The sequence below is a fragment of the Chryseobacterium sp. GW823-FHT05E08 genome (assembly GCF_058795655.1).
Genome location: NZ_JBXAHY010000008.1, coordinates 132228 through 189696, shown reverse-complemented (window position 1 = coordinate 189696; position 57469 = coordinate 132228). Strand labels below are relative to the sequence as shown.

63 protein-coding genes (1 of these 63 running past the window's edge) are annotated in these 57469 nt (G+C 33.5%); 46 read left to right on the top strand and 17 right to left on the bottom strand.

From position 1 onward, the window contains the following. From AC1Q7L_RS21550 to AC1Q7L_RS21515, 8 genes are all read left to right on the top strand, one after another. A protein-coding gene (locus tag AC1Q7L_RS21550) for a 6-pyruvoyl trahydropterin synthase family protein (RefSeq protein WP_410692159.1) crosses the window boundary here: on the top strand, positions 1-414 show its 3' portion. 33 nt of this gene lie to the left of the window's left edge; the window shows 414 of its 447 coding nt (coding positions 34-447); its start codon lies off the left edge, out of view; it ends in the stop codon at positions 412-414. Between the two features lie 24 nt (positions 415-438). Next, positions 439-1230, top strand: a complete 792-nt coding sequence (locus AC1Q7L_RS21545; RefSeq protein ID WP_492307845.1) for a UDP-2,3-diacylglucosamine diphosphatase — start codon at positions 439-441, stop codon at positions 1228-1230. A 184-nt stretch (positions 1231-1414) separates the two neighbouring features. Further along, positions 1415-2398, top strand: coding sequence for a LuxE/PaaK family acyltransferase (locus AC1Q7L_RS21540; RefSeq protein ID WP_492307846.1), 984 nt, complete (start codon positions 1415-1417; stop codon positions 2396-2398). 102 nt (positions 2399-2500) lie between these two features. After that, complete coding sequence (locus AC1Q7L_RS21535) at positions 2501-3046, top strand: hypothetical protein (protein WP_410692164.1); 546 nt, start codon at positions 2501-2503, stop codon at positions 3044-3046. 140 nt (positions 3047-3186) lie between these two features. Beyond that, complete coding sequence (locus AC1Q7L_RS21530) at positions 3187-3858, top strand: hypothetical protein (protein WP_492307847.1); 672 nt, start codon at positions 3187-3189, stop codon at positions 3856-3858. 42 nt (positions 3859-3900) lie between these two features. After that, a complete protein-coding gene (locus AC1Q7L_RS21525) occupies positions 3901-4944 on the top strand; it encodes a S41 family peptidase (RefSeq protein ID WP_492307848.1) in 1044 nt (347 codons plus the stop codon). A gap of 33 nt (positions 4945-4977) precedes the next feature. Continuing rightward, a complete protein-coding gene (locus AC1Q7L_RS21520) occupies positions 4978-5460 on the top strand; it encodes a phosphate ABC transporter permease (RefSeq protein WP_492307849.1) in 483 nt (160 codons plus the stop codon). 27 nt (positions 5461-5487) lie between these two features. Beyond that, a complete protein-coding gene (locus AC1Q7L_RS21515; RefSeq protein ID WP_492307850.1) occupies positions 5488-6306 on the top strand; it encodes a hypothetical protein in 819 nt (272 codons plus the stop codon). A 74-nt stretch (positions 6307-6380) separates the two neighbouring features. On the opposite strand, the gene aqpZ is transcribed toward AC1Q7L_RS21515, so the two are convergent. After that, positions 6381-7115, bottom strand: coding sequence for an aquaporin Z (gene aqpZ, locus AC1Q7L_RS21510; RefSeq protein ID WP_492307971.1), 735 nt, complete (start codon positions 7113-7115; stop codon positions 6381-6383). Between the two features lie 217 nt (positions 7116-7332). Here aqpZ and AC1Q7L_RS21505 point away from each other — a divergent pair, with 217 nt between their 5' ends. The 12 genes from AC1Q7L_RS21505 (at position 7333) to AC1Q7L_RS21450 (ending at position 20843) form a co-directional block, all read left to right on the top strand. Beyond that, a complete protein-coding gene (locus tag AC1Q7L_RS21505; RefSeq protein ID WP_492307851.1) occupies positions 7333-7953 on the top strand; it encodes a DUF5715 family protein in 621 nt (206 codons plus the stop codon). A gap of 125 nt (positions 7954-8078) precedes the next feature. Then, complete coding sequence (locus tag AC1Q7L_RS21500) at positions 8079-8813, top strand: hypothetical protein (protein WP_410692171.1); 735 nt, start codon at positions 8079-8081, stop codon at positions 8811-8813. Positions 8814-8839: 26 nt separating this feature from the next. Then, positions 8840-9454, top strand: coding sequence for a hypothetical protein (locus tag AC1Q7L_RS21495; RefSeq protein WP_492307852.1), 615 nt, complete (start codon positions 8840-8842; stop codon positions 9452-9454). Further along, on the top strand, positions 9400-10233 hold the full coding sequence (locus AC1Q7L_RS21490; RefSeq protein WP_492307853.1) for a sensor histidine kinase: 834 nt from the start codon (positions 9400-9402) through the stop codon (positions 10231-10233). The genes AC1Q7L_RS21495 and AC1Q7L_RS21490 overlap by 55 nt, the downstream gene beginning before the upstream one ends. Further along, positions 10202-10879, top strand: coding sequence for a response regulator transcription factor (locus AC1Q7L_RS21485; RefSeq protein WP_410692174.1), 678 nt, complete (start codon positions 10202-10204; stop codon positions 10877-10879). Before AC1Q7L_RS21490 ends, AC1Q7L_RS21485 begins: the two co-directional genes overlap by 32 nt. Positions 10880-11044: 165 nt before the next feature. Further along, positions 11045-12376 carry a T6SS phospholipase effector Tle1-like catalytic domain-containing protein gene (locus AC1Q7L_RS21480; RefSeq protein ID WP_492307854.1) on the top strand — a complete coding sequence of 444 codons (1332 nt, stop codon included), beginning with the start codon at positions 11045-11047 and terminating at the stop codon, positions 12374-12376. 245 nt (positions 12377-12621) lie between these two features. Next, a complete protein-coding gene (abc-f, locus tag AC1Q7L_RS21475) occupies positions 12622-14544 on the top strand; it encodes a ribosomal protection-like ABC-F family protein (RefSeq protein ID WP_123980364.1) in 1923 nt (640 codons plus the stop codon). 254 nt (positions 14545-14798) lie between these two features. Beyond that, positions 14799-15155 (top strand): hypothetical protein, encoded by a 357-nt coding sequence (locus AC1Q7L_RS21470; protein ID WP_492307855.1) that lies wholly within the window; start codon positions 14799-14801, stop codon positions 15153-15155. A 239-nt stretch (positions 15156-15394) separates the two neighbouring features. After that, a complete protein-coding gene (locus AC1Q7L_RS21465) occupies positions 15395-17779 on the top strand; it encodes a TonB-dependent receptor (protein ID WP_492307856.1) in 2385 nt (794 codons plus the stop codon). Positions 17780-17996: 217 nt separating this feature from the next. Next, positions 17997-18566 (top strand): hypothetical protein, encoded by a 570-nt coding sequence (locus AC1Q7L_RS21460; RefSeq protein ID WP_492307857.1) that lies wholly within the window; start codon positions 17997-17999, stop codon positions 18564-18566. A gap of 137 nt (positions 18567-18703) precedes the next feature. After that, positions 18704-20038 (top strand): trigger factor, encoded by a 1335-nt coding sequence (locus AC1Q7L_RS21455; protein ID WP_492307858.1) that lies wholly within the window; start codon positions 18704-18706, stop codon positions 20036-20038. Between the two features lie 118 nt (positions 20039-20156). Continuing rightward, the gene (locus AC1Q7L_RS21450) at positions 20157-20843 is read left to right on the top strand and encodes a hypothetical protein (protein ID WP_492307859.1); all 687 of its coding nucleotides are present in this window, start codon (positions 20157-20159) and stop codon (positions 20841-20843) included. 60 nt (positions 20844-20903) lie between these two features. On the opposite strand, the gene AC1Q7L_RS21445 is transcribed toward AC1Q7L_RS21450, so the two are convergent. Further along, entirely contained in the window at positions 20904-21488 is a 585-nt protein-coding gene (locus AC1Q7L_RS21445) for a DUF3109 family protein (RefSeq protein WP_410692187.1), read from the bottom strand. An 8-nt stretch (positions 21489-21496) separates the two neighbouring features. Beyond that, on the bottom strand, positions 21497-22402 hold the full coding sequence (locus tag AC1Q7L_RS21440; RefSeq protein ID WP_410692189.1) for a DUF6427 family protein: 906 nt from the start codon (positions 22400-22402) through the stop codon (positions 21497-21499). Between the two features lie 42 nt (positions 22403-22444). On the opposite strand from AC1Q7L_RS21440, the gene AC1Q7L_RS21435 reads away from it, so the two are divergent. Continuing rightward, on the top strand, positions 22445-22678 hold the full coding sequence (locus AC1Q7L_RS21435; protein WP_072407826.1) for a DUF6341 family protein: 234 nt from the start codon (positions 22445-22447) through the stop codon (positions 22676-22678). Between the two features lie 74 nt (positions 22679-22752). On the opposite strand, the gene AC1Q7L_RS21430 is transcribed toward AC1Q7L_RS21435, so the two are convergent. From AC1Q7L_RS21430 to AC1Q7L_RS21410, 5 genes are all read right to left on the bottom strand, one after another. Then, positions 22753-23196, bottom strand: a complete 444-nt coding sequence (locus AC1Q7L_RS21430) for a universal stress protein (protein WP_072407829.1) — start codon at positions 23194-23196, stop codon at positions 22753-22755. A gap of 59 nt (positions 23197-23255) precedes the next feature. Then, positions 23256-23861 carry a fumarylacetoacetate hydrolase family protein gene (locus tag AC1Q7L_RS21425; RefSeq protein ID WP_492307860.1) on the bottom strand — a complete coding sequence of 202 codons (606 nt, stop codon included), beginning with the start codon at positions 23859-23861 and terminating at the stop codon, positions 23256-23258. 114 nt (positions 23862-23975) lie between these two features. After that, complete coding sequence (locus tag AC1Q7L_RS21420; protein WP_492307861.1) at positions 23976-24374, bottom strand: putative signal transducing protein; 399 nt, start codon at positions 24372-24374, stop codon at positions 23976-23978. Positions 24375-24377: 3 nt separating this feature from the next. Beyond that, positions 24378-25142: an exonuclease domain-containing protein gene (locus tag AC1Q7L_RS21415; RefSeq protein WP_492307862.1), complete on the bottom strand. Its 765-nt coding sequence runs from the start codon at positions 25140-25142 to the stop codon at positions 24378-24380. Between the two features lie 58 nt (positions 25143-25200). Next, positions 25201-25914 carry a CDP-alcohol phosphatidyltransferase family protein gene (locus AC1Q7L_RS21410; protein WP_492307863.1) on the bottom strand — a complete coding sequence of 238 codons (714 nt, stop codon included), beginning with the start codon at positions 25912-25914 and terminating at the stop codon, positions 25201-25203. Positions 25915-26003: 89 nt separating this feature from the next. Between AC1Q7L_RS21410 and AC1Q7L_RS21405 the strand changes: the two genes are divergently transcribed. The 14 genes from AC1Q7L_RS21405 (at position 26004) to AC1Q7L_RS21340 (ending at position 41637) form a co-directional block, all read left to right on the top strand. Next, positions 26004-27935 (top strand): LTA synthase family protein, encoded by a 1932-nt coding sequence (locus tag AC1Q7L_RS21405; protein WP_492307864.1) that lies wholly within the window; start codon positions 26004-26006, stop codon positions 27933-27935. A gap of 151 nt (positions 27936-28086) precedes the next feature. Beyond that, entirely contained in the window at positions 28087-28503 is a 417-nt protein-coding gene (locus AC1Q7L_RS21400; RefSeq protein WP_492307865.1) for a DUF2147 domain-containing protein, read from the top strand. Positions 28504-28787: 284 nt separating this feature from the next. Then, positions 28788-29768, top strand: coding sequence for a pyruvate dehydrogenase complex E1 component subunit beta (locus AC1Q7L_RS21395; protein WP_410692199.1), 981 nt, complete (start codon positions 28788-28790; stop codon positions 29766-29768). A gap of 116 nt (positions 29769-29884) precedes the next feature. Beyond that, on the top strand, positions 29885-31879 hold the full coding sequence (locus AC1Q7L_RS21390) for a KUP/HAK/KT family potassium transporter (RefSeq protein WP_410692200.1): 1995 nt from the start codon (positions 29885-29887) through the stop codon (positions 31877-31879). 68 nt (positions 31880-31947) lie between these two features. Next, positions 31948-32421, top strand: a complete 474-nt coding sequence (locus AC1Q7L_RS21385) for a Fur family transcriptional regulator (RefSeq protein ID WP_047399628.1) — start codon at positions 31948-31950, stop codon at positions 32419-32421. A gap of 3 nt (positions 32422-32424) precedes the next feature. Beyond that, positions 32425-34173: an OstA-like protein gene (locus tag AC1Q7L_RS21380; protein WP_492307866.1), complete on the top strand. Its 1749-nt coding sequence runs from the start codon at positions 32425-32427 to the stop codon at positions 34171-34173. A 352-nt stretch (positions 34174-34525) separates the two neighbouring features. Then, positions 34526-35428: a hypothetical protein gene (locus AC1Q7L_RS21375; protein WP_492307867.1), complete on the top strand. Its 903-nt coding sequence runs from the start codon at positions 34526-34528 to the stop codon at positions 35426-35428. Positions 35429-35453: 25 nt separating this feature from the next. Next, entirely contained in the window at positions 35454-36260 is an 807-nt protein-coding gene (locus AC1Q7L_RS21370; RefSeq protein WP_492307868.1) for a hypothetical protein, read from the top strand. A gap of 2 nt (positions 36261-36262) precedes the next feature. Beyond that, entirely contained in the window at positions 36263-37039 is a 777-nt protein-coding gene (locus AC1Q7L_RS21365) for a hypothetical protein (RefSeq protein WP_410692205.1), read from the top strand. A 148-nt stretch (positions 37040-37187) separates the two neighbouring features. After that, the gene (locus tag AC1Q7L_RS21360; protein ID WP_492307972.1) at positions 37188-38363 is read left to right on the top strand and encodes an aspartate aminotransferase family protein; all 1176 of its coding nucleotides are present in this window, start codon (positions 37188-37190) and stop codon (positions 38361-38363) included. A 73-nt stretch (positions 38364-38436) separates the two neighbouring features. Continuing rightward, positions 38437-39504 (top strand): hypothetical protein, encoded by a 1068-nt coding sequence (locus AC1Q7L_RS21355; protein WP_492307869.1) that lies wholly within the window; start codon positions 38437-38439, stop codon positions 39502-39504. 60 nt (positions 39505-39564) lie between these two features. Further along, positions 39565-40131 (top strand): hypothetical protein, encoded by a 567-nt coding sequence (locus AC1Q7L_RS21350; protein ID WP_492307870.1) that lies wholly within the window; start codon positions 39565-39567, stop codon positions 40129-40131. Between the two features lie 232 nt (positions 40132-40363). Then, on the top strand, positions 40364-40750 hold the full coding sequence (locus AC1Q7L_RS21345) for an START-like domain-containing protein (protein ID WP_066755352.1): 387 nt from the start codon (positions 40364-40366) through the stop codon (positions 40748-40750). A 77-nt stretch (positions 40751-40827) separates the two neighbouring features. Continuing rightward, a complete protein-coding gene (locus tag AC1Q7L_RS21340; RefSeq protein ID WP_492307871.1) occupies positions 40828-41637 on the top strand; it encodes an aminotransferase class IV in 810 nt (269 codons plus the stop codon). Positions 41638-41967: 330 nt separating this feature from the next. On the opposite strand, the gene AC1Q7L_RS21335 is transcribed toward AC1Q7L_RS21340, so the two are convergent. Then, complete coding sequence (locus AC1Q7L_RS21335; protein ID WP_492307872.1) at positions 41968-42516, bottom strand: YqgE/AlgH family protein; 549 nt, start codon at positions 42514-42516, stop codon at positions 41968-41970. A 24-nt stretch (positions 42517-42540) separates the two neighbouring features. Between AC1Q7L_RS21335 and pdxH the strand changes: the two genes are divergently transcribed. Next, complete coding sequence (gene pdxH / locus AC1Q7L_RS21330) at positions 42541-43182, top strand: pyridoxamine 5'-phosphate oxidase (RefSeq protein WP_492307873.1); 642 nt, start codon at positions 42541-42543, stop codon at positions 43180-43182. An 80-nt stretch (positions 43183-43262) separates the two neighbouring features. On the opposite strand, the gene AC1Q7L_RS21325 is transcribed toward pdxH, so the two are convergent. Next, positions 43263-43580 (bottom strand): HU family DNA-binding protein, encoded by a 318-nt coding sequence (locus tag AC1Q7L_RS21325; protein ID WP_066755359.1) that lies wholly within the window; start codon positions 43578-43580, stop codon positions 43263-43265. Positions 43581-43978: 398 nt separating this feature from the next. Between AC1Q7L_RS21325 and panD the strand changes: the two genes are divergently transcribed. From panD to AC1Q7L_RS21305, 4 genes are all read left to right on the top strand, one after another. Beyond that, positions 43979-44329 carry an aspartate 1-decarboxylase gene (gene panD, locus AC1Q7L_RS21320; protein WP_029294648.1) on the top strand — a complete coding sequence of 117 codons (351 nt, stop codon included), beginning with the start codon at positions 43979-43981 and terminating at the stop codon, positions 44327-44329. A 3-nt stretch (positions 44330-44332) separates the two neighbouring features. Then, positions 44333-45358 (top strand): lysylphosphatidylglycerol synthase transmembrane domain-containing protein, encoded by a 1026-nt coding sequence (locus AC1Q7L_RS21315; RefSeq protein ID WP_492307874.1) that lies wholly within the window; start codon positions 44333-44335, stop codon positions 45356-45358. A gap of 187 nt (positions 45359-45545) precedes the next feature. After that, positions 45546-46121, top strand: a complete 576-nt coding sequence (locus AC1Q7L_RS21310; RefSeq protein WP_410692214.1) for a TerD family protein — start codon at positions 45546-45548, stop codon at positions 46119-46121. Position 46122: 1 nt separating this feature from the next. Beyond that, on the top strand, positions 46123-46791 hold the full coding sequence (locus tag AC1Q7L_RS21305; RefSeq protein WP_492307875.1) for a TerD family protein: 669 nt from the start codon (positions 46123-46125) through the stop codon (positions 46789-46791). Between the two features lie 72 nt (positions 46792-46863). On the opposite strand, the gene AC1Q7L_RS21300 is transcribed toward AC1Q7L_RS21305, so the two are convergent. The 5 genes from AC1Q7L_RS21300 to AC1Q7L_RS21280 form a co-directional block, all read right to left on the bottom strand. Beyond that, positions 46864-47385, bottom strand: a complete 522-nt coding sequence (locus AC1Q7L_RS21300) for a 3'-5' exonuclease (RefSeq protein ID WP_492307876.1) — start codon at positions 47383-47385, stop codon at positions 46864-46866. 80 nt (positions 47386-47465) lie between these two features. Continuing rightward, on the bottom strand, positions 47466-48086 hold the full coding sequence (locus AC1Q7L_RS21295; RefSeq protein WP_492307877.1) for a hypothetical protein: 621 nt from the start codon (positions 48084-48086) through the stop codon (positions 47466-47468). A gap of 208 nt (positions 48087-48294) precedes the next feature. Beyond that, positions 48295-48495 (bottom strand): YqaE/Pmp3 family membrane protein, encoded by a 201-nt coding sequence (locus tag AC1Q7L_RS21290; protein ID WP_410692220.1) that lies wholly within the window; start codon positions 48493-48495, stop codon positions 48295-48297. A 43-nt stretch (positions 48496-48538) separates the two neighbouring features. Beyond that, complete coding sequence (locus AC1Q7L_RS21285; RefSeq protein ID WP_072407901.1) at positions 48539-48922, bottom strand: hypothetical protein; 384 nt, start codon at positions 48920-48922, stop codon at positions 48539-48541. A 38-nt stretch (positions 48923-48960) separates the two neighbouring features. Beyond that, entirely contained in the window at positions 48961-49782 is an 822-nt protein-coding gene (locus tag AC1Q7L_RS21280; protein WP_492307878.1) for a carboxylesterase family protein, read from the bottom strand. Between the two features lie 301 nt (positions 49783-50083). Between AC1Q7L_RS21280 and AC1Q7L_RS21275 the strand changes: the two genes are divergently transcribed. Further along, positions 50084-51067: an IS110 family RNA-guided transposase gene (locus tag AC1Q7L_RS21275; protein WP_492307879.1), complete on the top strand. Its 984-nt coding sequence runs from the start codon at positions 50084-50086 to the stop codon at positions 51065-51067. Positions 51068-51261: 194 nt separating this feature from the next. Here the strand turns inward: AC1Q7L_RS21275 and AC1Q7L_RS21270 are convergent, their stop codons facing one another. Both AC1Q7L_RS21270 and AC1Q7L_RS21265 read right to left on the bottom strand, forming a co-directional pair. Next, positions 51262-51678, bottom strand: a complete 417-nt coding sequence (locus tag AC1Q7L_RS21270; RefSeq protein ID WP_492307880.1) for a hypothetical protein — start codon at positions 51676-51678, stop codon at positions 51262-51264. A gap of 128 nt (positions 51679-51806) precedes the next feature. After that, positions 51807-53864 (bottom strand): M3 family metallopeptidase, encoded by a 2058-nt coding sequence (locus AC1Q7L_RS21265; protein ID WP_492307881.1) that lies wholly within the window; start codon positions 53862-53864, stop codon positions 51807-51809. A 214-nt stretch (positions 53865-54078) separates the two neighbouring features. Here AC1Q7L_RS21265 and AC1Q7L_RS21260 point away from each other — a divergent pair, with 214 nt between their 5' ends. From AC1Q7L_RS21260 to rimM, 5 genes are all read left to right on the top strand, one after another. Beyond that, positions 54079-54612 (top strand): SRPBCC family protein, encoded by a 534-nt coding sequence (locus AC1Q7L_RS21260; RefSeq protein WP_492307882.1) that lies wholly within the window; start codon positions 54079-54081, stop codon positions 54610-54612. 150 nt (positions 54613-54762) lie between these two features. Beyond that, complete coding sequence (locus AC1Q7L_RS21255; RefSeq protein ID WP_066755396.1) at positions 54763-55212, top strand: GreA/GreB family elongation factor; 450 nt, start codon at positions 54763-54765, stop codon at positions 55210-55212. A gap of 162 nt (positions 55213-55374) precedes the next feature. Further along, positions 55375-55908: a nitroreductase family protein gene (locus AC1Q7L_RS21250; protein ID WP_492307883.1), complete on the top strand. Its 534-nt coding sequence runs from the start codon at positions 55375-55377 to the stop codon at positions 55906-55908. A gap of 377 nt (positions 55909-56285) precedes the next feature. Further along, positions 56286-56858: a 30S ribosomal protein S16 gene (locus tag AC1Q7L_RS21245; protein ID WP_492307884.1), complete on the top strand. Its 573-nt coding sequence runs from the start codon at positions 56286-56288 to the stop codon at positions 56856-56858. Between the two features lie 11 nt (positions 56859-56869). Next, entirely contained in the window at positions 56870-57412 is a 543-nt protein-coding gene (gene rimM, locus AC1Q7L_RS21240) for a ribosome maturation factor RimM (RefSeq protein WP_066755409.1), read from the top strand. The last annotated feature ends 57 nt before the right edge of the window (positions 57413-57469 follow it).

Genomic DNA, 57469 nt, shown 5'->3' with positions numbered 1-57469 from the left:
ACAGCCCACGTGCTGTATAACTACGATGGAAAATGTAAAAATATGCATGGACATTCCTATAAGCTGTTTGTAACAGTGAAAGGAAAACCTGTAAATGATTTGGAGAACCCGAAAAATGGGATGGTAGTTGATTTTGGTGATATTAAAAGTATTGTAAAACCTGAAATTGTTGATGTTTGGGATCATGCAGTGTTGATCAACGGATTATCTCCTCACAGACAATTGGGAGAGAGTCTTGAAAGTCAGGGACATAAAGTGATTTATTGCAATTTTCAGCCAACATGCGAAAATATGTTGTACGCAATTGCTGCAAAAATTAAGTCAAAACTTCCGGAAGGAATTTCTCTCGCTTACCTTAAACTTCACGAAACCGAAAACTCTTACGGAGAGTGGTTTGCAGAAGATAATCAATAATATATTCAATAAAAAACTCAATCGGTGTTAAAAACGATTATCAATTTAGAACCTGGTAAAAAAGTATATTTTGCTTCAGATCAACATTTTGGAGCTCCTAATCCTAAGGAGAGCAAAATTCGTGAAGAAAAATTTATCCGTTGGATGGATGAGATCAAAGAAGATGCTCAGGTTTTGTTTTTAATGGGTGACCTTTTTGATTTTTGGCATGAATGGAAACATGTAATTCCCAAAGGATATGTGCGTGTTTTAGGTAAAATTGCAGAATTAAAAGATCGCGGAATTCACATTTATTTTTTTGTGGGTAATCATGATCTTTGGATGAAAGATTATCTGGAAGAAGAAATTGGCTGTACTGTTTTCTATAAAAAGCAATATTTTGAAATGGGCGGTAAGCAGTTTTTACTCGCTCACGGAGACGGTTTGGGACCTGGCGATAAAGGATACAAAAGAATGAAAAAGGTCTTTACAAATCCTGTTGCACAATGGTTTTTCAAATGGCTTCATCCAGATATTGCAATGAAAATTGCTTTGTATATGTCACAAAAGAATAAAATGATCTCCGGCGACGAAGACAAAGAATTTTTGGGCGAAGAGAAAGAGTTTTTGATTGTTTATTCAAAGGAAAAACTGAAAACTCAGAAAATAGATTATTTCATTTACGGTCACCGTCATCTTCCGATGGTGTTGGATTTGGAGCAAAAAGCAAAATATATCAATCTTGGAGACTGGATTTCGTATTTTACATACGGTGTTTTTGAAATAGATTTCGAATTAAAATCTTTTGCGGATGGAACAAAAAAAAATTACCCCTAAAAGAGGTAATTAACGGACGAAAATAAATCTTCATCCTGTTTTTAATCCATATTCCGGGTAGATGCTTGCAATAATCTGACCAAAAATTAAATTTAAGATTAAAAAAATATTAAAAGAAATATGCTTTGCTTGCTATTTTTTCAAATGGAAACAATAGAAAGAAAGTGAAAAATTTTATAAAAGATTGGAAAACATATTCAGCATACAGTCAGAGCAGGATTTTTTGAATGCAGCATTGAAAACGTTTCGTTATCAATATGAAAATATTGAGATCTACAGAAAGTTTGTTGATTATTTGAAGATAAATCCTGATGAAGTAAAAGAACTGACAAAAATTCCGTTTCTGCCAATTGAGATGTTCAAAAATCATCAGATTTTAGACAAAAATATGACAACTGGCCTATTTTTTCAAAGTTCAGGAACAACTCAGATGAATTTGTCTAAACATTTCATTGCAGACGAAAATATATATCAGGAAAGTATTTACAAAAGTTTTGAACAGTTTATCGGAAAGCCGGAAGATTTTATCTTTTTGGGTTTGCTTCCAAGCTATTTGGAGAAGCAAAATTCTTCCTTAATATATATGGTAGATTATTTAATGAAGAAATCTGCCAAGCCTGAAAACGGATATTTTCTTTACAATCATTCAGATTTATTTGAGCTTTTAAACACTCTGAAAGATAAAAAAGTCATTCTTTTCGGAGTTTCTTTTGCGCTTTTAGATTTTCTGGATTTTTGTAACTCAAACACTTCAACATTCCAACATTCCAACACTCTTACAATTATAGAAACCGGCGGAATGAAAGGGCGTAAAGAAGAAATGACAAAGGATGAATTGTTGAAAATTTTGCAAGAAGGTTTTAAAACTGATAAAATTTATTCAGAATATTCAATGACGGAGCTTCTTTCTCAGGCGTATTCTTTAGGTGAAAATGTGTATCAGTGTCCAAACTGGATGAAGATTTTGGTAAGAAATGCTGAAGATCCTTTTAATTATGAAAAAGAAGGAAGAACCGGAGCAATCAATATTATAGATCTGGCAAATATTCACTCTTGTGCTTTTATTGCAACACAGGATTTAGGAAAAACACTTCCGGATTCTAAATTTCAGGTACTTGGAAGAATTGATCATTCTGATATCCGAGGATGCAGTCTGCTGGTGAGTTAGTGGGTTTTAGAGTGGGAGAGCGATAGTGTTTGTAGGGTATTAGTGTTGTAGAAGTTAAATCGATCATTTATCAATTATTATTTATCATTTATTTAAAAATTCATGCTGAAGATAGAAGAACTTGTTCATGCTTACATCCATTCTCATTGTGATTTTGAGAAAGAAATTGTGCTGACTAATCATTTTCATTCTGATTGGGAAGCAGATATGTTGATCATTGATGCGGATGGTTTTAGTCATGAAATTGAGATCAAGTTTTCAAAAAGTGATTTTAAAAATGACTTCAAAAAATCATATTTAAATACAAAAACGGGCGAGAAGTTTCTAAAACACGATAAAATTTCCTGTGGAGATTATGTTTGTAATGCGTTCAGTTTTTTGCTTCCTATGGGAATGATTGAACATGCTGTAATTCCTGAACATTGCGGAATTATTGAATTTTATCACAACGTTGACACTTGGGAAACAGAATTTTACCTGATCCGAAAACCTAAAAAGGTTCATGAAGATTCTTATTGGAATTTAAATGATAAAAACCTTTTTATCCGAAAAATGGCACTCAATTTACTTCAACGAAAAATGGAAATCAAAGGAAAACATGAAGAGCTCATCTTTAAAAATCCTTTTGAAATAAAGAAATTAAAATAAAAAATCCTGATCTGCTGACAGGATTTTTTTATGCTTTGTTTTTGTACATTCGCCGTTTATAAATGCAGTCTTTGAATATTGGAAAAAAAATACAGGTAATCAAATAAATTAGATTAAATTTTTATTGAATAGGTTTATAAATGGAAAAGAATATGAAAGAAATTATCTGTCCTTATTCGTGGGATTGTGGGAAAATTTTTGATCCGCAAGACCTTAGTAAATTTGATTATAATTTTATACAATCTGCGATAGAAAAGAAAATGACTTTTATGATCATTCATTGTCCGAACTGTTCAAGAGAATTTAAGTTTGATGCAGTACAATGGAAATCAGATGAATTTGGGTATTCTAATCCAAATAATATCGTCAAAAAGAATGAAAAGACAACAAAACAGTTAATCACTATTCTCAACAAAGCTAAAGTTGAAATCCCACTTTCGTATTTTGAATATTTGATCAACGATAAATTTGAACCTCAAATTTCAATTTTTCCAAATGAAGAAGATTTTATTCTTTTTAATCTAAATCAGCTCTGTGAAAAAATAAATATAGAAGGTAAATCTTATCTTACCATTAATCAATTAAAAGGATTTACAGATATATTGATGGGATTTGTTAATGAAAATTTTCAACAAAATCAAGACCTAAGCTATGAAGAATTGGGGAATTGTCTCACAATTGGTTCCGAAAACACAAGGATTTTATTTGTTGACAATAGAGATCAGAATTCATTATGGATTTTTCATCCTGACGGCGGTGATATAGAAAAGATAGCTCTTACATTGCAAAATATTGTAAGAAAGGTAAAATAATAATCTGCAAAAAAACTTAATACTTTCCGTATATAATTTCTTATGAAAACAAAACTACTTCTCTTTTTTACTATTTTTAGTATCACGGGTATATTTCATGCTCAACAGCAGATTCACTTTAAAAATGATAGTGTAAAGCAATACATAGATAAAACGCTTGTATTAATTCGTACCCATGCATTGAATAAAGATAGAATAGATTGGAATTCTTTACAGACAGATGTGTATAACAAGACAAAAGGAGCTGATGATATTCCGGCTGCACTTTCTGTATATCCTTATTTATTTGAGAAAATAGAAGATCATCACGGGTGGCTAAGTTATAAAAACAAAAATTACCGATGGATCAAAAATGTAAAAAGAGTAGATAATGAAGTTGTAAAAAATGCTGTAAAAAAGTATGGAAAAGTAGAGGCCATATTAATTAATAAAAATATTGGTTATCTAAGAATTCCCGGGAACAATGATTTTAGCACAAAAAAAATGGATAGTATAGCTGCGAATATCGTTGATGAAATCGATAAAATAAATTCAGACAAAATAAAAGGCTGGATCATCGATCTAAGGCTAAATACCGGAGGTAATATGTATCCCATGATTGCAGGAATTAGTGATCTGATTGGTGATAATGAAAAAATAGGTGGATTTGTAACATCAGATAAAAAATCAGAGGGAGAATGGATCTTGAAAAATGGGAATGTATATGTTGATAACAATCAAGTTTTAAACAGAAGAAAATTAAAAATACCTGTTGCAAAACAATTACCTGTAGCTATTTTGATCAGCGGATATACTGCCAGTTCGGGAGAAATGACTGCCGTAAGTTTAGTTGGTAGAAAGAAGACTAAAATGTTCGGTGAAGATTCTGCAGGATATACGACAACTAATGAAGGTTTCAAAGTTGATGTAAACTCAGGATTAAATTTAGCCGTAGGATATGTTGTTGACAGAACAGGAAAGATTTATATCGAAAATGTGAAACCTGATGTAGAAATCATGGGCGGTGATAATTTTGAAGATCTAAATAAAGATAAAAAAATTACAGCATCAGTTCAATGGATGAAAAAAATGTTATATAAGAACTAATAGACAGTCATAAAAAATATAAATCCAAATCCAATGAACCAGTTATTTTTCATCTTAATAATTCTATGTTGCAACGTTTCGTACGCACAGCAAAAGAATCAAAACGATTTATGGACAGGAAGTTATGAAGTACATCTGATAAACGGTGACAAGGTAACGAAAGTGGATACTTTAGTAATCGTAAAAACCGCAGATGCTGATCCAGACGAGATTCCGGCTAAGGATGAATTTGATTTGGCTCGTTGGATACTTACCTCCCAAATTAAAGAAACGAAAATCGTCAAACGATTTTTATTTGATCCGGAAAATGATGAAGATGCATATGAAGAATTCGGTTGGACTGATTTACATAAAAGCGGGAAAATGAACTGCATAGACGGTGGTCATTTTTTCATTTGCCAGACAGAACCAAACACAGTGGTGAAATTTAATAAAGATGAAACTTATCTCAGTAAAACTGGTGTTTTTGGGATCTGGTTGCATTACGGCGTGGTAGAATTACAGAAAATTAAATAATAAATTATTACAAATTAATCATATACAATGAAGAATCTATTTTTAGGTCTTTTTATCCTATTATCTTGTTTTTACAATGCACAAAATTCAGGGAAAACAGAAATTTATATTTTGGGAACGGTTCATGAACCATCATCTCCAATTTTAAATCCTCAGAGTCTTTTTGAGATTTTGGAAAAGATACAACCTGATGTTATCCTGCAGGAACTTGATACCGAGCAGATGAAAGATTTCAAAAAAGAAAGCATGTCTAAGGGCTCCAATGAAGTAAGTGCAGCGATTTTATATTTAAATAAATACCCGAAAATAGTTAATCTGCCATTCGAATTTGAAGGAAGAAATCAATACCGAAAAGATCATGGAATGGTTCCTACTGATAATCTGACCATAAAATTAATGGATAGTCTGTATCAAAAAAAAGCATTAAATCCTACGAATACAATCATTTTTGAGAAATATATGGAAGCGAATAATGCTTTGAAAGATTTTTCTAAAACAGATATTAAAACTTTAAATTCATTAAGTTTTGAAACCGTAAACAGATACCGTCAGTTTGTTCAGCATCACGAAATTCCTAAAATTTCTAATTCTGAAGACATTTTTGCCCATAAGTTTGTAACGAAACCTAACGGCGAAAAGATTTCATATCGTGATGGATACCAGCTTTGGTGTAATTTCTGGGATATGAGAAACAATACGATGGCGCTGAATATTATTAAGCAAGCTAATCAGTATAAAGGAAAGAAAATCGTGATTTTAACAGGAGTACAGCATAAATACTATTTAAAAGAATTGTTGGATAAATATCAGGACGGAAATTATAAAGTCATTGAATATTTTAAATAAAAATCAATCTCTTTTCAGAAAAGACAATAAAAAAATCCTGCCATTACGACAGGATTTTTTTTACGTGTATTTTTTTAATCTCCCAACGGAACTTTGTCCGCAGGTTGCAGTAAAAACTTATAAATTAATCCACCGACTACACCTCCTAAAATCGGTGCTGCCCAGAATAACCATAGCTGAGACATTGCATTGCCTCCTACGAAAACAGCCTGCGAAAGGGATCTTGCAGGATTTACGGAAGTGTTCGTGATCGGAATTGAGATCAGGTGAATTAATGTTAGACCTAAGCCAATTGCAATTCCTGCAAATTTTCCGTCAGCAGCTTTGTCGGTTGCTCCCATAATGATGATCAGGAAAAATGCTGTCAGTAAGAATTCTGCTAAAAATGCAGCTCCCATTGAGTATCCTTTCCCGAAGTAGACGGCATCACCATAGAAATTGGTGGCAAAAGCTCCCGGCCCGGAAAAATCGGGGGTTCCGGAACCGCTTAAAATGACGTAAAGACATCCTGCGGCCAATAAAGCACCCAGACATTGAGCGGCAATGTAAGGAAGTAGATCTTTAGCCGGAAATCTGCCTCCTGCCACTAAACCAAACGAAACAGCAGGATTAAAATGTCCTCCTGAAATGTGTCCGACAGCATATGCCATCGTAAGAACAGTAAGTCCGAAAGCCAAGGCAACTCCTACTAAAAGAATTCCCATTTGACCATTAGAAGCCGGAGCGATTTGTGAGGCGAAGATTGCACTTCCGCAACCTCCAAAAACAAGCCAAAAGGTGCCGAAAAATTCAGCAAATAGTTTTTTTATCATGTTGTTTATTTTAATGTAAATCAAATTTAAAATTAAAATTGTAAACTGAAAAGCAAAATCTTTAAAATATATCAAATAAATATGAAACATGATTACGATATTAATAATCTTGTTTTGAATTTAATTATGAAATTAATTTTACATTCTTGGTATAATCATTGAATTGTATAACATAAATGTTTATTTTTCGTTTATAAATTTAAAAGCCTTTTTAATGAAAAAGTTTTTGTGTGTGGTTTTTGTGTGTTCTATTTCTAGCTTTTATCATTCTCAGGCCACAAAAAAGACAATTCCATGCTATGATTTGACCGAAGTTTTAAAAGTGGAAGCAACTCCTCTTTACAAACCTCATTTAGATGCATCAAAAAGTTTTGGAGTGAAATTGCTTCGAGATTCCAAAACGGTTCAAAAATATATAAGCAACGGAAAATTTCATAAAATAAAAAAGACAGGAAAAGGATATCGTGTTCAAAAACTAGATTACAGCAGAGCTTATATGGTTTCTAAAGCCAAGGCGACGCTTGAGAAAATGGGAGCAAGATTCAGTAAAGAAACAAAAGGGCATACTTTTACGGTTTCATCCATGACCAGAACTCTGGAGGATCAATGTAGGTTAAGAAGAGTTAATGCTAACGCTTCTGTAGGGATTAGTTCTCATAATTACGGAAATTCTTTCGATATCTCTTACATCCGTTTCAATGATGTTTTAAAGTACAATCCCAAAATGGAAATCGCTTTGGAAAAGGTGCTGAAATATTATGTAAATGCAGGCCGAATTTATTATATCAAAGAAAAGCAACAAAGCTGCTATCACATTACTGTAAGAAATTATTAAAGCAAAATATTAAAATTTATTTTTTATGCTTGGGAATTGTTAATAAATCTTCAATTATTAGTGAGATATTTGTACAGGTAGTTTAATTTATATAATTTTATGCGACTAATTATACCATGCAAATTATGACAACTTTTAACAACGAACAGTACGAAATGGCATTAGCAGACTGGGCAAACTGCTGTGCAAATTATCAAGTTATTCAACAATTAATCCCAACTAATTTTGTTTTTGAACTTACTCCAGATCAGATTGATTGGCTTAAAAATACAAACAAAAACAAAAATTTCTGTACAGAAATAGGAGTGTACAGCGATCAATTGGTATTGATTCTTTGTCCTCTTGACAAAGATGGACTTAAAATCCCTGTAACAGATCATCCATACAGTGTTCTGGCTGAATTGAAGAGCGACTTAACGCTTATGGAAAAACAGGAATTTATTGTAGTAAAAAATGCGGTGTTGTCTCAGGAACTTTGCAATATAGACCATAATTCTAATATGTATCTTCCGGTATCAAATGTGCCGATCATGGATCAGGATAAAGCATTAGCTGCAATCGAATCTTGGAGAACTGAAGGAATGACTTGGTTCTACATGGAGTGCAGCGAATTCAAAGGAATGAGAGTTTTCAAGAAATTTTTAGTTCCCGCAGAAGATCTTACGCCGATGAAAGATAATTTGACAGGAATTGTATGTTCATTTGGATTGAAGTTTTCTGATATTTACCAGAGAACACTTGTAACATTAATCTTTATTTCTCAATATCAGGAGAATTTAGAAAATAATGGAAGTAGTGTTCAAACAATTTCGAATACCTATGACTGGTCACAACCGTGTCCGCCAATTTGTAATATTTAAAAAAAATCAAGTAAAAAATAAATTAAATGGAGGATGCTTTTAAAGTAATACTTTATTTTAATAACAGTTTTCTTTTTATTAGTGCGCTTATAGGACTTATAAAATTTAAGCGTTTAAAAAACACGGAAAAATGGTATGTTTATTATATCATTTTTCTTTTTTTAATAGAAGCTGCGATTAAAATTTCGATCTATGTTTTTAAATTAAAAAATATAGATTTCCTGTATCCTCTTTACGTATCCGGCGAGTTGTTTCTGCTGGGAAGTTTGTTTATAAGGAAGTCTAACCTATCCAAGTATTGGTATATTCCGATTGTTATTTTGATTGGCTGCTTTTTCTTTGTAAACATTCCGGAAATAAATGAGCTTAAGAAAGTTGTTTCAAATATTGTAGTGATCTGTTTTGCGGGATATTCACTCTTAACGGAGATCAGAAAAAGTGAAACCAATAACGACAGATTTATATTGGTGGATGCTTTTATCTTCCTTTATTATGCTGTTTCGGTGTTTATATTTTTCATGCTTCGTCAGTTGAAATCATTTTCTAATGACGAAGTTTATATGATCTGGGGAATGAATAATATTCTGTGCTGTTTCCTTTATATATCAATCATTTATACCTTTTTAAAATTAAAGAAATAACCTTAAATATCAGCTTTTTTATCACTTTGATTGTCGTTTTGCTGATCATTGTGGTTTTCGTTTTACTGGCGTATAAATTTTTCATCGATAGAATTATTAAAGAAAAAAATGCGCAGCATGAGGCGGAAGTTCTTCATCAGAAAAGACTGGTTTTAGAAAACATAAAAGCGCAGGAAGAAGAGAGAAAAAGAATTGCGGTAATGATTCATGATGACATCGGAAATCGTCTGAATATTCTTTCTTTATGGCTGAATAATCTTGACACAAAAGGTGATGAGTTAATTAAAAAAAATATTTCCGGTCAGATGTCTTCCTTGATAGATTCTGCCAGAAGCATTTCTCATTCATTATATCCTGTAAATCTGGAATCGGTGGGACTTGTTTTATATATTGAAGAATTAATAAACAATTTGGCCAATCGAGTTAATATCTCGTTAAATGTAAGCTCCAAATTTGAAAAGAAAAACATTTTCATTGAAGTGCAGGTGTACAGAATCATTCAGGAGTTTACAACCAATGTTCTGAAGCATTCTGAAGCTACGAGAATCTGGATTTATATTAAAGATAATAAGAAAAATCTGAGTGTAGTAATTTCTGATAACGGACAAAGTTTTGAGTACGATGCCGTAAAAAAAGGAATGGGAATTAAAAATATTGAGTCCAGAATAAAATCCATGAATGCTCTCCATAAATGGAAGAATGTTTTAAATAAAGGAAGCCGTTTAATTATTAAAATTCCATGTAACGATGAATCCGCAAATCAAAATAGCGCTAATTGATGACGAACAATTGATCCTCGAAGGGGTGAAAATGCTGTTGTCAACAGAAAAAAATATTTCAGTATCCTTAACGTGTAACAACGGGCCTCTTTTTATCGAAAGTTTAGAAACTTTATCGAAAGAAGAATTCCCCGATATTGCATTGGTAGACGTGCAAATGCAGCCGATGAACGGATTCGAATTGGTAGAAATTTTAAAGGAAAAACATCCCGATCTCAAAATAATTATCCTTTCTTCTCATTACAAAAGCTCGATTTTGGGATATATGGTCAAGCTGGGAGTTTCCGCTTTCCTTCCTAAAAATTCCGACAGAAAAACCTTTATTGATGCCATAACGATGGTCTATAAAAATGGTGTTTTCTTCACTTCCGAAGATCATCAGATGTTGTTTTCTTATATGAATAGTTCCAGCAAGAAAAAATCATTGTTCGAAATGGATGATGAACTTTCTGAGCGCGAAAAAGATGTCGTAAAATTGATTTGTCAGGAACATACCAACAATGAAATCGCCGAAAAACTATTCATCAGTCCAAGAACGGTTGAAAGCCACAGACAGCGGGTTTTAGAAAAAATTGGAGCCAAAAATACGGTCGGCATCGTTATTTATGCCATCATCAACAATATTTATTCACTAGAAAGAATTTGATTCCGTAGAAATACGGAATTTTTTTTTTGGTGTTTTCTACTGTAGCATTTTATTTCATTTCGATGTTATTTTGAAAGTGTTATTCAGAGAGGTTTTTAAGGTGTTTGAAAAGTTTTTTTCAGCCTTAAATTTTTCCTGAATAATTCAATTAAAAAAACAATAAAGATGGAAAATGATATAATTTCTATTGGAATTTTTTTCGATGGAACAGGAAACAACGGGCTTAATGCAACTTCCCCTCAGAAGCCACAAAGTAAGAACGAAAGCTATCATAATAATATAACCAATGTTTATAAATTATATCAACTTTTCAATGGAAATAAGAAAATTTACGTTGAAGGAGTTGGAACAGTAACTGGCGCGGAGGATAGCGATTTTGCGATGGTAACCTGCAGAAATCCTTATCGATTCACGGGATATTCTTCAGATGATAAATTGGCGAAAGCAAATGCTTTTGTGGATGAGGTAACGTTGGATAAAACGAAAGAATATCATTTTTATGTTTATGGATTCAGTAGAGGTTCTATGTTGGCAAGAAACTTTTGCTATGAATTATTAAAGCAAAATCCCAAAACATCAGGAAATTTTAAAGTTAAATTTTTAGGAGTTTTTGATACGGTAGAATCTACTCCTTTTAATGATTATAATGTAAGTCTCCTTCCCGGTGTTGAAAGAGCTTTACAGTTATGCGCGGTCAACGAATGCCGATATTTTTTTCCATTAACGGGCTTTTTTGAAGATTCAAAAAGTATGGAAGATTCAAAATCCGAAACAGGAAATTCAGTTTGGAAAGAGGTTTTTGTTCCCGGCGCCCATGCAGACGTAGGTGGAGGATATTTGGAAGGCCCACAATCGGTCTATGTTTCACATGATTTTGTGATTAAAGATGAGGTTGATGCTTATGTTTCGAATGTAAAAAATACAGCAACAGATAGTGAAGGCAATAAAATTTGGGAAGCACTTTTAGATAATTATCAGATAGATTCCGGAGACTTTTTTTCTCAGGCGTATGTGAAAAGAGATTTGGTTTACAATGATCTTCCGAAAGTTTACGGAAAATTAATGTTGACAGAAACCAATGCTTTTCAACCTGTTTTTAATACAGATTTTGATGAGTCAAATTTTGAAATTGATCCTAAAATTCACCAATTTTTACTGTCATTTTCTGATGAGTTGGAGAAATATGTTAAAGATCTTTCTCCTAACCTGAAACCCGTTTATAATTATGAGCGATTTGTGAATTATACTCATTTTTCTTCTAATTTCGGTTTGTATGAAAAGGCTTTATTATTGAGAACAGAAGACGAAATTTTTGTTGAAATGCTTAATGATAGTCTTAACGTTCCCGGCAGTGCCACGATAAAACATGCCAATGCGGGAGAGTCTAAACTTCAGAAAGAAATTCATTTTTTAGAACACGATGTTCTTACGGATTACGCCTACGAAGGCAATATTCCGAATAATGATAACTGGAGCCGATCCATTTTAATTAAATAAGATTTTATAATAAATGTTAGTACTTTTTCAGTTTTAAATTTAGGTGTGAGCTGTCTGTGGTGGGCAGCTCTTTTTTTCAAAAAAGAATCATTTTTAATGATAAAAAATAAAGTTCATATAAGTTTTTAGATTAATGCAAGGCTGTTCAAATTGAATGGCTTTTTTTATTTCTGGGCTATTCATTTCTTTTTCCGTATTTTTGCACCCGAAAAATATTCAGTATTAATTCTTAATTACATCATTACATGCTTTCGGTTCAAGGTCTAGGATTACATCATTCGGGAAACTATCTGTTTCAAAACGTTAATTTCACCATTAAAAAGGATGATAAAATTGGTTTGGTTGGTAAAAATGGAGCGGGAAAATCCACTTTATTGAAAATGCTTTCCGGAGAAATTACTTTCTACGAAGGTAGCGTAGTGCCGGATGGTAACATTACGATTGGTTTCCTGAAACAGGATCTTGATTTTGTGAAAGGCAGAACCGTTTGGGATGAAACATTGCAGGCTTTTGAGCAAATCAACGCTTGGAAAAATGAACTTGAAGAAGTTAATCATCAAATGACCATCAGAACTGATTACGAAAGTGATGGTTACACGGATCTGATTAACAAAATGACGGAGCTTAATGATATCTTAATGCATCACGATGCCTATAACCTGGAAGGTGATGTAGAAAAGGTATTGTTTGGATTAGGTTTTAAGGCTGATGATTTTCAAAAAATAACGGATGAATTTTCCGGAGGTTGGAGAATGAGAATTGAATTGGCAAAACTGCTTCTTCAAAAGAATGATGTGATGCTTCTGGATGAGCCTACCAACCACTTGGATATGGAATCCATTATCTGGCTTGAAAACTTCTTAAAAGATTATCCCGGAGCGATTGTTCTGGTAAGTCACGATAAGCAGTTTATGACGGCGGTTTGTAACAGAACTTTTGATGTTAATAACAAAAAAGTTGACGATTATAAAGCTGATTACACCAAATATCTTGAGCTTAGAAAAGACAGAAAAGAAAAACTGATTCAGGCTAAAAAGAATCAGGATGCAGAAATTAAACATACAGAAGAATTGATCAATAAATTCCGTGCAAGTGCTTCTAAAGCATCTTTTGCGCAGTCTTTGATCAAGAAACTGGAAAAAGTAGAACGTATTGAAGTAGAAAACGATGACGTTTCAAAATTCAATATTCGTTTCGTACAGTCTGTTGTTCCCGGAAAAGTAAACTTTGAAGCTGAAAAATTAGGAAAAGCTTACGGAAAGAAGCAAATTTTTGATGATGTAGACTTTATCGTACAGCGTGGAGACAGAATTGCCCTTTTAGGTCAGAACGGACAGGGAAAAACAACGTTGGCGAAAATTCTTTCTGGTGAAATTACAGATTACACAGGAACATGGAATTTAGGTCACAATGTAAATATCGGATATTTTGCCCAAAATCAGGAAGAAGTTTTAACGCCAAATAAAACAGTTTTAGAAGAAGCAGAAGATGCTGCAACGGAAGAAACAAGACCAAGAGTAAGAGATTTATTAGGATCTTTCTTGTTCCAGGGTGAAGCGGTAACGAAAAAAACAAAAGTACTTTCCGGGGGAGAAAGAAACCGTCTGGCGCTTTGTAAATTGTTGTTACGTCCTTTCAACACGTTGATTATGGATGAGCCTACCAATCACTTGGATATTCAGTCTAAGGAGATTATTAAACTGGCTTTACAGAAATTTGAAGGAACATTGATCGTAATTTCTCACGACAGAGAATTTTTACAGGGACTTTGTGACAAGATTTACGAATTCCGTGATGGTAAAATGAAGGAGTTCCTAGGCGACATCAACGAATATCTGGAATTCAGACAAAAAGAAAGTATCAGGGAAATCTCTGCCGAAAAAGCAAAGCTTCACGCCGATGATGTGAAAGTTGAGGTAAAAGAAGTTCCAAAACCGAAAGTGGAGGAAAAATCTCAGATCGTAAGCAAAGAACAAAAAAATATTCAGAATAAATTAAAGAAAGTAGAAGAAAAAATTTCTGAACTTGAAACCAAAGTAGAAGAAATGGAAGCTACCTTCACCAAGGAAAACCCTTCTGAGGAAACTTTAGAAAAATATAATAAAACTAAGGAAGAATTGGATGCAGCTCTACAGGAATGGGAGTATTTGGGTTCTCAGTTGGATTAATTTTTATTTGAATTAATAAATATTAAGATCCTTCGACTCCGTTCAGGATGACATTTCTAATACTAACTGTTTTTATTAGAGATCAATTTGTTGCGATGTCATCTTGAGCGGAGTCGAAGGATCTAAAAACAATAATTTTATCATTGCCTTTTGTAACAAAACCGCAATCATAACGACATATTCTAGACAGCTTCACAAAGCATATTAATAAAACTTTAATCTAAGTTTTAAATTATTATTCATATTTTTGAAAGATGATTTTTAAAGAAAGCAGAAATCTGAAGAGTTTTATCTCCAAGCTATTGTTTGGGATCTACTTCATTGCGCTGTTTTCTCAAAATTTTCACAACCACAGTTCCGAAGAAGTTTTTAAAAATTTTAGTTTTAAAAAAACGGAACATAAGATCTCAAACAATGCAGTGAAAGAAAAAGCCGGCGACTGTTTGGCTTGTCATTTCTTAGCTACCGGACATACTTTGGTTCCTGATGAGTTTAACGTTACTTTCGAGCATTATACGCACGAAGTAGAATTGATTCTTGCTGTTCAGGAAAAAATCTGGTCTCAGACTAAATTCACTTTTCAACTTCGGGGTCCGCCCACAATTTCATAGTTATAGATTTACTTATCGGATTTGACTTAAATTTTTAAGGCTTATGTCATTTCTTAATGGAAAAATTGAACCATTAAGTCATCATTAAGTTTATTAAGAATAATAAGATTGAATGTATTTCTACACTTGTAGTTACATTAATACACTGTACATTTTACAGGGTACAAATTCGCTAAGCAATTATTTTTCACGATTTTAAAAATGTACTTTTTTAAGAGTACGAAATCTATCTATTTACAATGAAATTGATATATAGTTTAATGTTGATCCTTTGTGGATTTGCATTTTCAAACGCACAAAAAACCTATACTGTAGAGGGTGTTGTTCAGGATTTTCACGATAAAACCTTGCTGGAAAATGCGGTGGTGAAAATTGGTGATTTTACAGCCAAAACAGATAAAAAAGGAAAATTTTCTTTTGAAAAGATTCCTGCAGGGAAATATATGCTCATTGCTAAACATCCTGATTGTAATGATTATACTGAAAATATAGCAGTTGCTCAGGATATGCATGTAGCAATAACCCTGGAACATCATGTTCAGGATATTGAAACCGTGACCATACACGGAAATCACAAAAAAAATGGTTCCCTAATTATAAAAACCCTTGATAAAACTGATATAGAAAGAAATTCTACAGAAAATCTCGGGAATTTATTATCTAAAATCTCGGGAGTTACCGCATTGAAAACCGGAAATAATATCTCAAAACCTATTATTCACGGGCTTTACGGAAGTAGAATCGCTATTTTAAATAATGGCGTAAAACTGGCCGAGCAGGAATGGGGAGTAGAGCACGCACCGAATGTTGATATTAATAATTTTCAACATATTGATGTCATCAAAGGTGCTTCTGCATTGAAATACGGAAGTGATGCCATTGGCGGGGTAGTAGTAATGGAACCTGAAATTTTTCCTAAAAAAGATACCATCAAAGGTTCTGTCGGTCTTACCGGAATTTCAAACGGACGAGGTTTAGGATTAGATGTTGATGTTGCCAAGGTTTGGAAAAACGGATGGGCTGTAAAGTCTGGTGGAAGCATCAAAAAACTGGGTGACCAAAGCGCTCCCGACTATAATCTGAAAAATACGGGAATGGATTTCTCTTCCTTTAATTTTACGGTTCAGAATAACTCTTATGAAAAAGGAATTTCATTTGATTATTATTTAACCAATCAAAATATTGGGATTCTGAGAGATTCACACGTTGCTACTTCGGGTGATTATGACAGAGCAATGAATGCCAATCCGCCTATTTATTCGGGGAAATTCAGTTATGATATTGATAATCCGAGACAGGTTATTGAGCATCATATTGCAAAAGTTTCGGCTTTCAAAAGATTTGAAAATATCGGAAAACTTTCAGCGACTTATAGTTATCAGTATAATCACAGACAGGAATATGACATCAGAAGAGGAGAATTAAACGACACGCCTTCTCTGGATCTGGAATTGATGACGCATCAGTTTAACCTTAATGATTTATTGGAAAGGGAAAAATGGTCTTTGGAAACAGGTATTGATGCTAGTTTTCAAAATAATTATTCGGATCCTGCGACCAAAGCAAGACGTTTAATCCCTAATTATGATAAATATGCTGCAGGATTTTATTCTGTTTTTAAATATAAAATTTCTTCTGATTTTAATTTTGAAGCAGGAGCTAGATACGATTTCACGCGATATGATGTTACCAAATGGTACGACAAAAGTGATTGGGAGAATTTATATGCAGACAGTTTTCCTCAATTTTATGTGAAAACAGATCAGAACAGAGTTTTGACGCGTCCTCAGCTTAATTATAACAATGTTTCTTTCAATGCAGGTTTGGAATATCGTCCAAGCTCTAATTTTGATCTGAAATTTAATTATGCAAAAGTAGGCAGATCTCCAAACGTTGCAGAATTATTCTCCGACGGATTGCATCATTCTGCGGGAATCATTGAAACCGGAGATATGGCCTTGAAAAACGAACAGGGACATCAGTTTAACTTAACATTAGATTCAAAATTCAATGTTTTGAGAGGATTGAATATTTCTGTAAACCCTTATTTTTTCATTACTAAAAATTTCATTAATGAAGTTCCGGTTGGTATCAAAGGGACAATCAGAGGGGTATTTCCAGAATGGCAATATCAACAAATCGACGCCAAAATGTATGGTGTAGATTTAGATATTAACTGGAGGCTTACAGACGATCTTACCTATGTTGGAAAAGGAAGTTATGTTCACGGACAGGACGAAACCAACAACGAACCGTTGATCTTAATGATGCCGCCGAATTTTTCGAATGCTATACAATTCAAGAAAGAAAAATGGAATAACTTCTATTTTACAGTTGAAAATCAAACCTCTTTAAAACAAACGAGATTCCCGATCAGAAATGCTCCATTGGAAATTTATGTGGACGGACAATTGGTAGATAAAGAGATCGATTTCAGTACGCCACCAAACGGGTATTCACTTTGGAACATACAAACGGGGATCAATATCAGCAAAAATCTTTCTGCGGGACTTACCGTGAATAATCTTTTCGACACTTCGTACAGAGATTATCTGAATCGTCTGAGATTCTTCGCGGATGAGGCAGGAAGAAACTTTATTTTAAACTTTAGATATAAATTCTAGAGATTTCAAAACTGATTATCAATTTTTAATGATGACTGTAAAAGTTTCTAATCTTTTTAAACTTTGCTGAGTAGAACGCCTTTGCGATCTTAAAAATCAGCGAAATTATTGGTGAAAAACTTTGCGGACTTTGCGTTAAAGAAAACATCATTATTAAAAATAGATAGTCAAATCAATAATTATCAATCAAAATTTTACAATTTTAAAATTCTTAAAAATGAACAAACTATTCAATACTAAAAATATCATCAAATTATTAGCAATTTTATTCATTACGATCACTGTCGTTTCTTGTCAGAGAGACGGTTCGGCAGAAGAGGATGATCTTCCTCAGGAAGAACTTACCAATATCGTTTTGTTGGTTACCGAAGATGGAACTACAAATACATTGACGTACGATTACAGCATCGGAGCGGGAGGAATTCCTACAATTCCATTGAAAGATGGGAAATCTTATACGGTTGTAGCAAAATTCAGAAACGGAAATGAAGATGCAACTCAGGAAATTATTGATGCTAAAGATGAACATTTCCTGATCTTTGATTTTCCTAAATCTAATATCGCAGTTACCAGATTAGACGGGAACGATCTTAGAAATGACGGAAAAAGAGTAGGCCTGAGAACAAAATGGGATGTAGTGAAAACCGTAGACTCTCCATCACCATTGTTAAAATTAACCCTTATTCATGCTCCTGAAAGTGTAAATGATGCCAAATCGGGAACTGCCTGGGGAAGTGTTGTAGGTGGAGAAACAGATGCTGAGGCTACCTATAACCTTACCAACTAAATAATAATTTTCAAAATAAAACCACTGAAATTTTCAGTGGTTTTTTATTTATAAATATTTGATGGATAAGAATTTATCTTTAGTAGGGTATTTTGATAAAAAATTCATATTTTTGCAACCTAAAATTTTAATCAATAATGAAGGTTACCGCACAAAACCATGATGACGTAAGTGCATTACTTACTGTAACATTGGAAAAATCTGACTACAAAGAAAAAGTAGAGAAGCAGTTGATTAATTATGCTAAAAATGCGCAAGTTCCTGGATTCAGAAAAGGAAAAGTGCCTTTAAGTATGGTTAGAAAACAATATGAAGCAGGTATTGCATTCGAAGAGATCAATAAGCAAGTTTCTGATGCTTTAAACGGCTATGTTAATGATAACAAGTTAAGATTAGTTGGCCAGCCTGTTCCTCAGCCTGTAAATGATTTCAATCATAACGCAGAAAAATTGGAAGTTGCTTTTGAAGTAGGGTACGAGCCTGAATTCACAATAGATCTAGCTAAATATGAGGCTCCTCACTACAAAGTAGAAGCTTCTGAAAAAGAAATCAACAAGAGCATTGAAAACATGCAGAAGCGTTTCGCTGAGCAGGTTCCTCAAGATAAAATCACTAAAGATTCTTACATCGCTTTAGAAATTTCTCAGGTTGTTGAAGAAGGTGCTGAAGGTGAGCACCACCACCAACCAAAGAATGTTACAATTACAGCTGAAAACAAAGAAGCTTTCAAATTGGTAAAAGCTTTGAAAATGGACGGATCTGTAAAGGTTTCTAAAGAAACTCTTGCTGGTGACGAAGAATTAGCTAAAGAATTAGGATTCAGTAAAGAAGAAGTTGAGCACTTACACCACAACGAAATTGAGGTTAAAGTAAAAGATTTCTATTCTTTAAACTTGGCTGAGCTTAACCAAGAACTTTTCGATAAAGTTTACGGAGCAGAAACAGTTTCTTCTGAAGAAGAGCTTAAAGCTAAAGTGAAGTCTGAATTAGACGAATATTTCCAACAAAATGCTGATGTACACTTTGTAAACAAAGTATTGGAGCAAATTACAGAGAAAGAAGAAGTAAAACTTCCTGAAGCTTTCTTAGTAAAATGGTTGGTATTCTCTAACCAGAATATTCAGTCTGAAGAGCAGGCTAAACAAATCCTTGAAACTGAGAAAAAGCAATTAAGCTACCAGATCATCGAAGGTAAATTGATGTCTGATAACGAAATTCAGTTGGATTATGCTGATGTTTTAGCGCAAGCTGAGCAATTAGTAAGAAACCAATTGGCGATCTACGGAATTCACCACCTAGGAGATGAGGAAATCCAAAAATATGCTGTTGAAATGTTGAAAGACCAAGAGCAGGTAAGACAAATCTCTTCTGAAGTTGCAATGACTAAATTGAAAGATGTAATTCTTGAAAAAGCATCTAAAAAAGAAACTGCAATCTCTCACGACGAGTTTTTGGAAGAACTTAAGAAATAATTTATTTTCTATAAATATTTTAAAACCACCAAATTATTTTGGTGGTTTTGTTTTTTGGTTCGAATTACTTTATATCATTCAATATTCATATATTTACGCCTTATAAACTAACTTATATATGAAAAAGATCATCATCCCGTTTTTCTGTGCCGTGCTTTTTTCCACCTCAGTAGCTGCGCAAAAAACAACTGTTGCTCCCGCTAAAACGGAAGCCGTAAAATCAAAATTAACATCTAAAGAAGTTATTGATAATTATCTGAAAGCTTTGGGTGGAAAAGATAAATTAGAGGCTGTAAAAACTACAATTACAGACAATACTCTTTCTGTACAGGGAATGGAAATTTCTATGACCACAAAGAAGATGGGAAATAAGTTTAAATCTGTACAATCTGTAATGGGGCAGACAATGACTCAGCTTTTTGACGGTGAGAAAGGATATTTCGACCAAATGGGGCAAAAAAATGACATTCCTGCAGATAAAGTTGCTGAACTTAAAAAAAGCAAAACAATTGACGCGTTAGGATATGAAGCTTCTAAATTCCCAACGGTTACAATTGAGAAAATTGACGGTAAAGATTATAATGTTTTAGCTTCAGATAAAGGCAAGTATTATTTCGATGCTTCTACTTCTTTATTGCATAAATCAACTTCTGATGAAGGTTCAGCTACAATTAAGAGCTATATGACGGTAGATGGTGTTCAATTCCCGTCTGAGATCGAAGCAGAAGGAAAAGGTCAGAAAATCACGATCAAAACAACTAAGGTTGTAATCAATTCTGGAGTTACAGATGCAGATTTTAAATAGAAATATTTAATTTTTAACGATAAAAAAACCGCAAATCAATGATTCGCGGTTTTTATTTTTTTAGTTTCCGTATTCTTTTTTCCATTCGTCTGCGGCTTCGCTCAGAACTTCGTAGAATTCTTCTCCATACTTTCTTATTAATGGAGTTTTCAGGAATTTATAAACAGGAACCTGAAGCTCTTTTCCTAGTGTACATGCATCGCTGCAAACGTTCCACTCATGATAATTCAATGCGGTAAACGCAGAATATTCTGTAACACGAATAGGGTAGAGGTGACATGAAATTGGTTTCTGCCAATCTACAGCGCCATCTTCGTAGGCCTTTTCAATTCCACATTTCGTAATTCCTCTTATATCATACGTTACATAAGCGCACTCACGGTCTTCAACCATTGGCGTTACGTACATTCCATCAGCAGGATCGGTCGTCCATGTTCCCTGCTCTTCAAGAGCTTTAATTCCTTCCGGAGTAAGGTAGGGCTTTATTTTATCAAAAATTGAATCTAAAATTTCCAGCTCATCTTTATCTAACGGAGCTCCTACATCTCCTTCCACACAACATGCACCCTTACATTTGCTAAGGTTGCAAACAAATTCTTCGGAAAATATATCCTCGGAAATCAATTTTTCGTCTATCTGAATCATAATTTTTTTTAAAATAAATCAAAATAAGTTCCCGCTTTAAAGGTAACTAAACTAATAAGGAGAAGCCATAAGCTTACTTCCTGCATCCAATATTTAGGTAAAAACTTCAGCATCCTGCTCAAAATAATACTTGCAGGAAATGCCAGGAGTAATAAATATTCATAACTTTTATTCATATAAAGAATAATAGTAACCAGCTGAGCCAATGAAAACACAAGCAGAAAAGTGTATTTATACCTGCTTATCGGGCTCTTTTTATTATAATTTTGAAAATGGTCGTATACTGCATAGATCAGCATTAAAGCGATCGGGATTAAAGGAAAAAGTTCCGTATAATCTGTTATTATCTTCATCTTTCCAAACGGGAAATAATCGATATTCCAAGAAGTAAATCCAACAAAAAACATAATGGAAAAATAACTGAACGCGATTAATATAACTCCTAAAATAAACCTGAAGATATTTAAAACAATTCTCTGCGAAGTAGCGATCACGTGAATGATCACAAAAACCGCCATAGGCCACGTTGTCGGCAGAAAAATAAAGTTTAATGCAACGATGGAACCTACCAACACATAAGATTTTTTTCGCGTGTCTTCATCGGTACTTGTTAAAAGCAAAAGAAGGAACGAATTGGTAAGAAGCGCAACGGCAATTCCGATATCTAAATTACCGGGATAAAGTCCAAAAATAAAAAATGTATATAAGAATAAAGGCAAATGTGTCTGATAATTAAGCGCAATGCTATGAAAACAGAAATATGCCAAAGCAATTCCCAAAAAAGTTATTCCGGCGATAATAGCTTCATTTGTATTGAAATTCAGGATGTTAAATACGATTACGATTAAAAGAAGAAAACCAATATAAACAGGAATTGAAAAAATATTGCTTTCTTTTGAAAGTAATTTAAACATTTTTTATAAATTTGTACAAAGTTAATTTAAAAAAGGAAAATAATGACGTCTTTCTTTCTATTCTTAAGCAAAGTTTTCAAATGGTCTTTCGGCTTTTTTGACACTTTCGGAAATGTTTTAAACTGGATCTTATTTACTGTTTGCTGCGTACTGTTCACGTATTGGTGTTATGTATTAGTGGCAACACTAGGTGGTGATAAAGATAAAGACTACTATTCTCCAACTGAGGGTAAAAACCCTTATTATGATCCTACGATCTACAAAAAAGAAGGTTAATTAATTGGTTATATAGTAAAAAACCGATCAAAACATATGTGTTTGGTCGGTTTTTTTATGGGTAACGATTAAAATTAATGGGTTTCGTGGATCGGAAGCACCAAAACAGGAATATGAGAATCTTTCGTCAATCCTTTGGTTAAACTTCCTACAAAGACATCATAAATTCCGCTTCTTCCGTGAGAGCCCATTACGATGTAGTTTGCATTTTTTTCTTTAGAATACTCTAAAATAATATCTTTCGCGATCCCTTGTTTCAAAAGATGCTCGCAGTCGATATTTTGAGCAATAATTCTTTGCTCGATCTTATTCAGCTGAACCAACTCTTCTCTTATTTCATTAGCTTCAACTTCAGGAAAATACTGGAATCCCATATCTCCGATGGCAAAACCAATGTCTGAAGGTGCAACATGAATTAGAAAAATTTTACCGTTGAGTTCTTTTGCGAATTTTACAGCTCCATCTACAAGCTGATCTGTTTTATCCCCAAAATCTACGGGCAGTACAATATTTATCATAACCTTTAATTTTGTTATTTAAAGATAGGAAAATTATGCCAAACGTTATGTTAAATTACTTATAATATTCGGATGTCTAGGATTTTTTCATCTTCAAGATAAGCTTCCAGAATATCATTTTCATCAACTTTTCCAACCCCTTTTGGAGTACCTGTGAAAATAAGGTCACCAACTCGTAAAGTGAAATATTGAGAAGCAAATGCAATAATATCATCAAATGAAAAGATCATATCTTTTGTATTTCCGTCCTGAACCTTTTCTTTATTTTTTAATAATGAAAATTGTACACCTTCAAGATTATAATTCTCTTTTTTAAAGAAATTTCCAACCACTGTAGAACCGTCAAAACCTTTGGCAAGCTCCCACGGAAGACCTTTAGACTTTAATTCGCTTTGAAGATCTCTTGCTGTAAAATCAATTCCCAACCCGATTTCCTCATAATGTTTGTGAGCCGTTTCTTTCTGGATGTATTTTCCACCTTTTGAAATTTTCAAAACAACTTCCAATTCATAATGAACATCATTTGAAAATTCAGGAATATAGAAATCATTTCCTTTCAAAACAGCCGTATCAGGCTTCATAAAAATAACCGGTTTTTCAGGAATTTCGTTTCCTAATTCTTTTGCGTGTTCACCGTAATTTCTTCCTATGCAGATAATTTTCATACTATTTTATTCTTTTCAAAACCCTTTTGTCATTGCGAGGAACGAAGCAATCTCTTAATACTCTTAACCTCTTAATGAAATCTTAATGGTTTAAAATTTAATATATTTTTATTTCTAATGCGCAAACTCATTCTCGCAATAATAGCAAATGAATTTATGGCTCGTTAAAAGCGAAACTCCAAAAAAGCTCGTTGCACTGTCATCCCTGTAAATATGATTGGAACCACATTTCGGGCACACAAAATCAAACTTAGGATCTGCAATCGTATGTTCTACTTCCAGCGAAACCTTTTCATTTTCTTTATAGTCGTTCAGAATTTGATTGGCTTTTTCCAAGTCCTCTTCAAAAACCTGCAACTGAATTCCTCCAACAGCCTGCGAAAGCAACCAATCGGATTGAATAAGCTGTTCATTCGCAATGAAACTGTTGATGTCATTCTCGGCCAAGATTTGCTTATCTCTATTGGCTTCAAGAGCAGTTTCGTAAAATTTAAACTTAACTAATTCTGACATATTTTAGAATTTACCTGACAATTGTATTTTAGTGAAAACCTTCTTTGTGTAAAGAGGGAAATCAGCATTTTGAAGCCATCCGAAATAGCCAAGATCCTTTTGGAAAACAGCTTTTACGCCCTGACCTTTATATTTTCCGAAATTGAAAACCGGTTCCATTTTATCATTTAAACCAATGAAACCTGCAAGATCTGCATTCTTATTATGGAATGTAAATTCACTTAAAGGAGCAATTTCATTCGGAATATCATCATATTTTCCAATCTGAGCGTCCAAAACTTCGAAAGTTGCCATCACGTCAGCTTCAGCCGAGTGTGCATTTTCAAGAGTTTTTCCACAGTAAAATTGATAAGCTGCGCCTAAATTTCTAGGCTCTTTTTTATGGAAAATTGTTTGTGCATCAACAAGTTTGAATTTGCTTAAATCAAAATCAAGTTCTGCTCTCAAAAGTTCTTCTGCCAACAAAGGAACATCAAATCTGTTAGAATTAAATCCACCCAAGTCCGATCCTGAGATCATTTCCATTACTTTTGAAGCAATCTCTTTGAAGGTTGGAGCATCTTTTACATCTTCATCATAAATTCCATGAATCTGGCTTGATTCTACGGGAATCGGCATTTCAGGATTTACTTTCCACGTTTTGCTTTCTCTTGAAGCGTCAGGGTTTACTTTTAAGATACAGATTTCAACAATTCTGTCTTTAGCAATGTTGGTTCCTGTTGTTTCAAGGTCAAAAATACAAAGAGGTTTATGCAGTTTTAAATTCATTTTTTTTATTTGATAAAAGGTTAATTTGAAATTTATCTCAAAAATGTAGCTTTCTAATTTAGCTAAGTTCTTTTTGAAATACTAATGATACTAAGATATAATAAATTACAAGCATCGGAATTCCGACGATCTGAAATATCGCTAAAATGGCAATTCCGCCAACAATTAATACGATTTTAGCATAATTGTCCTGAATTTTTTTTGATTTGAATTTCATCGCCATCATTTTTATTGGACTGATCAACAGCCATGAAGCAAGAATTGTTAAGAGAATCAAAAACAGTTCATTTTCAAAAAGAAAACTGAAATAATTGGTTTCTTTAAATGCATAATACAGGCCAAAAAGCAAAACGGTATTGGTTGGTGTATTTAGCCCTTTAAAATAATAGCGCTGTTCTTCATCCAGATTGAAAATCGCCAGTCTTAAACAAGAGAAAACCGTCACAAGCAATCCGAAATATTTAATCTCAAAAGGAAGATGAAGTCCTAATAATTCGGTTCCGAAAGGCTCTAATGCTTTATACATCGTCAACCCGGGAATCACTCCAAAGCTCACCATATCGGCAAGAGAATCCAGCTGAAGACCCAAATTGGAATTTGATTTTAAAGCTCTGGAAACAAATCCGTCAAAAAAATCGAATATCGAAGAAAGAATTAAACAGATCGCAGTCGTCTGATAATCACCTAAAATAAGATGAATGGCACCCACGCAACCTGCAAATAGATTAGCCAGCGTTAATGCATTGGCAAGATTATTTTTAATGAAATTCATAATCGCAAAATTACTGTTTTTGAAAATTCTAACTCAAAATTTTATGCACTAAAAAATACATTAATACGATTTTGATGTAAATTTGCCGAATGAAATTTTTTAAAGAATTTAGAAAACAGGAAGTTCTGGTACTTTTATACCGGATTTTTTTAGCATACTTTTTTTATCAGATTGCAAGATTTTTATTTTGGTACTTTAATAAAGAACTGATAAAAGTTGATTCTGTGTCGGACTATTTCGGTCTGGCATTTCATGGGATTGCGTTTGATACAACGGCGATTTTATATGTGAATGCGCTGTTTATTCTGTTGAGTTTGGTTCCGATTATCATTAATACCAAGAAGGTTTATCAAAAAGTGCTTTTCTGGCTGTATTTTATTACAAACGGAATTGCTTATGCTATGAATTTTGGTGATTTTGTTTACTTTAAATTCGCGCAGACAAGATTAACTTCGGCGGCTTTTCAGGTAGCACAGCACGAATCTAATATTTTTAAAGTTTTTACGGCTTCGATCGTTCAAAATCCTTTTATTTTAATTTGGTTTGTCGTTTTGATGTGGCTTTGGATTTTCCTTTACAAAAAAGTGAAAATTGATGAACGTAAGCCTATAAAATTGGTTCCTTATTTTATTTTATCCGTTGTTACACTTTGTTTAACGGCTGTTTTGTGCGTTGGAGGAATCCGTGGAGATTTCAAACACAGTACAAGACCTATCAATTTGGTGGATGCAAACCGTTTTGTGAAGATTCCGTCACAGGGAAATCTTGTTTTGAACAGTACTTTTTCGTTTTTTAGAACATTAAATACGAATAGTTTTAAGGAAGTTCATTTTGTAGATGAAAAATTTATTAATGAAAATATTCAGCCGTATAAAATTTACGATAGAAAAGTTGCCAACAAACCTAACATCGTCATTTTTATTGTTGAATCATTAAGTAGAGAATATATAGGCGCTTTTAATCAAAATACGAAGATAAAAGATTACGTTTCTTACACACCGTTTATTGATAGTTTGGCAGGTCAAAGTTTGATTTTTCCTAATACTTTTGCGAACGGAAGGCAGTCTATTCACGGAATGAGCAGTGTTTTGGCGGGAATTCCGAGTTTGACGGATGCTTTTACGAGTTCACCATATTCAAATCAAAAAATACAGTCGATTGTTTCAATTTGTAATGATCTGGGTTACGATACTTCTTTCTATCACGGGGCTCCGAATGGTTCAATGGGCTTTTTAGGCTTTGGAAATATTTTGGGTTTTAAACATTATTTTGGAAAAACAGAATACAATCATGATGAAGATTTCGACGGAATGTGGGCAATTTGGGATGAACCATTTTTACAGTATTTTGCTAAAAATGTAGGAAAAAAGCAACCTTTTATGGCGACAGTTTTCACGGCTTCTTCTCACCATCCATTCAAAATTCCTGAAAAATATAAAGGTAAATTTAAAAAAGGAACGAATCAGATGCATGAGCCAATGCAATACACTGATTACTCAATTAAAAAATATTTTGAAACCGCTAAAAAACAACCTTGGTTCAACAATACTATTTTTGTTTTCACGGGAGATCATACCAACGAAATTTATTATCCGGAATATCAAAAAGCGATGAACCGTTTCGCTGTTCCTATTATTTTGTATTCTCCAAATCCGGAATATAATTTAAAAGGTGTAAATCTTGAAGAAGCGCAACAGATTGATATTTATCCAACTTTAGCTGATCTTATCGGTTATAATAAAAGAATCAGAAGCTGGGGAAGAAGTTTGGTAAGCGATAAAAAATATCCTGCCATCATTGCAAATTCAGACGGTGGGGTAGAACAGTTCATTATCGGGAATTATATTTATCGTTTTGATGGTAAAAATGTATTAGGAATCTTTGATAAATCAGATTTAGGCTTAGAAAAAAATCTTATGGATCAGCTGAAAAGCAATCCGGAAGCTCAAAAAGGGCAGGAGATTGCAAAAGCGTGGTATCAGGATTATATGGATAAGGTGATTAACAGAAAGTTGTATTAGCGTTTAATTCATGTTTAATTCTGAAAATTGGTATATCTATTGTTATATATGCCTAGGATAATAAAAGTTTTTGTTTGTTTAAAATTAATTTATATTTTTAGCAATGAATAGACAACAGAAATATTTTATTTGAATTAAAACTATAAGAAATATGAAAAAATTATTATTAACAGTGGCATTTTCTCTATTTGGCGTATTATCTTTTGCTCAAATTGAAGGTAAATGGAAAACAATAGATGACGAAACAAAACAGGCGAAATCTATTGTAGAGATCTATAAAAAAGGAGATCAATATTACGGAAAAGTCTCTCAATTGTTGATAAAGCCTGCAAATCCTAATTGTGTAGACTGTAAAGATGATAGAAAAAACAAGCCAATTTTAGGTTTGGAAATCATCAGAGGTTTGAAAAAAGACGGTGATGAGTTCACAGGAGGAACAATTACAGATCCTAAAACAGGGAAAACTTACAAATGTACAATCACAAGAAAAGGTGATCAATTAAACGTAAGAGGATATGTAGGAATCTCTTTAATGGGTAGAACACAGACTTGGCAGAAAGTTAACTAATCAAGTTTAAATAAAATTATAAAACGACATTTCATTATTGGAATGTCGTTTTTATTTTTGAAAATTCACCATTAATGTTAATAATTTTTTATTCATGATTTATAAATCCACTTATTGAATAATACTCTTTGATCTTCAGAAAATTTACAAAGAATTAAGCAAAGTAGAAGAAAACTAGGTTAAAATAAAATTAATAAAGCGATATTTCATTCAATGAGATGTCGTTTTTGTTATGTTAATAATAAAAAAACACTATTTTTGTAGTCTAAATTTTTCAAATAAATATGGCAGAATATACTTTTCGTGAGGTAATTGCGCAAGCAATGAGCGAGGAAATGCGTAAAGACGAATCCATCTTTTTAATGGGGGAGGAAGTTGCAGAATACAATGGTGCGTATAAGGCTTCAAAAGGAATGTTGGATGAATTTGGTCCTAAGAGAGTAATCGATACACCAATCGCTGAGCTTGGTTTTACAGGGATTGCTGTAGGTGCTGCAATGAACGGGAACAGACCAATTGTTGAGTATATGACGTTCAATTTCTCATTGGTAGGTATTGATCAGATTATCAATAACGCGGCGAAAATCCGTCAGATGAGTGGTGGTCAGTGGAATTGTCCGATCGTTTTCAGAGGTCCTACTGCTTCGGCAGGTCAATTGGGTGCAACGCACTCTCAGGCTTTCGAAAACTGGTTCGCAAACGTTCCTGGTCTTAAAGTAGTAGTTCCTTCAAACCCTTACGATGCGAAAGGATTGTTGAAAACAGCTATTCAGGATAATGACCCTATCATTTTCATGGAATCTGAGCAGATGTATGGTGATAAAATGGAAATTCCTGAAGAAGAGTACTATTTACCAATCGGAAAAGCAGATATCAAGAGAGAAGGTACAGATGTAACTTTAGTTTCTTTCGGAAAGATCATGAAGTTGGCGATCCAAGCAGCTGAAGATATGGCGAAAGAAGGAATCTCTGTTGAGGTTATTGACCTAAGAACAGTTCGTCCTTTAGACTTTGATACAATCTTAACGTCTGTAAAGAAAACAAATAGATTAGTTATTTTAGAAGAAGCTTGGCCGTTTGCGTCTATTTCTTCTGAAATTACATATATAGTACAGCAAAAAGCATTTGATTATTTGGATGCTCCAATCAAGAGAATTACTACTCCTGATGCACCTGCACCATACTCAGCTGCATTATTTGCAGAATGGTTCCCTAAACTTGAGAAAGTAAAAGAGGAAATCAAAAATGCGATGTACGTTAAATAGATATAATAGAAAAAAGCTTCCGAAAGGGAGCTTTTTCATTTATTCTATGCATGAAGAAATGTACCTAAGGTCATAAATTTAGTATAAATTTGCCCACTTAAAATATATAAGCTGATATGGCAGAAGTTACAGAAGGTGGTCATCATTTTGACATTAAAAAACTTTCTTTTTTTGGAGTTCTGGTTTCTTTAGGAATCGTTTTTGGAGATATTGGAACATCACCGCTTTACGTAATGAAAGCGATTGTAAATGCAAGAGGTGCAAGTAGCAGTATGCCTTTCAATGAATACATAGAGGGAGCTCTTTCTTGTATCATCTGGACTCTTACGCTCCAAACTACCGTAAAATATGTTATCATCGCCTTGAGGGCAGATAATAAAGGTGAAGGAGGGATTTTAGCATTATTTTCATTAGTTAAAAACCTTAAAAAAGGTTGGCTTTATCTCGTAGCAATTGTCGGAGCTGCCGCATTGGTTGCCGATGGAGTTATAACGCCGTCGCTTACCGTAATGTCGGCGATTGAAGGTCTTGAAATTTACAATCCTCATACACCCGTTGTTACGATTACCATTGGAATTCTTATTTTAATCTTCGTAGTACAGCAATTTGGAACAAGCTTTATCGGGAAGTTTTTTGGCCCTGTAATGGTTGTCTGGTTCTTTGTATTAGGAGGTTTAGGAGTAATGCATTTAAGCGAAAATTTTGAGATCTTAAGATCATTCAATCCATATTATGCTTACAAGCTTATTGCGAATTCTCCGAGTGCAATTGTTATTCTTGGAGCTGTTTTCCTTTGTACAACAGGAGCAGAAGCACTTTATTCAGATTTAGGACATTGTGGTGCTAAAAACATCAGAGTAAGTTGGGCTTTTGTTAAAATCATGCTTGTTTTAAACTATCTTGGACAAGGAGCTTGGCTTTTAACGAATTATGGAAAACCTGGTTTTTCTGTAATTAACCCATTTTTCGGAATTATGGAAGAATGGATGATCGTTCCGGGAGTAATTTTAGCAACGGCAGCAGCAATTATTGCGAGTCAGGCTTTGATTACTGGTTCTTTTACGATCTTTTCTGAAGCAATGTCTCTTAATTTATGGCCGAATCAAAAAATCGATTATCCGTCTGGAGTTAAAGGACAAATGTATATCCCAAGAATCAATTGGGGACTTCTTATTTTGTGTATCATTGTGGTTCTTCACTTTAGAGAATCGGGTAAAATGGAAGCCGCTTATGGTCTTTCCATTACGGTGACGATGTTGATGACAACCATTTTATTAATGTTCTGGCTATTAAAACATAGAATAAATAAAGGTTTGATCCTTGTTTTTGCTTTGGTTTATATGTCAATCGAATTAGGATTCTTTAGTGCGAATATCATTAAATTCTTCGAAGGAGGTTGGATTACAGTTATTCTAGCAGGATTCATCGGAATTTGTATGTACGCTTGGTATAACGGAAGATTAATTAAAACTAAATTCATCAATTTCGTAAAAATCGACAGTTATGTTTCTATCATTAAAGATATGAAGCTTGATGAAACGATTCCTAAGTATGCTACCAATCTTGCTTATCTGAGCAGAGCCAAAAGAAATGATGAGGTAGAATCAAAAATTATCTATTCTATCATCAAAAAGCAGCCTAAAAGAGCAGATCATTATTTTATTTTAAGTATTGTAAATCAGGAAGATCCGTTTACATTTAAATATACAGTTGATGAAATTTTACCCGGAACGGTTTATAAGATCAATTTCCTTTTAGGATTTAAGGTTGACAGAAGAATCAATGACTATTTCCACATGGTTTTAAAAGATTTAATGGCAGATGGAACGATTCCTTCAAAAAGCAGTCATCCATCTCTTAGGGCTCATAATATTCCGCCGGATCTGAAATATGTGGTAATAGACAACACCTATATCAACGATATACTTTTAACGGTTAAGCAAAAAATTACACTTAATATTTACAACTTCGTGAAATATATTGGAAGTGATGATTTCAAATCTTGGGGGGTTACCTCTCACAACGTGGTTGTAGAGTCTGCTCCGATTACGGAATTAACGGTTTATGACAATAAAATTGAGCAGGCTGAATTTTTAAGACATAACAGTTAAGATCCTTTAACAGAATAGTCTGATATTTATTTAAATAAAAATCGATAAATTTGTAGATAATTTTTTTAATGGATACTTTACAGAAAGAAAAAAATATTGCTTTAATAAAAGATGTTTTAAGAAACTACTTATTAGAAAAGGGTTTCAGAAATACACCTGAACGATATACAATATTAGAAGAGATTTATAATATGGATCATCACTTCAATGTGGATGATCTGTATCTTCTCATGATGCAAAAGAAATATCATGTTTCTAAAGCTACAATTTACAATACAATTGAGATTTTCCTTGATGCAGGATTAATTCGTAAACACCAGTTTGGAGAAAAAACGTTGACGTCTTCATCTTATGAAAAGTCTTATTTTGACAAGCAGCATGATCATTTGGTGATCTACAAGAAAGACTCGGATAAGGAAATTGAAGAGATCATAGAATTTTGTGATCCAAGGATTCAAGGTATTAAAGAAGCAATTGAAGGAGCATTTGGCGTAAAAATTGATTCTCATTCGCTATATTTTTATGGCACCAAGAATGATTAATCAATGAGACTGATTTTTTTCCTATTAGTTTTTATTTCAACGATTACTTTTGCGCAAGACAAACAAAAACCTGCGCAAAGAGATCCGTATTTACAAAATCCGATTAAAAATCCACAGCAGGTTCAGCAGGCAAAACCTGAAGATAAGGTGAAGATCATCAATGCTGATGAAATTATCAAAGATCCCAAAATGTATGACGGTAACCGTTATATGAAAGGAAATGTAAAATTAGAGCATCAAGGTTCTATTCTTACTGCTGATGAAGTGATTTTATATGAAGAAGAAAATTTTGTAAAAGCTATAGGTAACGCAAGGCTTCAAAATCCGGACGGTTCGGTAATTACTGCAGGCGAAATGGAATACGATGGGAACACTCAAAAAGGGGTTGCCAGAAAAAATGTAGTTCTTACGGATCCAAAACAGACCATTAAAACAGAGATTCTCTATTATGATAAGCTTGCCAATCAGGCTTATTTTAATACAGGAGGTACAATTTCTGATGCTCAGAATACAATGTACACAAAGTCGGCAACGTATTTTCTGGATACAAAACTGATTGACTTTGTCGGGAATGTAAAAATTGACACTCCTGATTATATCATTGATGGAGACAATATCAAACAAAATCAGATTACTAAAATTGCTGAATTCTTTGGCCCGACAACCATTACCAACCGTAAGAATCCTAAAAACCGTGTTTACACAGAAAGAGGGACTTACAGAATGAACACCAAAGAAGCTTTTCTAAATAAAAATTCTAAGATTTTTTATAATGATAAAATCCTGACGGGTGACGATATGTATTTCAATCAGCTCACAGGTTTTGGAAAAGCAACCGGAAATGTAACCTTAGATGATCCTAAAGAAAGAAGATGGATAAAAGGTGGTTACGGAGAAATTTTTGAAAAGAAAGATTCTGCCATGATGACCAAAAATCCCTATGCAGTAAAAGCTTTTGAAAAAGATTCAATGTATTTTGCAGCAGAAAAGATCATTTCTTTCCAAAGACCGGATTCTGCAGATATTACAAAGAAAAAAAGCTTTTTGCGAGCTTTCAGAAAAGGGAGATTTTATAAATCTAACGCTCAGGGAAGAGCAGATTCTATCGCTTTTAATGAAACTGACGGAATTATGCACATGTACACCAAACCTATTTTGTGGAGTGGTATAAAGCAGGTAACCGGAGATAAAATTGAAGCCTATTTCAATACTGAAAACGAAAATATAGATTCCTTAAAAGTTATCGGAAATGCATTTGCAATCAGCAAGGTTGATTCATTAAATTTAAAAGATGAATTTAACCAGGTTAAAGGCAGATTTATGACGGTTCATTATCAAAATAATGACATCAAAGAGGCTACGGTAATAGGAAATGCACAGGCCATAAGTTATGCAGACGATGTCGACCAGGCTACCAAGCAACCAGAGAGAATTGGGATTTCTCTTACTTCTTGCGGAATTATTGATGCGATATTTGAAGAAAAAGTAATGCAGATTGTTTCATGTAATATTGGGGCAACTTCAGATACTTACCCGATGAGTAAAATTGAGCCTTCAAAACGGAAATTTCCTGACTTTAACTGGAATACCAAAGACCGTATCAACAAATGGCAAGACATATTAGTAGATACACCAAATAACGAGGAAATAAAGTACGAGGCCGAAAGTTCTCTTTACGACAAAGCTCAGGAAGCGATAGATAAAGAAAAGGCAAAAGAGGAAGCTAAAAAGCCAAAACGTACCAGAAAATAAATAATAAAGTACAGACAGAGTCTTATAATTGATATAAATTCTTTCTTAAAATTAAATAAATCACCATTTTCATATCGGAAATGGTGATTTATTTTTGTCTAAAACTGTTAAAATTACCGCTATAACTTCTTATTTTGAATTTTTATTTTCTTATTTTTTCAAAACATTATTCCATGAATAGTGAATGTTAAATATTTATTGTTATTGAGTTTTCATTGATAATTTTATATCTCACGTCAAAATGAAATAAATTATTTTCATTATTATATGCTATACGTTGAATTATTTTTATTGTAAATGGAATTATTTTATATATTTATTACGTCAAGAACGTATTTTATAAAAAAAACCAATGAAAACTAAAATTATCCTTTTTATTTTTTTGATCTATGGTCTTAAAAATACCGCACAAGTTGGGATTTCAAAAGAAGCTTCTTTTAATCCCGATTCGAGAACACAACTGCATGTAAAGCAGGATAATAATGCCACTCGTTTACCCAGAACTAATTTAACATCATTGCTTCCAGTTTCAGCGACGGGGACAACCGGCAACGGAACACAGGCTTCGATAATTTTCAATAGAGAAACGGGAAGTGTTGTTCAAAATGATGGTACAACCTGGAAGATTTCAGACCAGATTGTTTCAACAATGAAGAATAACAAGATGGCTCGATTTGTCAGAACGGGAACAGTAACTTCAACCTGTGGAACTTGTGGATTTGCATGTGGTGTTACTGTTAGGACGTGTACCTCGCAAAATGTTAATTTCACGAATGTCAGTCCAAGCTTTAATGATATTTCTTCTAATGTTTCCTTGGCGGCAGCAACCAGTAACGTTATTAATATCAATACAAAAGGATTGTATAAAATTTCCTTTAAAAGTGGGGCTATCGATATCAGTACACCTCTTTGTTTAGGAGTTGTTATTAATCTGCAGTCCAGCTTGAATTTAGAACTTAGTACAACTGCTGATGCTACATGGAGACCAATTAATAATACGGCAAGCAGCTCAACAGCAGGAGCTTTATCAGTAAGTACTTTAGCTCCGGGCTCAATTGATGTGGGACAGTCTTTGGCGTTCACTTATGTTGGTGTTTTCAATGCCGGAGACAAGTTAAGATTAACGCTTGGTGGAACTCAAAATATTGGAACAGGCGTTTGTACCGGGCTTTTTGGCGGAGACAATATGTCTTTTGCCATGAGTAAAACGGGAAATGCAGTATCAGAGATTATTGTTGAAAAAATAAATATGTAATAAGATGAAAAGAATTTTATTAATAATGATACTATTTTTTAAATATTTAGCTTATAGTCAAATCGTTATAGGAAGTGATATAAGCAGTGTGAAAAATATAGTGAAAGTTCAGGACGGGACTCGCGGAGTGATACTTCCTTTTGCCAATATTTATACTTCTTTTCCGAAATATAATGCGACAGCAACAGATGTATTTGATGATTATCCTAATCTTGTCGGAGGACTTATTTATAACAAAAATGATGATCAATATTATAAGTATGATGGATTTTCATGGAATCCTTCCCGACAGATACAAGGTGTTTTTCAGCCTAAAATTTCGAGATTAGGAATATCGACAGGAGTTTCAATTCCGTGTATTTCTTTCGGAATCGGATTTTGTTTTGCGGGAGGTACGCCGGGATATCTTGCAGTAGATAATAAGAGTCAGGTTCTTGTAGATAATTTAACTTTAAAAAATGCAAGTACGGTAACCATAAAAGTAGCAGGAATTTATGACATCGGCGTCGCGCTTGGTTTTACAGGAGGAAGTTTAGGTTTTCAGGCAGGAATTACAGAATTTAAATTGACGCTACAAGTAAAATATACCTCTGCTTCAGATTGGGAAACGGTTGTGTCTAAAACAAATTACTCCATCGTTTTTGTAATAGATACACAGGGAAATAAAACTTCAAGTTTTGCACAGACAATTTCCTTGCCTGTTGGTGCTGAGTTGAGAGTCGTTCCCGAGATAAGCTCTAATGCTGTTTCAGGTGGTGCTTTAGCTGCCTACGGAACAGACACGAATTCTGTCAATTCATACATTGCTGCCCGTTTAATCAAACCTTATTAGTCATGAAAAAATATATATTCTGCCTGTTTTTATTTGTATTAAATAGCTACAGTGCACAGGTTAATTTTACGAATATTCCCAACCCTGACTCAAACGCAAACGGGAACGATCAGGTGATGATGTACATGACAAATACGAGTGAAGCCAGCGGTATAAAAGGTTTTGGTCTTCCTGCGGTAAATGCGGATGTTGATCTTCCTTATACTGGTGTCAATGCCCCTTCAGTAAGAATTGAAGCACTTCGCGGAATGCTTTTATTTGTAAAGAGTACAGGACAGGCGATGGTTTTTGATGGCTTGGTTTGGAGCAAGGCCTTTGAAGTAGAATCAGATAATATTTCAAGATTTCAGATCAATGCGGTTTCTACAACTTCGGGATCTGTTTTGTTGCCCATTAATTCTTTAATAGATAAACCCAATTTCTTGGCAGATCCGCTAAGGCTTAAAACAAATGTTTCAACAGTTGCTCCCAATCTTAATCGGTTATACGTGAGACAGACAGGTTTGTACAGAATTAATTTGAACTTAAATTTTACAGGTCCGGCAGGATCATTCAGTAATAGGCTCGGAGCAGGATTATATATAAATGATGCTCAAAGATTCCAATTGCTGGAAAATACGGTAAACTATGACGGAACGAACAGGAAGATCAATTTAGATTTCTCCGTATATGCGGTTCAGGGACAGTATATTACTTTAGAAGCGATCTCTGAAATTGGAGGAACTACCTCTTATAACGTTACCAACAACAGCTTTGTTACGGTAGAAAAAGTTTTATAAAACACAGTGAAAATTATATATTAATATTTTGTGATTTGGTGAATCGCCCTTAATTTTTATTAAGGGTGATTTTTTTATTCTATCAGGATAATTTCGGTGTTTAACGAATGTTCTTTAGCTTTGCTGAAAATTTTTCAATAAAATGGAAATACAAAAAGATTTTTTTACATATCAGGCGCAGACTACAAAATTTGCAGCAGGTTTTGAAGTTGAGAAAGCAGAGGGCAGCTATATTTTCGGAAAAGACGGAAGAAAATACCTTGATTTTGTGGCAGGAGTTTCTGCGAATACTTTAGGACATTCTCATCCTAAAATCGTGAATGCAATCAAAGAGCAGGCGGATAAATATCTTCACGTAATGGTTTATGGCGAATATGCTCAGGAAAAACCTGTCGCATTATGTAAATTATTAGCCGAAGCTACTCCGGATCCTTTAGAAATTACTTATTTGGTTAACAGTGGAGCCGAAGCCATCGACGGAAGCTTAAAATTAGCCAAAAGATATACAGGAAGAGAAGAAATTATTTCCTTTAAAGATTCTTATCATGGAAATACACACGGAGCTTTAAGTGTTTCAGGAAATGAAACTCATAAAAGAGAATTTCGTCCGTTGTTACCAATGGTTTCTTTTATTGAATTTAATAATGAAAATGATTTCGATAAGATCACCGAAAAAACAGCTTGTGTAATTCTGGAAACAATTCAGGGAGCAGCTGGTTTTTTAGTTCCGAAAGGGGATTATTTAATTAAACTAAAAAAGAGATGTGAAGAAGTTGGAGCGCTTTTAATTTTAGATGAAATTCAACCCGGATTCGGAAGAACAGGAAAATTATTCTCTTTCGAACATTTCGGCATTGTTCCGGATATTCTGGTGATGGGAAAAGGAATGGGTGGCGGAGTGCCTGTTGGTGCATTCATGAGTTCAAGAGAAATTATGGAATCGCTGTCTCATTCTCCAAAATTGGGGCACATCACAACTTTCGGAGGAAATCCTTTAATTGCAGCGGCGAGTCATGCAACTTTAAAAGAAGTTTTGGACAGCGGTTTAATGAATGAAGTGGAGGAAAAAGAAAAATTATTCCGAGAACTTTTAGTTCACCCGAAAATTAAAAATATTAACGGAAAGGGATTAATGTTAGCTGTAAATCTAGGCTCACCAGAATATACTTTGAATGTTGCAAAAAGATGCATGGATAAAGGCTTAATTGTTTTCTGGCAATTATATAGAAATGAATATTTAAGGATTTCTCCACCATTAACGCTTTCGCTTGATGAGATAAGAGAAGGCTGTGGCATTATTCTGCAGGTTTTAAATGAGTTATAGTTTTTTGAATGTTAAAGTTTTGAATAATCCGAAAAAAAGATATACTTTCGCGCCACAAAAAAAAATAATAACTATGAAAAAAATTATTCTATTCGTTGGAATGGGAGTCGCGACTATCTTTGGGATTCAGGCATGTAGTACTTCGGTTGAGGACACAACTCACACAACTTCCGTAGCAGAAGACAAAGCAAATATCAAGAAAACAATCGATGGTTTTTATGATAAATTGAATGTAATTGATGACGGAGATTTCTCAAAATATGTGTTGTATACAATGTTCAATAATACAGCTCAGGAGTATGACGACAGCTACTTGAACAACGTTGTAGAGAAATGGGAAACTCAATTCGGAGATGCTTTAATTGATAATAAATTACAGTTTGCTAATAAGTTAGGAACTTATACTTATAACCCGGTAAGCAGTACATGGACTAAAGTTGCTAATGCAAACGCAGTAGTATTGAAGTTTCCATCAGTGCAAAATCAAATTGCTGTTGATAGTGAATTAACGCTTACTTCTTACACGGATATCCAGACAAGTTATAACTCTGAGACAATCTGGTTGCCAAAAACATTTGATATTACTTTGAAAAGAAGCGGGAATACTGTATTCAGCATGAAATTATCAAATGTAACGTTTGATAACAGCACAAACTTCAGTATGCCGATCAGTGCAAATGTTCAGATTTATTCTGCTCCATTAACACAGAATATCGTTTGGCAGAGAGTAACGAGCAAAGATTTCAAATTTACTTATAACGCTAGTACACCTCAAGGAGCTAACAGCGAAATTATTGCTCAGGTTACTTTAAAGCATTCTGATTATGCTAACATTTCTTCTAAAGATGATTTTAAAACAATTTCAGCTCAAATAACTGAAGGAAATCTTAAAATCGTAGCTAATATGAATGTAGAAGCTCTTGCTCCTCTTTCAGATCCTACGGATGCTCAGATTAATAATAATTCAAAAGCAGAATTATTCTATAACGGTCAAAAAATAGGTGACATCATTTATAAAACAGTAAACGGAAAAGGAGAATTCTTTGTGGTTTACTTTGATGGAACTATGGAAAACACAGACGTTTATGTAGGTGATTTCGAGCAGAAAATCAAAAATATTTTTGCCAACTATTTAGATTAAAATATTAACAAAAAACACACGCATCTCAAAGGTTTATCAATCTTTGAGATGTTTTTTATTATGAAACGTATTCTTACATTATTTTTTGTTCTTTTCATTGCTTCTTTTTCATTTGCACAGGCAGAAAAGGACAGTTTATTTGCTATTCCCAGCCATCAGGTCGGTATTGGTCTTAATAAATTTATTAAGTCTGTTTTCGCTTCCGATGACAACGCTATGATCATTAATTATAGATACACAGGGAAGAATAAATGGTCTTACAGAACAGGTTTTGATTTTAAAAAAGACGATAGTGAGGGTGGTTTTACACAATTTGCATTCAAATTAGGGGTAGACAGAAACCTAAAGAGATATAGAAATTGGAATTTTTATTACGGAGCAGATATTTTTACAAGATATTCTAATTATAAAAATATTAATAAACCTCAGTATGATAATGGTATTGGAGCTTTTTTTGGCGTTCAGTATTTTATTTCTCCGCACTTCTCTATTTCTACAGAACCTATGTTTTATTACAAATATATCTATATTGTAGACCGTTCTACTTTTCAGAAAGACAACAAAACGGGATGGAGTGAAACTGGATTAGGTAAAATTGGATTTATAGAACTTAATTTTCACTTCTAAAAATCATACAGATAAATTGTTTTTGGGTATAACCGGAAATCAATATAAAAAACTCTTCACACCTGAAGAGTTTTTATGTTTTAAAGGCTTAAAGTATCACTTTAAAAACTATGTTAAACATCTATTTAATTTCTGTGATAAATATCATGAAGATTATACAAAAAAGTAAATACATTTTTGTGTAATAAAAAAATTAATTTATATATTGCGGGACGATTAAAACAAAGATTATATGGCTAAACATAAAGTCCATTACGAATTTCCAATGCACTGTCTTTCAGAGATTTTATATGAATATCTGGCGACTGCAGAGGGGTTGTCTGAATGGTTTGCGGATGATGTAGTAGAGAAAGGTGACGATTTCTTTTTCAGTTGGGGTGGGGGTCCTGAAGAAAAGGCCACTTTAATCAGATACAAGCCTGAAGGCTTCGTTCGTTTCAGATGGGAAGAAGATGAAGGAACTAAGCATTTCTTTGAAATGACCATTACCATTGATGATATTACCGAAGATTTGGCCTTAAATATTACAGATTTCTGTGAGGAAGGAGATGAAGAGGAAAACGCAATGTATTGGGAAAATCTTATTGAAAACCTTAGAATTAAATTGGGTGCAGCTTAATTTAAGTTGCATTAAATGATAAAACTGATGAACGATTTATCGTTCATTATTTTTTTATAAATAAATCAGATCAGACATTGGAAAATCAATATTTTACATCAGACGAATTAAATGTAAAGAATAGAGCGTTTCTTATGGGCGACGCCGTAAAAGTTTCTTTTTTTGTGAGAGAGGGAAAACTCATCATGGATGAAGAATGTTATTTTTATTTGATGGCTTCCATGAGAAAGATGAGGATGAATATTCCGTTGACGTATACGTTGGAATTTTTTCAGTCACTTTTTCAGAAAGATATTATTGAAGGAAAAGGAATCCTTAACGGAATTATTAATTTCCAGGTTTTCAGAAATTCAGACGGAGTTACATTGTCCAAGTCATCAGTTTCTTATTTCTATGAAGTTGATGAAATGGATGATATTCTTTCGGTTTATCAAAGACCTTTGGAATTGGATATCATTAAAGAGATCAACGTTAATAATAATTTACTGAGCAATATCAGAGTTCACAGTCCGGAAAATATCTATGGCGGAATTTACGCTCAGGAAAACGATCTGGATGATGTGATTTTGCTTAATCCTAACAAAAGAATCGCGCGTTCAACATCTGGAAATTTATTATTCTTGGAAGGAAATATTATTAAAGTTCCAAAACAGTCTGAAGGAGCTTACATTTCTCCTTTACTGGAAAATTTTGTTACTTTTTTACATAAAAATAACCTTGCCGATACGCAGGAACACGAGATAATTGCATTTGAATCTCAGAAAGCCGAAGAAATTTTAATGATTTCTGACGAGAAAGGCATATTTTCTGTAGGTAAAATAAGAAATAAGACTTTTGAAAATTCTCGCTTTTTAGAATTAGTGGAAAGTTGGAAGAAAAGTTTTTAAATTGACAAACCCGGTAAACAACAAAAGTTCCAAAGTCCTTTACCGGGTTTTATTCTGAATAGATCAGAATTTGTATTGTTTAATAATTCGACGGAATGTACCCATGAATTATTAGCAATTTTTTTTTGCTTATTTAAATCTTCGTCTTGTTTTAATAGGAATCAGAGCTACATTTACTCTTGGAAAGAAAAATAAAATAAGGTTTGTAAGTACTTTCATTTTCTTGTTTTTGGTTTATCAAATAACGGGAATATTTTCCTAAAAATTGGTTAAGAGAATCTTAAAGTTTGTTAATGTTTTATATCCCTTTTATTAGAATAATATTATGGTTTAATTCAATGAAATATCTTCAGGTGAATTCGCCCAAAGAAGATACTCGCCACCGAGGTTTTGCATGATAGATTTCCAAAGCGTTTGATCGTTAGGTAGTGTATAATCCAAATTATAGACATCAACTACTGTCCACATTTTCTTTAAAACCTCACCGTCAAGCTGACCGGCAGACCATCCGGAATATCCTGAGAAAATTTTTACATCATCAATATTCAGTTCGCCGCTAAGGACAGAGCTGATAATATTCTCAATATCTTCAGTCAGATAAAAATCATCAGAAATATCAGAATACATTTCAGTAACCTTCTTGCCTTTTACAATAAAGAAAACTTTGTCATTTTCCACGGGACCACCATCGTAGACCTCAATTTTGAAGTCAAAAAAGTTTTTGAACTTACTACTCATCTGGCCATTTTTCTTGTTTAATATCAAACCAAATGCACCGCTTTCGTTATGTTCAATAACAAGCACTACAGATCTGGAAAAAATATCGCCGGAAATGTCTGGTGTGGAAATTAATATTTTACCTTTGTATGAGTAATTCATACTCAAATTTAATAAAAAATATTTATGGAAAACCTGCACGACCAAAGAAAAGTGTACGAGAAATCCCAACTTATTGAAAGTGAGATAAAACAAAATCCAATAGAGCAATTCAGAGATTGGTTTTTGGAAGCTAGCGAGAATCCTAATATCTCGGAAGCCAATGCAATGGCAGTTTCAACAGTAGAAGAAGACGGCTGTCCGCGCACAAGAATGGTTTTGTTGAAAGCTTACACATTCGAGGGTTTTATTTTTTATACCAACTACGACAGCCGAAAAGGAAAAGCGATAGAAAAGAATCATAAGGCCTGTCTTCATTTTTTCTGGCCAAATCTTGAAAGACAGATTATTATAAAAGCTGATTTAGAAAAAATTGCTGAGAATTTAAGTGACGGATATTTTCATTCCAGACCAAAAGGAAGCCAGCTTGGAGCAGCAGTTTCTCCACAAAGTCAGATTATTCCAAATAGAGAGTTTTTAGAACAAAAATTAAAGGATTTGGAAAAGGAATTCGAAAACACAGAAGTTCCAAGACCCGAGAACTGGGGCGGTTACATTGCAAAACCTTACGAAATTGAATTCTGGCAGGGAAGACCGAATAGGCTTCATGACAGAATTATCTATACTTTAGATGATCTGGACTGGAAAATTTCCCGTTTAGCACCGTAATTAATAGAAAATTTAAAATATAGGCACAAAAAAAAACCTCATCCATCGGTGAGGTTTGAATTTTTGTATAATCTGAATGATTATTTTTTCTTTTTAGCAGCAGCCGGAGCAGGTGCGTTAGCAGTAGCTACAGCAGTAGATAGATCAGCACCAGCTTTGAATTTAGCAACTGTTTTAGCTTCGATGTTGATCGGCTTTTTAGTTGCAGGGTTAATACCTTGTCTAGCCGCTCTCTCAGCTACTGAGAAAGTACCAAATCCTACTAAAGAAACTTTTCCGTCTTTTTTCTTTAAAGTAGTAGTTACATTACTGATGAATGATTCTAAAGCAGCTTTTGCTGCAACTTTAGTAATTCCTGCGTCTTTTGCGATTGCGTCGATTAATTCAGACTTGTTCATAATTTTTAATATTAAAGTTAGTTCGTAATTATAGCAAATATAATACTATTTTCTAATTGTGCAATTTTTTTATGAAAAGTTGTACAATTTTTTTGATTTTGAGTGAAAACAGTTAAAATATGATAATTTGACTTTTCACAGAAAATCTACGTTAGCCGTTACTAAAATCATGCCAAATGCTTATGTGTATTGACTTTAGCAAAAATTTAATATTATTTTTCGTATTTATTAAATCCTGAATTTCATATAAAGTATTAATGGTTTTAGCGATATGGTTATAGATTCTGTAAGTAAATTTCAAAAAAAATGTTTTTAATAAAATTAAATAGCTGTGTATCTGCGTGTTTGAAAATCATTAAAAAGGCCATTTTATTAATTTTTATTAATAAATTTGCAGCATGTTAATAGAAGTTTTCAAGTCTAAGATTCACAGGGTACGAGTTACGGCTTCAGACCTTAATTATATAGGAAGTATTACGATCGATGAAGATCTTATCGAAGCTGCCGGTTTGGTAGTAGGAGAGAGGGTTTATATCGTAAACGTGAATAACGGTGAGCGTTTCGACACTTACGTTATCAAAGGTAAAAGAAAGTCAGGAGAAGTTTGCCTGAACGGTCCTGCTGCCAGGAAAGTTCAGAGAGATGATATCATTATCATTATAGCGTATGCTCAGATGACTCCCGAAGAAGCGAAGGATTTTCAGCCGAAGATCGTTTTCCCGGATGAAAAAACTAACCTTCTTACCTAACTTATGGAGAAAAAAACGTCAAATCCATTAAAATCGGTAATTACGATAGTTGTTTCACTAGCGTTTGCAGGTTTCTTTTTATGGCTCGCTCTTAGAGGACTTGATTTTAAGGTAATCAAGAAATCTCTTGTAAAGGCCAATTATTTTTGGGTTGCATTTGCTGCCGTTTTTGGTATTATGGCATATTGGTTCAGGGCAATTCGTTGGAATCTTATGCTTGAACCGATGGGACACAGTATTTCAAATTCCAATTCACTCTGGTCTATATCTTTTGGGTATTTAATGAATCTTACAATTCCGAGAAGTGGCGAGGTTGCAAGAGCAACTGCTTTGTATGGGGTAGAAAAAGTTCCGGTTGATAAATCTTTTGGAACCATTATTCTAGAAAGAGTAGTAGACCTTGTCTGTATGATCGGATTTTTAGGATTAACTCTAGCTTTTAAATATGAAGCGATTGTATCTTTTTATGAAAATTCGGGAGTTACTATGAATCCCAATAAAATTCTGATCGGTCTTTTAGTCTTAATAATAGGGACAGTTTTGTTTTTTGTGTTTAAAAAGAGATTGGCAACCGTTCCGTTTTTAGGAAAGATCATTAATTTTATTGACGGGATTTTTCAAGGCTTAACATCAATATTTAAATTAAAACAAAAAGGAAAATTCATCCTTTATACATTAGGAATCTGGATTTCTTATTATTTTGCAGCTTACTTAGTGTGTTTTGCACTTCCTGAAACATCCAATTTCACTGTTGCTGACGGATTTTTCATCATTGTTGTAGGAACTTTAGGAATGATGATTCCGGCAAGTGGAGGAATCGGAGCATTTAATTTAGCAATGAAATTCGGTTTTATGGCTTTATTTATTTCAATGGGAAAAAGTGCTGATCTTGGTGCAGAAATGGGACTTACCTATTCATTTATTTCATTACCGTTGCAAATCACAATCATGCTTGTAATGGGGGTGATCTCAATTCCAATGTTGGCGAAAGCAAGAAATAATGTTGCAGAAAAAGATATTCAAAACTAAAAAATATTTAAATTAATATCTTAAAAATATAGAAGTCCGGTCAAGTTGATCGGACTTTTTTTATGGTTGATTAATTCAAACAATTTAATTTCTAATATTCTGCAATTTACATAAAACTTTCTCACAAAATATGTTGGAAAATTCCTAAAACAGCCATAACTTCGAGTAAAACAACAGAGATATTATTATGGCAATTAACTTACAGAAAGGACAAAGAATAGATCTAGGATTTACAAAAATGACCATTGGTCTTGGCTGGGATCCGAATGAAGGAAAAGGATATGATTTTGACCTTGATGCATCTGCAATTATGATTGATGCAGACAGAAAATTAGTAAATGAAGAATATTTTGTTTTTTACAATAATTTACACTCTCCCGATGGAGCTTTGACGCATACAGGCGATGATCCGAGCGGAAAAAACAGTGATGGCGATGATGACGAATCTATTATCATTGATCTTGAAAAAGTAAATCCAAACGTTGAGGAAATTCTTTTCGTAGTCACCATTGAAGATTTTGAAAGAAGAAAACAAAACTTCGGACAGGTGAGGAATTCATATATCAGAATTATCGACAGCATCAGCAATCAGGAAATCGCAAAATATGAGCTTGATGAAGATTTCTCCATAGAAACAGGTGTAGAATTCGGAAGATTATACAAACGTGGCGGAAGCTGGAAATTTGAAGCTTCAGGAACCGGCTACAGAGCTGATCTTTCTTTCTTTTTAGAAAAATATTATAAAGGACAAATTATAAAATAATATGGCGATCAATTTACAGAAAGGTCAAACTATTAATTTAAGGAAAAATGACCGTGGAGAAGATGTTTATGATCTGTCCCAAGTAACAATAGGCTTGGGTTGGGATGTTCGTAAACAGGGTGGTTTTTTAGGAAGATTATTCGGAAGTGAACCTGAATATGATCTGGATGCAGTAGCTTTTTTATTGGATTCCAACGGAAAAGTTGCCAATATGGGACAAACAATACAGCGACACGACGGAAAGCAGATCGTTCTTTATCAGGGAGATGTTATTTATTTTAATTCCATGAGACATCCAAGCGGACAGATTTGGCTGACGGGTGATAACAGAACCGGCGCTGGTGACGGTGATGATGAGCAGATCATTGTAAAATTGGATCAGTTGGATCAACGGTATGAGAAAATTGTATTTGTGGTTTCAATTTATCAGGGAAATGTGAACAGACAGCATTTCGGGATGATTGATAATGCTTTCATCAGGGCAGTTGATGCGAGAGGAAAAGAGATTACAAAATTCAGTCTTTCGGGCGATGCAAGTATGAACGGAATGTGTTCAATGGTTTTTGCAGAAGCGTACCGACACAACGGTGATTGGAAATTCCGTGCGATAGGAGAACCATATCAGTCGGATAATTTTATTGATGTTCTTGTTCCTTACACCTATAAATAAGAAAAGTATGCTGAAAGGCATACTTTTTTTAGTCTCTGTTTGAAACTTTTCTGTATTGTAAATTCATATTCTCTATTTTAAACTAATCTTCAAGCCCATTTCCTTTTTCATGTGTAATAAAACTTCGGCATTTCCTTTGGCATCGTCAACAGGATGATGGGTGTGTTCGGTTTTGCGAAGATGCTTCCATTGGGCAAAAGTATCTTTTTCGAGCCCGCAATATAAGTCAGACAATCTTCTTGAAGAGTATCCAAAAGGATTTCTTTGAATAAAATGATGAAAATACCAGCAAATAAACATCCAGTCGAAACCATTATTATCACTGATGAAAATAGGTCTTCCTTTAGAATTTGTTTTGATCCATTCTTCGAATTTCAACATCACTTCTTTCGGATCATCAAAATCCATCGTTTCTTCTCTGCTGAAACCGGAAATAGCTAATGCATCAGGATTGAATTGATCAGAAATTGGTTTTAATTTTCCATAAAAAGTGGTCTCCAGATCTTCATCCACAAGAACTGCTCCGAAACAGATCATCGAAAAATCTCCGGGAATTGGGCCATCAGATTCTATATCTACCATAATGTAGCTCATGTTCTTAAGTGTTTGGGTATGATATTATTTTTTAAGAAAACTAATTAAATAAGCTAATACTTTTGTTGTATGAATATTTACTAGCCATGAAGTTTGATAATAGAACCCTTGTAATATTTCGTAAGATCATATAAATCAGTGAAATAATTATAAATATTCAGGACAAGATCTTCATTTTCAAATATCTTTCCATTAGAACTGAATTGATTTTCTGCAAAAGAATAAAGATTTTTATAATCCTGCTTCAAAATATCTACTGAAATATTTTTATCCTGATTTTTGATTCCGGTATAAAAAATCCCATAAATCAGAAATTGATTGAAATGTTGAGCATCAACCAAATGATTTAATTTTTGTTTGGAATAATTTTCATAATCCGATAGAATCTGCTGAAAATTTACAACATCAACCGTTGAAGGAATTTCATAAAAAAGATCAATTCCATTAATGAAAAGCTGGGTTTTTACTTCTTCACGATCTGATTTATATTCATTGCTGAACCAAGAAAAAATTTGTAATAACTCTTCTTTGGTAAGGTTTTCTACAGAATCCTTTATTTTAGTTTTAATCAGCTCAAAGCTTGTTTTTTTATCTTCGTTCAAGAAATTCAGCACATTTTTTTCTTCACGGCAAAGCTTATTGTACAAATTAATTTTGGCAATAGTTGGATTGGTTTTTATGAAATAAAGTTCTTCTGCCATGAATTTCTGCCAAATTATTTTTATTAAAACTGTTATAACGGCTACTAAAGATACAAAATATGTCTCTATTTAAATTAAAAATTTGATATGCTATGCGTTGGAATCTTGATTTAGCGTTGATTTCTTTTAAAGTTCCCAACAATATTCCGTCTGCGAAAAAAAAATCCTTTAATTTCTTAAAGGATTTGCAATATTTTGATTGAGAATTTTATTTTTGATTATTTCGCATGGCCTTAATCAATTTATCATTTCGTTCTTCTGCTCTTTCGTTATTTAATGATAAAACAGCCCAAGCTGCAGCCGGAATCCAACCAATTAAAGTAATTTGTAAAACTAAACAGATGATTCCTGTTAAAACTTTTCCACGAACAATGAAAGATAAAAAGGGTAATAAAATAGCTAGTAACATGGTTTAAGAATTTTAAGTTATTGTTTATTGATTTAATATTTTCCTACTGAGAATTGGGATCGAAATAGGCTTTAAAAGTCAACGGATCTTCAATTTTATCTTCAGCAGTTTCCAGATATTCATGATATTCTTCCTGATGCATTTCCATATAAACCATTACGATTGCAAGGTTTATATACAAGTTTTTATCTACTGAACCTAAGTTCATTGCAGTTTTCAAATATTCTATTGCCTTCTCATTTTCTCCCATATCAGAATAAACCGCGCCGATATTGATTAAAGCTGCCGTATTTTCAGGTTCGATGAGTAAAATTTCATCCAGTTCTTTAACTAAAAGATCATTAATGTCGTCCCAGTGATCTTCATTTTCCCATCTTTTTGCCTGGAGTTTTTTTACGTTTTCTAATCTTTGGGTTATGTTATTCATGGCGTAAAATTACGGAATTGCAACTATTTATTTTTCTTTTATTTACGTTTTTCAAATAACCATTTCGGAATTTCATCCGTCACCAAAAACGGAATCACAATATTGTTATGATTAAGGTTGGTGAATGTTGTAAAGATTAAATTTTTGTTGGAAGGAAGTTTTTTATATAATTCAACACTTCCAACATATGGATTTTCATCATCATTTTTACCGTGAATTAACCAGATATTTTTTTCTTTGATTTTATTAAGATTCGACAAATCCGGAACAGAAGCGACAGAAACAACCGCTGCAAATGTATTGGGACTCAAATTCATAAGATTTTGAGCAGTTGAACCTCCCATCGAATATCCTATCAGATAGATTCTGTTTTTATCAATATTGGGATATTGTTTTTCGAGATCTTTAATCAATTTAAATAAAGCAGAAACCTCGTTGGATGGCTTTGAAACTTGAATTCCTTCTCCATTGATCTCATAATTTGTAGAGCGTGTATTGAATTGTGGCGCTACAACATAACACGGAAATTTCTCATAAATTTCATCTCGCAACCATATTTTAGCGAATGGTTCAAGTTGATTTTCATTGTCATTTCCGATTCTTGTCGAATTATGAAATGTAATAACCAACGGAAATTTTTCTTTTGTACGATTGTTTTTAGGCGTTAAAAATCTGTATGGAATTTTAATGTCATTTTCTACAAATATTTTCTTTTGAAATTTATCGGTATTTAAGCTGTTTAATATTTTTCTATTGTTTAAAAAGGTAAGCGTATCAACTTTTGTATCCCGAAATTCTTTCTTTTGTGCAAAAGCTTGATTTATGGTGAAAATTAATAAAAGGAGTATTTTGAATTTCATAATTTTTTATTTTTTATTTGGAGCTTTTTCCAGCTTTCCGTTACAATCTTTTTTTTCAAAAAAGGATTTTCACTGCAATGGTAAGTTTGCATTATTAAAACTAGTTGAATAAATTAGTTAAAAAAATTAACCTAAAGAAAAAAGCAGCAGGATAAAGACCGACGCTTCATTGATAGTTAGATATCGCCCCAGATTTTATTCCCCTGCTGCTGTTTTCTTCCAAATCCGGATAGAACGTTGTTTGGTCATAACTTTTACCATGGTGGATCAGAAGAAAACTTCTTTAAAAAAAGAATTTTGTATGTCAAAAATATCAAAAAAAGTAATTGGAGTTGATGTTGGATCGAAGTTTTTAACAGTAAGCTTCAATGATTTTGAAAATAGAGATCAGGTTTTTAACATAGAAAACACCCATCGCTCTATTTTGTCTTTTCTAAAGAAATTCCGGATAGAAGATTATTGTTTAGTCATTGAGGCCACAGGAAATTACAGCAGTCGTATTTTACATTTATCCTTAGCTCAAGGCTTTGACTCAAGTCTGATCAATTGTATGTCTGTTAAGCATTTTGCGAGAATGAAAAACATCATAAGCAAGACTGATGCTGAAGATGCCAAGCTTATTCGGCTTTACGGAGAAATGTTTGGTCCTGATATTTATGTTGCTAAAAGTGTTGAGATTGAACATCTTGATCAGGAACTAAAGCTTCTCAGCGATTTGGAAGAAGAAAAAAGGAGGTATGGAGTAAAGCTAAAATCTCTTCGCTATCATCCTAAGATTAATCCAAACACAGAAAAACATTACGAGAGAAGATTAAAACAACTTGAAAAAGAGATCAAGGAGGTCGTAAGTCGTCTCCCTGAGCTGCAGAATGCAGAGTTTAAGGAAACTAAAAGCCTGCTACAATCTGTCTCAGGCATTGGTGAAAAGACCTCTCTTCAATTGATGACGGCTACTTCAGGATTTAAAAACTTTACTTCAGCAAAATCATTATCTAAGTATTTTGGTTTGGCTCCTCGGATTTATCAATCTGGTAAGAAATCGTATTCACCAGGGAAATGCAGAACTTCAAAGACACACATCAGAGGTTTGCTATATGTTTGCTCTTGGACGGCAATTAAACATAACAAACAATGTAGAGAATTTTACGAAAGACTTGTTTCTCAAGGAAAGCCTAAGAAATTAGCTTTGATCGCAGTATGCAATAAGCTTCTGAGAATATGTTTTGGAGTGGTGAAAAATAAAATAAATTATCAACCGGATTATCAAAAAAACTTTAAATTTTAACCTGAATAATTTGCATTTTAACATAGAACATCTGGGCTAGGATTTTTGTCATCTTCTCAAATCATTACAATAAATTCAACGTTTTGTTTGTCATCTTGAATGGATCCAGGCGCGAATCTTTCCAAACTATTTTCTAATACTATGTTTAGATCCTTCCAGAATAACAAGTTTTGTGAAAAATCATAATGTAAAGATTATTTTTTATCTAAAATTTCAGAGCAAGTATTTCTATCTTCATTACAAGAATAATCCATAATTATATAGTTTTTTCCTGTTTCAACAATTTCATATACTGTCTTTTTTCCGATATAAATAAAATCATCAGTAATTTGATATTTTGTTTTAATACTTTTTATTTCAGTCTCAAACTTACATTTGCTCAACATCTTTAAGCTACTTTCTACGGTAACTATTTTTTTGCCAATAATTTCAATCATTCTATTTTTACGAAATTTTATTTTCAATGAATTTTTCTCATCTCGAGTAAATGTTCCGTTATTAATTAAACTGCAATCAGGAATTTTATCTGAATATGGGAAATCATTCCTTCTTTGAGAATAGATGATAATTGAAAATAAGATTGCGCAAAATGTAAATACTTTAAATTTCATGAAATCAGAGATATGGTCAATAGTTAGTTTTATCAAAAATAATAAAGTTTACAATTTATAAAGTATTTAAAAGAAAAAACTCCAGAAAAATTTTCATCTTTCTGGAGTTTTAAATTTATTTTTAAATCTTACCCAAACGCCCTCTTCAACAAACTCTCCACTTTCGGCTCACTTCCTCTGAAATTCTTATACAATTCCATTGGATCTTTTGTTCCACCGGAAGAAAGAAGGATTTTATATTTTGAGGCGATTTCAGGATTGAAAATTCCGTTTTCTTTAAAATATTGGAAAGCATCGGCATCCAAAACTTCTGCCCATTTGTAAGAATAATATCCTGCAGAATATCCACCCTGGAAAATATGCGAAAAACTTGGGCTCATCGCAGTTTCCGGGTTTGCAGGATAAAGCTGGGTGGCTTTTGTGTAACCATCCTCAAACTCCTTTACACTCTTACCCTCCAACTCTGCAAGTTTAGTATGATAATTCATATCCAAAATCCCGAAACCTAATTGTCTCATCGTTTGATAACCTTCCATGAAGTTTTTAGAAAGTGCAATTTTTTCGATTTTTTCGTCTGGAAGAATTTCACCTGTTTTATAATGTTTGGCGAAAGTTTTTAAGAACTCAGGTTCGTAACAGAAATTCTCTAGGAATTGAGACGGTAATTCCACAAAATCCCATTTTACAGAAGTTCCGGAAAGGGTAGGATATTGCGTATTAGCCAACATTCCGTGAAGAGCGTGACCAAACTCATGGAATAAAGTCGTCACTTCTTGAAACGTTAATAAACTCGGTGTATCTTTCGTTGGTTTGCTGAAATTACAAACAATAGAAATATGCGGGCGGGAATTTTCACCATCTTTTTTGTACTGATTTTTATAACTCGTCATCCACGCTCCGGCTCTTTTACCTTTTCTCGGAAAATAATCAACATATAGGAGAGATTTGAAAGTTTTTTCAGGATTGTTACTTCCATCTTCCAACTTCCCGCTTCCTGCTTCAAAAACTTCATACACTTTCACATCTTCATGATATTTCGGAATGTCATTTCTTTCTTCAAAAGTTAGTCCGAATAAGTTATTAGCCAATCCAAAAACAGCATCCTGAACCTGATCTAATGGGAAGTAAGGTTTTAATTCCTCGTCATTTAAATCATATTTTGCTTTACGAAGCTTTTCAGCATAAAAAGCGTGGTCGTAGCCTTGTATTTCATCAATTCCATCGGCTTTTGCTAATGATTTTAATTCCTCAATTTCTTTTTCGGCGTAAGGTTTGGCTTTCGTTAATAATTCATTTAAAAAGTCTAATACTTTTGTTGGAGATTTTGCCATTCTTTCCTCCAAAACATAGTCTGCATAATTGGTGTAACCTAATAATTCTGATTTTTGCTGTTTTAATTGAAGAAGTTCTTTGATGAGATTTTGATTGTCAAATTCTCCACCGTCAAAAGATTTTTTACCGTTTGCCAATGCTATTTCTTTTCTTAATTCGCGGTTTTCAGCATAGGTCATCAACGGAAGATAACTTGGGTATTGTAAAGTAATTACCCAGCCTTCAAGCTCTCTTTCTTTAGCTTCTTCGGCGTATTGCTCGATAATAGCTTCAGGAATTCCTGCCAAATCATCTTTATTGGTAATATGTTTGAAATAATTATTGGTCGAAGCCAGCACATTTTGTCCGAATTGCAAAGATTTTAAAGACAAATCCATGCTGATATTCTTTAATTTTTCTTTATCTTCTTCATTCAATAAAGCACCGCTTCTCACAAAACCTTTGTAAGTTTCATTTAAAAGCATTTGCTGTTCTTCATTAAGGTTATATTTCTCTTTTTCATCGTAAACCTTTTTGATTTTGTTGAAAAGAGCTTCGTTTTGAGAAATTTTTGATGAATATTCCGTTAGGATCGGAGAAACTTCTTGAGCAATCTGTTGAAGTTCATCACTCGTTTCTGCTGAATTTAAATTGAAAAATATATTAGAAACCGCATCCAATTGCTCTCCCGAATACGCCAATGCTTCAATTACATTTTCAAAAGTGGGTTCTTCTGAATTATTGACAATTGCATTGATTTCTTCTTCTGATGTTTGAATTAATTCCTTAAAAGCAGGAAGATAATCTTCGTTTTTAATAGAATTGAATGGCGCTGAATGATATGGTGTGTTAAATTTTTCTGTTAAAATATTCATTTTTCGATTTTTTAATAAGTGTAAATGTAATAATTCGTATTGATTTGATGGTGGAATTCTCAAAAATAATGCCTCAATGAAAAGGTATGACAAAAATGCTTTATCTTTAATAATCTTGTCATATGAAAAGTTGAGATATAGGCGGAATGATTAATTTTGACAACAGACTTACAACTTAATGATGTTAAAAATTTAACCCTAAATATTTTAAACTATGAAAACAATCTTAAAAATTATTGGCGTAATTGTTCTTTTAATTATTGGATATGCCGTAATCGCAATGCTGGCTTTTGGTAAAAATTATCATTATGAAAAATCCATGGTAATTAATGCTCCGAAAGAAAAAGTATGGCAGCAAATAAGTTCAATGAAGGCTTTTAATCAATGGAATCCTTGGATGAAATTAGATAAAACAATGAAAATCACCTATACCGGAAATTCAGGAGAAGTGGGAGATAAATATTGTTGGGACAGCAAAAATGATGATGCAGGAGCGGGTTGTCAGGAAATTAAAGAATTAGTTTTAAACGAAAAGCAAAAAACAGAAATGATTTTTGTAAAACCTTTTGAAGGGCAAGCAACCTCTGAGATCGTTTTATCTCCTGAAGGAAATGCTACAAAAGTAGTCTGGACGATGGATACCGAGCAAGATCCTATGATGAAAATAATGAGACCAATGATGGATTACCAAATGGGAAAATCCTACGAAGAAGGGTTGAATAATTTGAAAGCGTTGGTAGAAAAATAAAATGAGAGCCTTGTAGATTTTACAAGGCTTTTTCAATAGGGTCTCTTTATTAAAAGTTATGTGTAATTATTTTGCTTATTTGAAGTTTTTAGAAATTCAAAAATAAAATATTATTCAAAAAAATATTATCTTTATATAAAGAAAAGATTTATGGAGAAGACCGTATTTGAGAAAAATGCCATAAGAAACTTTGTGAAGACCATTATTGCCGAAAAAATCGAAAAGCTGAAAAACTTTATCGAGTTTACGTTGGATGCAACCCGTGATATCAAAAAAACTCCGAAATATGATAGTATGAGGGAGGAAATGCAGGAGGAGATTTATCAGATGCAGAGACAATTGGCGGCTTTAAATGACCTTCAGCGAAATATGTCAAAAGTTTTAAATAATGCCACAGAAAGAGTGCAGTTGGGTTCGATTGTCATTACCAATAAAGCTCGTTTTTATATATCAGTGTCCTTGGGAGAGTTTTTTTTTGAGGGAGATCGCTTTTATGCTATTTCCTCGGAAAGCCCGATGGCTAAAAAAATGATGGGCATGAAACCCGGAGACGATTTTACCCTCAATAAAATTCATCAGGAAATCGTAGAAGTTTTGTAGAATTGTGAATTATGAATTATGAATTATGAATTATGAATTATGAATTATGAATTGATTTTTCGTACTGTCATTCTGGCGAAGGAAGAATCTAAATTTTTAAACCCATAATAAAACCAACAACTAACAACCGCCAACGATCAACTTTTTCGTAATTTTGCATCTATGAATAAAGCAGAAGTTTTAAAAGAAATCATAGAGCAAAGAAAAAGCATCTTTCCAAAAGATTACACTGAAACCGAAATATCTCAGGAAATTATTAATGAAATCCTGAATTCAGCGACATTTGCTCCCAATCACAAACGTACAAAACCTTGGCGTTTTAAGATCTTCAAAGGAGAAGAAAAAGTGAAATTAGCTTTCGAAATGCAGGCTATTTACAAAGCTTCTCAACCCGAACAACTATTTTTAGAGAAAAAATATAATGACATTGGCTTTAAAATCAATAAAGCTGATGCTGTTGCTTCAATCATAGTCAATTTCAGCGGAATGGTTCCTGAATGGGAAGAAATCGCTGCCGTTTCTATGGCGGTTCAGAACATGTATCTGACTTGTACAGCAAATAATATCGGATGTTATTGGAGTTCTCCTAAAATCGTAGATCAATTGAAAGATTCTTTGACGATCGAAGAAAACCAGAAGTGTCTTGGGCTTTTCTACATGGGAAAAGTTGATCACTTTAACAATGGATCTGTTTAAACCTTTTTTTAGAGGCTTTTGAATTCGACGAATTGTTTTAAGGAGCTATTTCCCGCTTTCCACTGTATCTTTTTAGTTACGGCCTCCGCTTCGCTCCGGCCGCAACTAAAAAGGATGTCGTTCCAATCGGGGCTAGGGTGGCAGTCGTTTGATAAAACATTTAGAAAATAGTCACAAACCTTGCGGGAATAATTATTAGAAGTAAAGACTAACTAAAGTTAAAACTTTACAAATCTATCAATGAAAGCTCATTAAAGCATTGTTACATTGTCAGATTGATAAATTGTTGCATTTATTGATCGTAGAATTGAAAATTTTATTTATCTTTGCACTCTTAAATATTTAACTGGGACGAGTTCCCATAAAATTCAAACATTATGTCAGTAAAAATCAGATTACAAAGACACGGATCAAAAGGGAGACCTTTTTTCCACATCGTGGTTGCAGATGCTAGAGCTAGAAGAGATGGTAGATTCATCGAGAAACTAGGTACTTACAACCCAATTACTAACCCTGCGACTATCGATTTGAACGTTGATTCTGCTGTAAAGTGGTTAAACAACGGTGCTCAACCAACTGATACTGCAAGAGCTATTCTTTCTTACAAAGGAGTACTTTACAAAAAACACTTACAAGGCGGTGTTGCTAAAGGATCTTTTGACGAGGCTGAAGCTGAAAAAAGATTTGCTGCTTGGTTAGAAACTAAAGAACAAAAAGTACAAGGTAAAGTAGACGGTTTATCTAAAGCTCAAGTTGACGCTAAGAAAGCTGCTTTAGAGGCTGAAGTTAAAGTAAACGAAGCTAGAGTTGCTGCTGCTGCACAAGTTATTGCTGATGCTAAAGCTGCTGAAGAAGCTGCTAACGCACCTGCTGAAGAAGTTGTTGCTGAAGCTACTACAGAAGGAGAAGCTCCTGCTGCTACTGAAACTGAAGAAAACACTGAAGCTTAAAAATCCCTGTTATGCGTAAAGAAGATTGCTATTTACTAGGAAAAATCACACGCAGACACGGCCTTGCGGGTAATGTGATCCTTAAATTGGACACAGACCAGCCCGAGCTTTACAATAAACTGGAATCAATATTCGTTGAAATCAACGGATTATTGGTTCCTTTTTTTATTGAAAAATCATCTTGGAGCAAATTAGATGCTCTTAATCTTGCCTTTAAAAACTCTTCTGAGGCTTTGGTAGACCAATCTTTGGGGAAAAGCGTTTACTTACCGCTTACTACATTGCCGAAACTTTCAGGGAAACAGTTTTATTATCACGAAATCATCGGATATAATATTCTTGATGAAAATGATAACGACTGTGGGGTCATCAGATCTGTAAATGATCAGACCGCTCAGGTTTATTTCGTTACAAACCTAGACGGAAAAGAAGTTGTCATTCCTATGATCAAAGACTGGATTCTGGAAGTCGACAGAGAGGAAAGAATCATCAAAATGATACTTCCTGAAGGTCTTATTGATGTCTTTTTAGTTTCTTCTAAAAAAGACGAATAAAATTCACAAAAAAAGATGAGAAGTTAATCAACTTTCATCTTCCCATATTATTTTAAT

Excerpts from the sequence above, each read along its gene's own strand:
- AC1Q7L_RS21395 (WP_410692199.1), top strand. The coding sequence starts at position 28,788 with ATGGCAGAATATACTTTTCGTGAGGTAATTGCGCAAGCAATGAGCGAG.
- AC1Q7L_RS21530 (WP_492307847.1), top strand. The coding sequence starts at position 3,187 with ATGGAAAAGAATATGAAAGAAATTATCTGTCCTTATTCGTGGGATTGT.
- AC1Q7L_RS21260 (WP_492307882.1), top strand. The coding sequence starts at position 54,079 with ATGAAAACAATCTTAAAAATTATTGGCGTAATTGTTCTTTTAATTATT.
- AC1Q7L_RS21455 (WP_492307858.1), top strand. The coding sequence starts at position 18,704 with ATGAAGGTTACCGCACAAAACCATGATGACGTAAGTGCATTACTTACT.
- abc-f (WP_123980364.1), top strand. The coding sequence starts at position 12,622 with ATGCTTTCGGTTCAAGGTCTAGGATTACATCATTCGGGAAACTATCTG.
- AC1Q7L_RS21520 (WP_492307849.1), top strand. The coding sequence starts at position 4,978 with ATGAACCAGTTATTTTTCATCTTAATAATTCTATGTTGCAACGTTTCG.
- AC1Q7L_RS21255 (WP_066755396.1), top strand. The coding sequence starts at position 54,763 with ATGGAGAAGACCGTATTTGAGAAAAATGCCATAAGAAACTTTGTGAAG.
- AC1Q7L_RS21300 (WP_492307876.1), bottom strand. The coding sequence starts at position 47,385 with ATGAGCTACATTATGGTAGATATAGAATCTGATGGCCCAATTCCCGGA.
- AC1Q7L_RS21285 (WP_072407901.1), bottom strand. The coding sequence starts at position 48,922 with ATGAATAACATAACCCAAAGATTAGAAAACGTAAAAAAACTCCAGGCA.
- AC1Q7L_RS21325 (WP_066755359.1), bottom strand. The coding sequence starts at position 43,580 with ATGAACAAGTCTGAATTAATCGACGCAATCGCAAAAGACGCAGGAATT.
- AC1Q7L_RS21270 (WP_492307880.1), bottom strand. The coding sequence starts at position 51,678 with ATGAAATTTAAAGTATTTACATTTTGCGCAATCTTATTTTCAATTATC.
- AC1Q7L_RS21400 (WP_492307865.1), top strand. The coding sequence starts at position 28,087 with ATGAAAAAATTATTATTAACAGTGGCATTTTCTCTATTTGGCGTATTA.
- AC1Q7L_RS21265 (WP_492307881.1), bottom strand. The coding sequence starts at position 53,864 with ATGAATATTTTAACAGAAAAATTTAACACACCATATCATTCAGCGCCA.
- AC1Q7L_RS21350 (WP_492307870.1), top strand. The coding sequence starts at position 39,565 with ATGAAACGTATTCTTACATTATTTTTTGTTCTTTTCATTGCTTCTTTT.
- panD (WP_029294648.1), top strand. The coding sequence starts at position 43,979 with ATGTTAATAGAAGTTTTCAAGTCTAAGATTCACAGGGTACGAGTTACG.
- AC1Q7L_RS21415 (WP_492307862.1), bottom strand. The coding sequence starts at position 25,142 with ATGAATTTAAAACTGCATAAACCTCTTTGTATTTTTGACCTTGAAACA.
- rimM (WP_066755409.1), top strand. The coding sequence starts at position 56,870 with ATGCGTAAAGAAGATTGCTATTTACTAGGAAAAATCACACGCAGACAC.
- AC1Q7L_RS21465 (WP_492307856.1), top strand. The coding sequence starts at position 15,395 with ATGAAATTGATATATAGTTTAATGTTGATCCTTTGTGGATTTGCATTT.
- AC1Q7L_RS21485 (WP_410692174.1), top strand. The coding sequence starts at position 10,202 with ATGAATCCGCAAATCAAAATAGCGCTAATTGATGACGAACAATTGATC.
- AC1Q7L_RS21430 (WP_072407829.1), bottom strand. The coding sequence starts at position 23,196 with ATGATAAATATTGTACTGCCCGTAGATTTTGGGGATAAAACAGATCAG.
- AC1Q7L_RS21515 (WP_492307850.1), top strand. The coding sequence starts at position 5,488 with ATGAAGAATCTATTTTTAGGTCTTTTTATCCTATTATCTTGTTTTTAC.
- AC1Q7L_RS21280 (WP_492307878.1), bottom strand. The coding sequence starts at position 49,782 with ATGAAATTCAAAATACTCCTTTTATTAATTTTCACCATAAATCAAGCT.
- AC1Q7L_RS21375 (WP_492307867.1), top strand. The coding sequence starts at position 34,526 with ATGAAAACTAAAATTATCCTTTTTATTTTTTTGATCTATGGTCTTAAA.
- AC1Q7L_RS21405 (WP_492307864.1), top strand. The coding sequence starts at position 26,004 with ATGAAATTTTTTAAAGAATTTAGAAAACAGGAAGTTCTGGTACTTTTA.
- AC1Q7L_RS21525 (WP_492307848.1), top strand. The coding sequence starts at position 3,901 with ATGAAAACAAAACTACTTCTCTTTTTTACTATTTTTAGTATCACGGGT.
- AC1Q7L_RS21425 (WP_492307860.1), bottom strand. The coding sequence starts at position 23,861 with ATGAAAATTATCTGCATAGGAAGAAATTACGGTGAACACGCAAAAGAA.
- AC1Q7L_RS21390 (WP_410692200.1), top strand. The coding sequence starts at position 29,885 with ATGGCAGAAGTTACAGAAGGTGGTCATCATTTTGACATTAAAAAACTT.
- AC1Q7L_RS21420 (WP_492307861.1), bottom strand. The coding sequence starts at position 24,374 with ATGTCAGAATTAGTTAAGTTTAAATTTTACGAAACTGCTCTTGAAGCC.
- AC1Q7L_RS21435 (WP_072407826.1), top strand. The coding sequence starts at position 22,445 with ATGACGTCTTTCTTTCTATTCTTAAGCAAAGTTTTCAAATGGTCTTTC.
- AC1Q7L_RS21460 (WP_492307857.1), top strand. The coding sequence starts at position 17,997 with ATGAACAAACTATTCAATACTAAAAATATCATCAAATTATTAGCAATT.
- AC1Q7L_RS21445 (WP_410692187.1), bottom strand. The coding sequence starts at position 21,488 with ATGATTCAGATAGACGAAAAATTGATTTCCGAGGATATATTTTCCGAA.
- AC1Q7L_RS21385 (WP_047399628.1), top strand. The coding sequence starts at position 31,948 with ATGGATACTTTACAGAAAGAAAAAAATATTGCTTTAATAAAAGATGTT.
- AC1Q7L_RS21290 (WP_410692220.1), bottom strand. The coding sequence starts at position 48,495 with ATGTTACTAGCTATTTTATTACCCTTTTTATCTTTCATTGTTCGTGGA.
- AC1Q7L_RS21250 (WP_492307883.1), top strand. The coding sequence starts at position 55,375 with ATGAATAAAGCAGAAGTTTTAAAAGAAATCATAGAGCAAAGAAAAAGC.
- AC1Q7L_RS21495 (WP_492307852.1), top strand. The coding sequence starts at position 8,840 with ATGGAGGATGCTTTTAAAGTAATACTTTATTTTAATAACAGTTTTCTT.
- AC1Q7L_RS21440 (WP_410692189.1), bottom strand. The coding sequence starts at position 22,402 with ATGTTTAAATTACTTTCAAAAGAAAGCAATATTTTTTCAATTCCTGTT.
- AC1Q7L_RS21450 (WP_492307859.1), top strand. The coding sequence starts at position 20,157 with ATGAAAAAGATCATCATCCCGTTTTTCTGTGCCGTGCTTTTTTCCACC.
- AC1Q7L_RS21305 (WP_492307875.1), top strand. The coding sequence starts at position 46,123 with ATGGCGATCAATTTACAGAAAGGTCAAACTATTAATTTAAGGAAAAAT.
- AC1Q7L_RS21535 (WP_410692164.1), top strand. The coding sequence starts at position 2,501 with ATGCTGAAGATAGAAGAACTTGTTCATGCTTACATCCATTCTCATTGT.
- AC1Q7L_RS21370 (WP_492307868.1), top strand. The coding sequence starts at position 35,454 with ATGATACTATTTTTTAAATATTTAGCTTATAGTCAAATCGTTATAGGA.
- AC1Q7L_RS21315 (WP_492307874.1), top strand. The coding sequence starts at position 44,333 with ATGGAGAAAAAAACGTCAAATCCATTAAAATCGGTAATTACGATAGTT.
- AC1Q7L_RS21245 (WP_492307884.1), top strand. The coding sequence starts at position 56,286 with ATGTCAGTAAAAATCAGATTACAAAGACACGGATCAAAAGGGAGACCT.
- AC1Q7L_RS21505 (WP_492307851.1), top strand. The coding sequence starts at position 7,333 with ATGAAAAAGTTTTTGTGTGTGGTTTTTGTGTGTTCTATTTCTAGCTTT.
- AC1Q7L_RS21410 (WP_492307863.1), bottom strand. The coding sequence starts at position 25,914 with ATGAATTTCATTAAAAATAATCTTGCCAATGCATTAACGCTGGCTAAT.
- AC1Q7L_RS21275 (WP_492307879.1), top strand. The coding sequence starts at position 50,084 with ATGTCAAAAATATCAAAAAAAGTAATTGGAGTTGATGTTGGATCGAAG.
- AC1Q7L_RS21310 (WP_410692214.1), top strand. The coding sequence starts at position 45,546 with ATGGCAATTAACTTACAGAAAGGACAAAGAATAGATCTAGGATTTACA.
- AC1Q7L_RS21345 (WP_066755352.1), top strand. The coding sequence starts at position 40,364 with ATGGCTAAACATAAAGTCCATTACGAATTTCCAATGCACTGTCTTTCA.
- AC1Q7L_RS21365 (WP_410692205.1), top strand. The coding sequence starts at position 36,263 with ATGAAAAAATATATATTCTGCCTGTTTTTATTTGTATTAAATAGCTAC.
- AC1Q7L_RS21295 (WP_492307877.1), bottom strand. The coding sequence starts at position 48,086 with ATGGCAGAAGAACTTTATTTCATAAAAACCAATCCAACTATTGCCAAA.
- AC1Q7L_RS21335 (WP_492307872.1), bottom strand. The coding sequence starts at position 42,516 with ATGAATTACTCATACAAAGGTAAAATATTAATTTCCACACCAGACATT.
- AC1Q7L_RS21380 (WP_492307866.1), top strand. The coding sequence starts at position 32,425 with ATGAGACTGATTTTTTTCCTATTAGTTTTTATTTCAACGATTACTTTT.
- AC1Q7L_RS21480 (WP_492307854.1), top strand. The coding sequence starts at position 11,045 with ATGGAAAATGATATAATTTCTATTGGAATTTTTTTCGATGGAACAGGA.
- pdxH (WP_492307873.1), top strand. The coding sequence starts at position 42,541 with ATGGAAAACCTGCACGACCAAAGAAAAGTGTACGAGAAATCCCAACTT.
- AC1Q7L_RS21470 (WP_492307855.1), top strand. The coding sequence starts at position 14,799 with ATGATTTTTAAAGAAAGCAGAAATCTGAAGAGTTTTATCTCCAAGCTA.
- AC1Q7L_RS21355 (WP_492307869.1), top strand. The coding sequence starts at position 38,437 with ATGAAAAAAATTATTCTATTCGTTGGAATGGGAGTCGCGACTATCTTT.
- AC1Q7L_RS21500 (WP_410692171.1), top strand. The coding sequence starts at position 8,079 with ATGACAACTTTTAACAACGAACAGTACGAAATGGCATTAGCAGACTGG.